Annotated in this window: 60 protein-coding genes (2 of these 60 running past the window's edge); 27 read left to right on the plus strand and 33 right to left on the minus strand. The window is 59.4% G+C overall.

Annotated elements, in window-relative coordinates; genetic code table 11:
- The 3 genes from hrpB to SynA1560_RS02860 all read right to left on the minus strand — a co-directional run.
- A protein-coding gene (hrpB, locus tag SynA1560_RS02850; RefSeq protein ID WP_186501111.1) for an ATP-dependent helicase HrpB crosses the window boundary here: on the minus strand, window positions 1-533 show its beginning. The gene continues 1,996 nt to the left of window position 1, outside the view; the window shows 533 of its 2,529 coding nt (coding positions 1-533); the start codon lies at window positions 531-533; the stop codon falls past the left edge of the window.
- A gap of 226 nt (window positions 534-759) precedes the next feature.
- A complete protein-coding gene (locus SynA1560_RS02855) occupies window positions 760-1,143 on the minus strand; it encodes a hypothetical protein (protein ID WP_186470175.1) in 384 nt (127 codons plus the stop codon).
- Window positions 1,144-1,199: 56 nt separating this feature from the next.
- Window positions 1,200-1,463 carry a DUF2973 domain-containing protein gene (locus SynA1560_RS02860; RefSeq protein WP_186470975.1) on the minus strand — a complete coding sequence of 88 codons (264 nt, stop codon included), beginning with the start codon at window positions 1,461-1,463 and terminating at the stop codon, window positions 1,200-1,202.
- 267 nt (window positions 1,464-1,730) lie between these two features.
- Here SynA1560_RS02860 and SynA1560_RS02865 point away from each other — a divergent pair, with 267 nt between their 5' ends.
- Window positions 1,731-2,828: a trypsin-like peptidase domain-containing protein gene (locus tag SynA1560_RS02865; protein ID WP_186501561.1), complete on the plus strand. Its 1,098-nt coding sequence runs from the start codon at window positions 1,731-1,733 to the stop codon at window positions 2,826-2,828.
- A 298-nt stretch (window positions 2,829-3,126) separates the two neighbouring features.
- Here SynA1560_RS02865 and SynA1560_RS02870 read toward each other — a convergent pair whose 3' ends face one another.
- Window positions 3,127-4,851 (minus strand): ABC-F family ATP-binding cassette domain-containing protein, encoded by a 1,725-nt coding sequence (locus SynA1560_RS02870; protein ID WP_186501112.1) that lies wholly within the window; start codon window positions 4,849-4,851, stop codon window positions 3,127-3,129.
- Window positions 4,852-4,904: 53 nt separating this feature from the next.
- Between SynA1560_RS02870 and SynA1560_RS13660 the strand changes: the two genes are divergently transcribed.
- The gene (locus tag SynA1560_RS13660; protein ID WP_370523177.1) at window positions 4,905-5,114 is read left to right on the plus strand and encodes a hypothetical protein; all 210 of its coding nucleotides are present in this window, start codon (window positions 4,905-4,907) and stop codon (window positions 5,112-5,114) included.
- Here SynA1560_RS13660 and SynA1560_RS02875 read toward each other — a convergent pair.
- Both SynA1560_RS02875 and SynA1560_RS02880 read right to left on the minus strand, forming a co-directional pair.
- A complete protein-coding gene (locus SynA1560_RS02875) occupies window positions 5,092-5,319 on the minus strand; it encodes a hypothetical protein (RefSeq protein ID WP_186470177.1) in 228 nt (75 codons plus the stop codon). The two genes, SynA1560_RS13660 and SynA1560_RS02875, sit on opposite strands and share 23 nt — an antisense overlap.
- A gap of 116 nt (window positions 5,320-5,435) precedes the next feature.
- Entirely contained in the window at window positions 5,436-5,750 is a 315-nt protein-coding gene (locus SynA1560_RS02880) for a hypothetical protein (protein WP_186470178.1), read from the minus strand.
- Window positions 5,751-5,892: 142 nt separating this feature from the next.
- Between SynA1560_RS02880 and SynA1560_RS02885 the strand changes: the two genes are divergently transcribed.
- Window positions 5,893-6,192: a hypothetical protein gene (locus SynA1560_RS02885; RefSeq protein WP_186470179.1), complete on the plus strand. Its 300-nt coding sequence runs from the start codon at window positions 5,893-5,895 to the stop codon at window positions 6,190-6,192.
- 73 nt (window positions 6,193-6,265) lie between these two features.
- On the opposite strand, the gene SynA1560_RS02890 is transcribed toward SynA1560_RS02885, so the two are convergent.
- Genes SynA1560_RS02890 through SynA1560_RS02915 form a run of 6 tightly spaced genes read right to left on the minus strand, consistent with a single transcriptional unit; the run spans window position 6,266 to window position 14,243 of the window.
- On the minus strand, window positions 6,266-7,420 hold the full coding sequence (locus SynA1560_RS02890; protein WP_186501113.1) for an anhydro-N-acetylmuramic acid kinase: 1,155 nt from the start codon (window positions 7,418-7,420) through the stop codon (window positions 6,266-6,268).
- A gap of 8 nt (window positions 7,421-7,428) precedes the next feature.
- Entirely contained in the window at window positions 7,429-8,133 is a 705-nt protein-coding gene (locus SynA1560_RS02895) for a TrkA family potassium uptake protein (RefSeq protein ID WP_186501114.1), read from the minus strand.
- Between the two features lie 24 nt (window positions 8,134-8,157).
- Window positions 8,158-9,561, minus strand: a complete 1,404-nt coding sequence (locus SynA1560_RS02900; protein WP_186501115.1) for a TrkH family potassium uptake protein — start codon at window positions 9,559-9,561, stop codon at window positions 8,158-8,160.
- Between the two features lie 5 nt (window positions 9,562-9,566).
- Window positions 9,567-11,411 (minus strand): SLC13 family permease, encoded by a 1,845-nt coding sequence (locus SynA1560_RS02905; RefSeq protein WP_186470183.1) that lies wholly within the window; start codon window positions 11,409-11,411, stop codon window positions 9,567-9,569.
- Window positions 11,404-13,074 (minus strand): GTPase HflX, encoded by a 1,671-nt coding sequence (hflX, locus tag SynA1560_RS02910; RefSeq protein ID WP_186501116.1) that lies wholly within the window; start codon window positions 13,072-13,074, stop codon window positions 11,404-11,406. The genes SynA1560_RS02905 and hflX overlap by 8 nt, the downstream gene beginning before the upstream one ends.
- Window positions 13,071-14,243 (minus strand): NAD(P)/FAD-dependent oxidoreductase, encoded by a 1,173-nt coding sequence (locus SynA1560_RS02915; protein WP_186501117.1) that lies wholly within the window; start codon window positions 14,241-14,243, stop codon window positions 13,071-13,073. The genes hflX and SynA1560_RS02915 overlap by 4 nt, the downstream gene beginning before the upstream one ends.
- Window positions 14,244-14,333: 90 nt before the next feature.
- On the opposite strand from SynA1560_RS02915, the gene SynA1560_RS02920 reads away from it, so the two are divergent.
- On the plus strand, window positions 14,334-15,086 hold the full coding sequence (locus SynA1560_RS02920; protein ID WP_255477036.1) for a phosphoadenylyl-sulfate reductase: 753 nt from the start codon (window positions 14,334-14,336) through the stop codon (window positions 15,084-15,086).
- A gap of 2 nt (window positions 15,087-15,088) precedes the next feature.
- Complete coding sequence (locus SynA1560_RS02925) at window positions 15,089-15,808, plus strand: type III pantothenate kinase (protein WP_186501119.1); 720 nt, start codon at window positions 15,089-15,091, stop codon at window positions 15,806-15,808.
- Here the strand turns inward: SynA1560_RS02925 and bcp are convergent.
- Complete coding sequence (gene bcp / locus SynA1560_RS02930) at window positions 15,786-16,253, minus strand: thioredoxin-dependent thiol peroxidase (RefSeq protein WP_186501120.1); 468 nt, start codon at window positions 16,251-16,253, stop codon at window positions 15,786-15,788. The genes SynA1560_RS02925 and bcp overlap by 23 nt on opposite strands.
- Between bcp and SynA1560_RS02935 the strand changes: the two genes are divergently transcribed.
- Entirely contained in the window at window positions 16,252-16,917 is a 666-nt protein-coding gene (locus tag SynA1560_RS02935) for a 4'-phosphopantetheinyl transferase superfamily protein (RefSeq protein WP_186501121.1), read from the plus strand. The two genes, bcp and SynA1560_RS02935, sit on opposite strands and share 2 nt — an antisense overlap.
- A 440-nt stretch (window positions 16,918-17,357) precedes the next feature.
- Window positions 17,358-17,981 carry a protein phosphatase gene (locus SynA1560_RS02940; protein ID WP_186470190.1) on the plus strand — a complete coding sequence of 208 codons (624 nt, stop codon included), beginning with the start codon at window positions 17,358-17,360 and terminating at the stop codon, window positions 17,979-17,981.
- A gap of 72 nt (window positions 17,982-18,053) precedes the next feature.
- On the opposite strand, the gene SynA1560_RS02945 is transcribed toward SynA1560_RS02940, so the two are convergent.
- The gene (locus SynA1560_RS02945; protein WP_186501122.1) at window positions 18,054-20,267 is read right to left on the minus strand and encodes an AAA family ATPase; all 2,214 of its coding nucleotides are present in this window, start codon (window positions 20,265-20,267) and stop codon (window positions 18,054-18,056) included.
- A 130-nt stretch (window positions 20,268-20,397) separates the two neighbouring features.
- Between SynA1560_RS02945 and SynA1560_RS02950 the strand changes: the two genes are divergently transcribed.
- From SynA1560_RS02950 to SynA1560_RS02960, 3 genes are read left to right on the plus strand one after another with little or no spacing between them, the layout of a single operon-like run.
- A complete protein-coding gene (locus tag SynA1560_RS02950) occupies window positions 20,398-21,459 on the plus strand; it encodes an efflux RND transporter periplasmic adaptor subunit (RefSeq protein ID WP_186470978.1) in 1,062 nt (353 codons plus the stop codon).
- An 11-nt stretch (window positions 21,460-21,470) separates the two neighbouring features.
- The gene (locus tag SynA1560_RS02955) at window positions 21,471-24,902 is read left to right on the plus strand and encodes an efflux RND transporter permease subunit (RefSeq protein ID WP_186501123.1); all 3,432 of its coding nucleotides are present in this window, start codon (window positions 21,471-21,473) and stop codon (window positions 24,900-24,902) included.
- On the plus strand, window positions 24,899-25,204 hold the full coding sequence (locus SynA1560_RS02960; protein ID WP_186470193.1) for a hypothetical protein: 306 nt from the start codon (window positions 24,899-24,901) through the stop codon (window positions 25,202-25,204). Before SynA1560_RS02955 ends, SynA1560_RS02960 begins: the two co-directional genes overlap by 4 nt.
- Before the next feature lie 33 nt (window positions 25,205-25,237).
- On the opposite strand, the gene SynA1560_RS02965 is transcribed toward SynA1560_RS02960, so the two are convergent.
- A complete protein-coding gene (locus SynA1560_RS02965) occupies window positions 25,238-26,896 on the minus strand; it encodes an alpha-D-glucose phosphate-specific phosphoglucomutase (protein WP_186501124.1) in 1,659 nt (552 codons plus the stop codon).
- 113 nt (window positions 26,897-27,009) lie between these two features.
- On the opposite strand from SynA1560_RS02965, the gene SynA1560_RS02970 reads away from it, so the two are divergent.
- Window positions 27,010-27,249 carry a hypothetical protein gene (locus tag SynA1560_RS02970; RefSeq protein WP_186501125.1) on the plus strand — a complete coding sequence of 80 codons (240 nt, stop codon included), beginning with the start codon at window positions 27,010-27,012 and terminating at the stop codon, window positions 27,247-27,249.
- Window positions 27,250-27,261: 12 nt separating this feature from the next.
- Here the strand turns inward: SynA1560_RS02970 and SynA1560_RS02975 are convergent, their stop codons facing one another.
- The 10 genes from SynA1560_RS02975 to sufR all read right to left on the minus strand — a co-directional run bounded on the left by SynA1560_RS02975 (window position 27,262) and on the right by sufR (window position 34,977).
- Complete coding sequence (locus SynA1560_RS02975) at window positions 27,262-27,630, minus strand: hypothetical protein (RefSeq protein ID WP_255477038.1); 369 nt, start codon at window positions 27,628-27,630, stop codon at window positions 27,262-27,264.
- Window positions 27,631-28,061: 431 nt separating this feature from the next.
- Window positions 28,062-28,418: a hypothetical protein gene (locus SynA1560_RS02980; protein WP_186501127.1), complete on the minus strand. Its 357-nt coding sequence runs from the start codon at window positions 28,416-28,418 to the stop codon at window positions 28,062-28,064.
- Window positions 28,419-28,517: 99 nt separating this feature from the next.
- A complete protein-coding gene (locus tag SynA1560_RS02985; RefSeq protein WP_186501128.1) occupies window positions 28,518-29,444 on the minus strand; it encodes a hypothetical protein in 927 nt (308 codons plus the stop codon).
- 35 nt (window positions 29,445-29,479) lie between these two features.
- Entirely contained in the window at window positions 29,480-30,913 is a 1,434-nt protein-coding gene (locus tag SynA1560_RS02990) for a phosphatidylserine/phosphatidylglycerophosphate/cardiolipin synthase family protein (RefSeq protein ID WP_186501129.1), read from the minus strand.
- Between the two features lie 55 nt (window positions 30,914-30,968).
- The gene (locus SynA1560_RS02995) at window positions 30,969-31,151 is read right to left on the minus strand and encodes a hypothetical protein (RefSeq protein WP_186470198.1); all 183 of its coding nucleotides are present in this window, start codon (window positions 31,149-31,151) and stop codon (window positions 30,969-30,971) included.
- A 10-nt stretch (window positions 31,152-31,161) separates the two neighbouring features.
- Window positions 31,162-32,232, minus strand: a complete 1,071-nt coding sequence (locus SynA1560_RS03000; RefSeq protein WP_186501130.1) for a DUF4912 domain-containing protein — start codon at window positions 32,230-32,232, stop codon at window positions 31,162-31,164.
- A 173-nt stretch (window positions 32,233-32,405) separates the two neighbouring features.
- Window positions 32,406-33,164, minus strand: a complete 759-nt coding sequence (locus SynA1560_RS03005) for a phycobilisome rod-core linker polypeptide (protein ID WP_186470200.1) — start codon at window positions 33,162-33,164, stop codon at window positions 32,406-32,408.
- 93 nt (window positions 33,165-33,257) lie between these two features.
- A complete protein-coding gene (locus SynA1560_RS03010) occupies window positions 33,258-33,848 on the minus strand; it encodes a phycobiliprotein lyase (RefSeq protein ID WP_186501131.1) in 591 nt (196 codons plus the stop codon).
- Window positions 33,849-33,916: 68 nt separating this feature from the next.
- Window positions 33,917-34,306: a hypothetical protein gene (locus SynA1560_RS03015; protein ID WP_186501132.1), complete on the minus strand. Its 390-nt coding sequence runs from the start codon at window positions 34,304-34,306 to the stop codon at window positions 33,917-33,919.
- Window positions 34,303-34,977, minus strand: a complete 675-nt coding sequence (gene sufR, locus SynA1560_RS03020; protein WP_186501133.1) for an iron-sulfur cluster biosynthesis transcriptional regulator SufR — start codon at window positions 34,975-34,977, stop codon at window positions 34,303-34,305. The genes SynA1560_RS03015 and sufR overlap by 4 nt, the downstream gene beginning before the upstream one ends.
- A gap of 228 nt (window positions 34,978-35,205) precedes the next feature.
- Between sufR and SynA1560_RS03025 the strand changes: the two genes are divergently transcribed.
- Genes SynA1560_RS03025 through SynA1560_RS03045 form a run of 5 tightly spaced genes read left to right on the plus strand, consistent with a single transcriptional unit; the run spans window position 35,206 to window position 40,306 of the window.
- A complete protein-coding gene (locus SynA1560_RS03025; RefSeq protein ID WP_186501134.1) occupies window positions 35,206-35,565 on the plus strand; it encodes a ferredoxin-thioredoxin reductase catalytic domain-containing protein in 360 nt (119 codons plus the stop codon).
- A gap of 5 nt (window positions 35,566-35,570) precedes the next feature.
- Window positions 35,571-37,010, plus strand: coding sequence for a Fe-S cluster assembly protein SufB (gene sufB / locus SynA1560_RS03030; RefSeq protein ID WP_186470205.1), 1,440 nt, complete (start codon window positions 35,571-35,573; stop codon window positions 37,008-37,010).
- A gap of 50 nt (window positions 37,011-37,060) precedes the next feature.
- The gene (gene sufC / locus SynA1560_RS03035) at window positions 37,061-37,849 is read left to right on the plus strand and encodes a Fe-S cluster assembly ATPase SufC (RefSeq protein ID WP_186501135.1); all 789 of its coding nucleotides are present in this window, start codon (window positions 37,061-37,063) and stop codon (window positions 37,847-37,849) included.
- A gap of 1 nt (window position 37,850) precedes the next feature.
- On the plus strand, window positions 37,851-39,029 hold the full coding sequence (gene sufD, locus SynA1560_RS03040; RefSeq protein ID WP_186501136.1) for a Fe-S cluster assembly protein SufD: 1,179 nt from the start codon (window positions 37,851-37,853) through the stop codon (window positions 39,027-39,029).
- Window positions 39,026-40,306, plus strand: a complete 1,281-nt coding sequence (locus SynA1560_RS03045; protein ID WP_186501137.1) for a SufS family cysteine desulfurase — start codon at window positions 39,026-39,028, stop codon at window positions 40,304-40,306. Before sufD ends, SynA1560_RS03045 begins: the two co-directional genes overlap by 4 nt.
- 12 nt (window positions 40,307-40,318) lie before the next feature.
- On the opposite strand, the gene SynA1560_RS03050 is transcribed toward SynA1560_RS03045, so the two are convergent.
- Complete coding sequence (locus SynA1560_RS03050; RefSeq protein ID WP_255477039.1) at window positions 40,319-41,752, minus strand: sodium/glutamate symporter; 1,434 nt, start codon at window positions 41,750-41,752, stop codon at window positions 40,319-40,321.
- A gap of 103 nt (window positions 41,753-41,855) precedes the next feature.
- On the opposite strand from SynA1560_RS03050, the gene mtnA reads away from it, so the two are divergent.
- Together mtnA and SynA1560_RS03060 are read left to right on the plus strand one after the other, a co-directional pair.
- Window positions 41,856-42,968, plus strand: coding sequence for an S-methyl-5-thioribose-1-phosphate isomerase (gene mtnA, locus SynA1560_RS03055; protein WP_186501139.1), 1,113 nt, complete (start codon window positions 41,856-41,858; stop codon window positions 42,966-42,968).
- The gene (locus tag SynA1560_RS03060) at window positions 42,961-43,635 is read left to right on the plus strand and encodes a class II aldolase/adducin family protein (protein ID WP_255477040.1); all 675 of its coding nucleotides are present in this window, start codon (window positions 42,961-42,963) and stop codon (window positions 43,633-43,635) included. Before mtnA ends, SynA1560_RS03060 begins: the two co-directional genes overlap by 8 nt.
- On the opposite strand, the gene SynA1560_RS03065 is transcribed toward SynA1560_RS03060, so the two are convergent.
- Window positions 43,620-45,548, minus strand: a complete 1,929-nt coding sequence (locus SynA1560_RS03065; RefSeq protein ID WP_186501140.1) for a S9 family peptidase — start codon at window positions 45,546-45,548, stop codon at window positions 43,620-43,622. The genes SynA1560_RS03060 and SynA1560_RS03065 overlap by 16 nt on opposite strands.
- Window positions 45,549-45,612: 64 nt before the next feature.
- On the opposite strand from SynA1560_RS03065, the gene def reads away from it, so the two are divergent.
- The 5 genes from def to SynA1560_RS03090 all read left to right on the plus strand — a co-directional run bounded on the left by def (window position 45,613) and on the right by SynA1560_RS03090 (window position 47,597).
- Window positions 45,613-46,218, plus strand: a complete 606-nt coding sequence (gene def / locus SynA1560_RS03070) for a peptide deformylase (RefSeq protein ID WP_186470212.1) — start codon at window positions 45,613-45,615, stop codon at window positions 46,216-46,218.
- Between the two features lie 4 nt (window positions 46,219-46,222).
- Window positions 46,223-46,420: a hypothetical protein gene (locus SynA1560_RS03075; protein WP_186470213.1), complete on the plus strand. Its 198-nt coding sequence runs from the start codon at window positions 46,223-46,225 to the stop codon at window positions 46,418-46,420.
- 56 nt (window positions 46,421-46,476) lie between these two features.
- On the plus strand, window positions 46,477-47,148 hold the full coding sequence (locus SynA1560_RS03080) for a DUF3747 domain-containing protein (protein ID WP_186501141.1): 672 nt from the start codon (window positions 46,477-46,479) through the stop codon (window positions 47,146-47,148).
- 42 nt (window positions 47,149-47,190) lie between these two features.
- Window positions 47,191-47,361 (plus strand): 30S ribosomal protein S21, encoded by a 171-nt coding sequence (rpsU, locus tag SynA1560_RS03085; RefSeq protein WP_006043142.1) that lies wholly within the window; start codon window positions 47,191-47,193, stop codon window positions 47,359-47,361.
- Window positions 47,362-47,453: 92 nt separating this feature from the next.
- A complete protein-coding gene (locus SynA1560_RS03090) occupies window positions 47,454-47,597 on the plus strand; it encodes a hypothetical protein (RefSeq protein WP_186470215.1) in 144 nt (47 codons plus the stop codon).
- Between the two features lie 32 nt (window positions 47,598-47,629).
- Here SynA1560_RS03090 and SynA1560_RS03095 read toward each other — a convergent pair whose 3' ends face one another.
- Window positions 47,630-49,204: a YifB family Mg chelatase-like AAA ATPase gene (locus tag SynA1560_RS03095; RefSeq protein ID WP_186501562.1), complete on the minus strand. Its 1,575-nt coding sequence runs from the start codon at window positions 49,202-49,204 to the stop codon at window positions 47,630-47,632.
- 73 nt (window positions 49,205-49,277) lie between these two features.
- Between SynA1560_RS03095 and SynA1560_RS03100 the strand changes: the two genes are divergently transcribed.
- The 3 genes from SynA1560_RS03100 to SynA1560_RS03110 are packed head-to-tail and all read left to right on the plus strand — an operon-like array spanning window position 49,278 to window position 51,854.
- Window positions 49,278-49,619, plus strand: a complete 342-nt coding sequence (locus tag SynA1560_RS03100; protein WP_186470981.1) for a histidine triad nucleotide-binding protein — start codon at window positions 49,278-49,280, stop codon at window positions 49,617-49,619.
- 24 nt (window positions 49,620-49,643) lie between these two features.
- The gene (locus SynA1560_RS03105) at window positions 49,644-51,629 is read left to right on the plus strand and encodes an ABC transporter ATP-binding protein/permease (RefSeq protein WP_186501142.1); all 1,986 of its coding nucleotides are present in this window, start codon (window positions 49,644-49,646) and stop codon (window positions 51,627-51,629) included.
- A 9-nt stretch (window positions 51,630-51,638) separates the two neighbouring features.
- Complete coding sequence (locus SynA1560_RS03110) at window positions 51,639-51,854, plus strand: chlorophyll a/b-binding protein (RefSeq protein ID WP_186470217.1); 216 nt, start codon at window positions 51,639-51,641, stop codon at window positions 51,852-51,854.
- A 14-nt stretch (window positions 51,855-51,868) separates the two neighbouring features.
- On the opposite strand, the gene SynA1560_RS03115 is transcribed toward SynA1560_RS03110, so the two are convergent.
- The 4 genes from SynA1560_RS03115 to psbX form a co-directional block, all read right to left on the minus strand.
- The gene (locus SynA1560_RS03115; protein WP_186501143.1) at window positions 51,869-52,357 is read right to left on the minus strand and encodes a hypothetical protein; all 489 of its coding nucleotides are present in this window, start codon (window positions 52,355-52,357) and stop codon (window positions 51,869-51,871) included.
- On the minus strand, window positions 52,354-52,845 hold the full coding sequence (locus SynA1560_RS03120) for a Tol biopolymer transporter periplasmic protein (RefSeq protein WP_186501144.1): 492 nt from the start codon (window positions 52,843-52,845) through the stop codon (window positions 52,354-52,356). Before SynA1560_RS03120 ends, SynA1560_RS03115 begins: the two co-directional genes overlap by 4 nt.
- 38 nt (window positions 52,846-52,883) lie before the next feature.
- Entirely contained in the window at window positions 52,884-53,849 is a 966-nt protein-coding gene (locus SynA1560_RS03125; protein WP_186501145.1) for a Ycf66 family protein, read from the minus strand.
- Between the two features lie 80 nt (window positions 53,850-53,929).
- Window positions 53,930-54,052, minus strand: coding sequence for a photosystem II reaction center X protein (gene psbX / locus SynA1560_RS03130; protein ID WP_186470221.1), 123 nt, complete (start codon window positions 54,050-54,052; stop codon window positions 53,930-53,932).
- A 110-nt stretch (window positions 54,053-54,162) separates the two neighbouring features.
- Here psbX and SynA1560_RS03135 point away from each other — a divergent pair, with 110 nt between their 5' ends.
- Complete coding sequence (locus tag SynA1560_RS03135; RefSeq protein WP_255477041.1) at window positions 54,163-54,471, plus strand: YggT family protein; 309 nt, start codon at window positions 54,163-54,165, stop codon at window positions 54,469-54,471.
- A gap of 33 nt (window positions 54,472-54,504) precedes the next feature.
- On the opposite strand, the gene accC is transcribed toward SynA1560_RS03135, so the two are convergent.
- Window positions 54,505-54,845: the final stretch of an acetyl-CoA carboxylase biotin carboxylase subunit gene (gene accC, locus SynA1560_RS03140; RefSeq protein WP_186470222.1), read on the minus strand. Its footprint extends 1,006 nt past the window's final position; 341 of the gene's 1,347 nt are visible here — the last part of the coding sequence; its start codon lies beyond the right edge, outside the window; its stop codon occupies window positions 54,505-54,507.

Here is a 54,845-nt window from a genome sequence, read left to right on the forward strand (position 1 = left end):
AGGCTCTCCGCATCATCCAGCTGTGAGGCCAGCTCCTGAATCTGCAACGTGGCTGACATCAACAGCACTTTGAGATCAGGTCGCAGGATGCGCCGGGATTCCCGCAGCAGTGCAAGAGCCACGTCGCTATCACGCCGGCGTTCGTGGAACTCATCGAAAATCACGCAGTCCACGCCAGGTAGGTCCGGTTGAGACTGCAGGCGTCTCAGAAACAGCCCGTCCGTGATCGCTTCAACATGGGTGTAGGCGGATCGTTTCTGCTCATTGCGCACGGAGTAGCCCACCCGATGTCCGAGCGGTTCGCCGATGGACTGGGCCAGCCTCGCTGCAGCAGCGCGTGCTGCGAGCCGGCGAGGTTCGATCAATAAGATGCGCCCTTTCAGGCAGGACGTTGCCCCCAACTCCCCCATTAAGGCGAGAGGCACCCGCGTCGTTTTACCAGCACCCGGTGGTGCCTGAAGGATCAGGGTCCCAGCGTCGAGTAGCCGAGCACAAAGCTCGGGAAGCAACGGATCGATCGGGAAAACACTCAACGTTGACGGTCGGCGTCAGCTGAACAGATTGAGCAATCCCAGCAACAAAATGCTGCTAAGCGCACCCATGGCGGCGAGCAAGCGAACCAAGGGAGCAAACCGTAAACGCAGTGTGGCCATAAAGAAAACCTTAAAGGCCGGAGTGACTTTGTTTTAGCTCTCCTCGCTTGCCGTGCGCCGTATCAGTTCGCACGGCTTCACATCTCCGTCAACACCAGCACAGAACTCAGCGAACGTGCCGGGCACCATCCACTGGGTGGTAGTCCTCACCGGTGAGTTCTTCGTAAACAATGGCCGGGAGTCCTGTCTCGAACATGGTTTGCAGGGCTTCTTTGAGGTATGGATTCCAGCCGCCGGTGCTGACCTGCCCATGACGCACGGTCCAATCCCATGTGCCCTGGAGGTCTCTGGGGATGCGCCCTTCCCGGTCCCGGCGTGCCACCAGATCCAATGATTCCACCAATCCAACTTGAATTGGATCTTTCCCGTAGGCGGGAGTCAGGCTGAGCTCCAGGCGAACGGGGTCTTCTTTGAGTAAGCGCAAGCGGAAGCGAGGAGGCAGTTTCACGGATTTGATCACTGCAGCTACGACCCGTGTTCTTTGATCCACCAGAAGGTTCTCCCTATGAGTCCGTGACGAGCTGACTGACAGCTTCCTTTCCCAACTTATTCACCGGGACGGGTGCTCGACTCACCGCTCTCTTCATCGCCACTGAATCGAACAGTCAGTAAGTCCTCTTCAGTCAGACGTCCATCGCCGTCGAGCAGCTCGGGATGAATGGTCACCTTCCCGGTGCGGTCCTTGCCCGAGTCGGGAGTGCCCAAGGGTTTTCCCGCTGCACTGAAGCCACGTCCCATCACTTGGAAAGCCTGCCAGAGCAACACGATGAAGACCAGGCCGTAAATCAGAGGGAAGAGGCTGCTGAGCATGGAGTGACTGCGATGGGCTGTCTGGGGTAGACGTTGACAACCACCATCATCACCATGGCGAGGCGGTTTTTGCTGCCTCAGGAGGGGGCAGCGGTTGCATCTGGTCATGGAAAGGTGGGCAATTCACCCTGTGCTGATCAGCAACATCTGCTTACGGTCTGATCCAGGAAGCACGTCGTTGCCCTCGCCATGGTTGTGACATCCCGTCAACTGCCTCAGATCTCCGGTTCAACGTGGTGGCGTTGCCGCACTGTCTTGCCCTTGGTGATGGGACTCACGCTGCTTGCTCCAGATGTGATCGCCTTGCCAGGGCGCAACGTTTTGGCGGCGCCGAGTGAATCTGTGGAACGCATGCCACGTTCCTTCGTGGCCGAAGCCGTCGCCCGCAGCGGTCCCGCTGTGGTCACCTTGGAAACCTCGCGAACGGTGCGCACTGCGGGTGTGTCGGGGCTGCCCCAGGGAATGTTGAAAGATCCGTTTTTTCGGCGGTTTTTCGGACTGCAAGTTCCTCAGGCCTCTCGTTCACGGGTGGAGCGTGGACAAGGCAGTGGTGTGATTTTCGACCGTCAGGGTCTGGTACTAACGAACGCTCATGTGGTGGAAAACACCGATCAGCTGATGGTGGGGCTTCCGGATGGACGCCGCGTGCCTGGTCAGGTGGTGGGGCAGGACTCGGTCACGGATCTGGCAGTCGTCCGGATCAATGGGCAGGGTGTCTGGCCAACCGCCCCTCTGGGAGATTCCGACCGGCTGCGGGTTGGTGACTGGGCCATCGCTGTCGGCAACCCCTTCGGTTTGGAAAACACCGTGACACTCGGGATTGTCAGCAACCTCAATAGAAATGTGTCCCAGCTTGGAATTCAAGGAAAGCGTCTGGATTTGATTCAGACCGATGCAGCGATTAATCCCGGCAATTCAGGCGGCCCGCTTCTCAATGCGTCCGGTGAAGTGGTGGGGATCAACACCCTGGTGCGCTCAGGGCCCGGCGCAGGTCTGGGATTCGCCATTCCGATTAATCGAGCCCGCACTATTGCGATGCAACTGGTCAATCAGGGACGGGCCAGTCACCCCATGGTCGGGATCGGACTTTCAACGGTTCCTGCCCCAACACCCGGTGAGGCAGTCCCTCCAGGTGCTGTGGTGCGTTCGGTCATGCCCCGTGGGCCGGGAGCCTTGGCTGGGCTTCAAGTGGACGATGTGATCGTGGCAGTGGGCGGCGAGCCGGTGCGAACTCCCGCTGACGTGGTGACCGCCATTGATCGCAGTGGCGTGGGGCAGCCCTTGGTCATCGACGTCAGACGTCAGGGACAGAGTTTGCCTTTGACAGTGATCCCCCTGGAAATGCGTGCTCTGCAAGTGCGTTGATCAGGCATTAATTGTCTTCGGATTCACGCAGCTGTTCCACACAGCGTGTGATGCACTCCCCATCATCGAGGGAGCATGTCGTGATGCACTCAAAATAGGTTTCGACGGCATCCCATGTCTGCTCATGGTCTGCGTCGCTTGGCTGAGGCTGGCTGCTGACGTTGATTCTTCCTATGGATGTCATGTTCGGCTCCCTCAGTGATGTCAGCTTATGCAGACGTTCTGGAGCGGTAAAGACAAATAAGTCTTCCTGCCTAAATGTTCGTGAAGATTCGTTTTGGCGGGTCTTGCACTCGTCTCAGGCCGCATTCTTGCGACGTGCTTCCCGTTCTTTTTGCTTTTCGCGCTTGGCCTTGCGCTTAACCTCCTGTTCGACCGCGAGTCGTGCTTCTTCTGCAGCGGCGCGCTCTTCGGCTTTTTTTTCGAGGTAGTAGGCGTAATCACCCCTGTACAGCACCAGTTCCCCGTCTCGCAACTCGACAATGCGATTGGCGACCCGTGAGATGAAGTAGCGGTCATGGGACACCAGAAGAGCCGCTCCCTCGTAGGAGCAAAGGGCATCCTCCAGCATTTGCTTGGCCGGAATGTCGAGGTGGTTGGTGGGCTCATCCAGCACGAGGAGATTGCAGGGACTGACCAGCATCAGTGCCAGAGCAAGACGAGCTTTTTCCCCTCCACTGAGCTTGCCGACCTCTTTGAAGACCGTGTCATTGCTGAAGCAGAAACTTCCCAGCAGTGAGCGCACCTGGGTTTGCGTCCAGTCCGGGACGGCCTCAAACATGGTGTCGATCACGGTTTTGCTCAGATCCAGGGCTTCGGCCTGGTTCTGTTCGAAATAACGCGCGATGACGTTGTGCTCGCCGAGGCGTGCTGAGCCTTCGTCGGCAGTCTCGCTGCCCATCACCAGTCGCAGCAAAGTGGACTTGCCAGCGCCATTGGGGCCAACAAAGGCAATCCGATCGCCCCGCTCCACCTCCAGTTCAGCACCGAGAAAGAGGATCTTGTCTCCGTAGCTGTGGGTCAAGTTTTCGATCACAGCCACCTGTGCCCCGGAACGAGGCGCAGGTGGGAAGCGAAAGCTCGGACCGCCAACGCTTTCAATCGGCGCGTCGACCAGCTCCACTTTTTCCAGCTGTTTCTCCCGACTTTTGGCCTGGGTGCTGCGAGTGGCGCTGGCACGGAAACGATCGATGTAAGCCTGCTGTGTGGCGATCTCCTTCTGCTGTCGTTCATAGGCCGCCTTTGTCGCTTCCTGTTCCTGTTGTTTCTGCTCCAGATGAGCCGTGTAATTGCCGAGATAACTCCGGGAGATCCCGCGCTCGGTCGACACGATCTGGTTGCAGACGCGGTCCAAGAAGGTGCGGTCATGGCTAATCACGACCAGGGCAGCGGTTTGCTCCTGTAGGTAGTTTTCCAGCCACTGGATGGTTTCCACATCGAGGTGGTTGGTGGGTTCGTCGAGCAGCAGGAGATCCGGATCTTGGAGCAGGATCTTGCCAAGCGCGATGCGCATCTGCCAGCCACCTGAGTAGTCCCTCACCTGCAGTTCAGCGCCTTCGGGAGTGAAGCCGATGGTGGGCAGAAGCTTGTCGATCCGGGCATCCAGTTCATAGCCATGCAACCCCTCAAAGCGGGTCTGCAGGCGTCCCAGCTCGTGAATTAGCTCATCGAGATGATCCGGGTCCTCCGCTGCTTTCTCTGAGGCCATCGCATCTTCCACCTTGCGCTGACGATTGAGCACCGTCGCGGCTTCGCCGAAGGCCTGGAAGAGTTCTTCGCGCACTGTGCGGTCAGGATCCACGTCGAACTCCTGCTGCAAGAAGGCGATCCTTGGCTCACCCTGGCGAACCACCTTGCCGCTGGTGGGTTCCTCATGGCCTGCAATGAGACGCAGTTGCGTGGATTTGCCGGCACCGTTGACACCGACCAGGCCGATGCGATCTCCAGGTTTGATCTCCCAGGTGACATCCCGTAGCACTTCGCCGGTGGGATAGATCTTGCTGACGTTCTCGAGTCGCAGCACCGAAGAGGACGCGGACGACCTCCATCATCTCGTGCGGGGGTAAGGGCAGACTGGTGGAACTCAGGGATGCAGGGCTGATGCGAAGGCTGGAGCAGGTCGCTGCGCTGGTGGTGGCTGCGGGGCTGGCCCTGGTCAGTTACTGGCTTTTCTTCAGCTGGGCGGATGGGGGCGGCAGTCGCGAGAGACAGCGTGGGCCCGAGCCAGCTCCTCAGTCGAACGCGCTTCCGTTGAAGCCTCTGCTCACAAACCGCCCCGAGCTTTGATCAGCCACTGCTTGCTGAGGTCGTCATCCAGGCTGCTGATGAAGGCCTTGACGTCATCGGTGCTGACGGGAAGCTCAAGCTCATCGCCAACTTGGCAAATTGTTTCGATGGCGCCAGATGGGTTCTGCAGGGCCTGTCGGAACAAGGCGCGGGTTAGGTCTCGGTCTTGTTCGATTCTTTCGTAAAGCGCAGCTGCGTTGCTCATGGCGCCGAACCAACTCACTGAAATTTGTTCATCTCAAACCTATCCATGCCATTTGGAGCTGCCTACTCACCGCACCATGAATTGATCGAGACCGCTTGGATGAGGGCGCCTCGACTTCAGGCGGCTTGATCAAGGTCGGATTCCTTCAGACCGCAGGCGGAGGCATCTTCCATGCTCCGGGCGTCCATGCAGAGCACCTTGCGCAATTGGGCGTAGTTAGCGGCCTGGGAGGTGCGCCCTTCCTGCACTGCGCCGTACTCAGCGCGTTGGAGCACATGGTGCAGGTGCGTGAGCAGATAGGAGCTGATCACCGCTGACACCAGCACGTCACTCGTCTCGGCGGCCCGGCGGCTGCGTCGTGAACCGGAGGATCGACGGGCGCGAGGAGCAGGCTTGCGGGTCGTGGTGGCCTGGCTGGTTGTACGGGGCATGGCAGTCCTGGCGGTGGGTTGAGGCAGAGGTCCTTGGAGCGGAAAGCCGGGCGTCAGGGGTCCGATCAGTGCCAGCATCATAGTGCTGGATACTATCCTTGCGCATCTCTGTACACTTTCAAGTATCTCTGCCTCACCGTTCGTGGCCACCCGCCAAACGTCATCCAGCGGGAAGCCGAAGTCGCCACGGATTCAGGTGGTGCTTCCTGAAGATCTCTGCACCCGATTGACGGCGCTTGCCGAGCAGGAATCACGCACTGTCAGCAACATGGCCAAAGTGCTGATCCAGCAGGGTGTGCAACGTCTTGAACAGGGGGTTGTCTCTGCGGCACCGACGCCGCCTCCCTCGTCGACCGAACGTCTTCGCTCTGCTTTGGAGGCTCAGCAGCCCCGGCGTCTGCGCGGTGCGCCTCGGCGTTTGAGGCTGCACCGTCCAACCTGACTTTCAACGTTCACACTCTGACCCAGGATTTTCAGTTCGCTCTTGGGTTAGGCGATTGGTGCAGGTGGTTGGTTCAGGGAGGATCAGCGCATAAACCCAATACACAGGTGCGCTCTGCGCCTGTCACCGCCGGGGCGTTGCCTGGATGACGGCATGCGTGCCACCAGGCGAGCAATGCAAACACCAATGCTTCTCTGGATTGACTTGGGAGGTTGAGGTCGTCGCTGAGGCGCACCCTGAGGCCTCGGCAGCGCGTGTTCAGCTGGCGCATCAACGTGGGGTTTCGGCTGCCGCCCCCGGCTACCACCATCTCCACAGGCAGCGATCGCCCACGTGTTCTGAGGTGAAGAAGATCCTGCGCGACAACTGCTGCCGTGAAGCTGGTGAGGGTGGCGATTTGGTCTTCTGCCGAGCAGTGGCTGAGGTCATGCAGCCGCCGGGTCAAATCGTCCTGACCGAACAGTTCTCTCCCAGTGGATTTGGGTGGGGACAGTTGGAAATACGCTTCTTGGAGCCAGCGCTCGATCACCCCTTCTTCGGCGTGTCCCTGAGCGGCAATGGCTCCCTCGCGATCGAATTGATCCCGCCCGTCACTGAACCGGCTCATGGCCAGATCAATGAGGCTGTTGGCAGGGCCGCAGTCCCATCCAAGAACGGGCTGCCGTCGTTCAGGTCCCCGACGGGGTGGGATCAGGGTGAGATTGGCAATCCCTCCCAGATTCAGCAGAGCTCTCCATCCATCGATTCGGCCCATCAACGCCGCATCGGCCATCGGAACCAGCGGTGCACCTTGGCCTCCAAGCGCTAGGTCTGCCGCCCTGAAGTCATGAACCACGGGGCGGTGGAGCATGGCCGCCAGGAGAGGCCCCTGCAGCATTTGCCAGCTGCTTCCGCGGCGCGGAACGCCCCCAGCACCCTTGCCGGGAGGGCGATGCCAGATTGTCTGGCCATGGCAGCCCACGAGCTCAGCGGACTGCTCGGGATCACAGGCTTTAGCGGTCTGCGCTTGCAGCTCCGTAATCGCTTCGGAGAGTTCCAGCAGAACTCCAGCCTGGGTGGGCTCCCCCTGGGCCACGGCCAGCAGCCGTGCGCGCAGCTCGCGCGGGTAAGCGCAGGATGCTTCGCTGACCAGTCGCCAACGCGGTGCCTCCGGCCGACCCTGGAAATCGGCGAGAACAGCATCGACACCATCAGCACTGGTGCCGCTCATCAGCCCGAGCACGCGCATCAATTGGCTCAGATTTTTGGCAGGTTCTGGAGGTCTTCCGTGAGCCCCATCACCACCAGCACATGCCCTTCCATGAGCACATAGGAAGCCGGGGGGTTGACCATCAGTTCTCCGGCGGGCCCAGCGGCCAGCACATTCACTCGATAGTTCTTGCGCAGGTTCAGATCGCGCAGTGACTGGCCCCTGAAGCGTTCTGGCACCTTGATCTCCTCGATGGAGTTGTGGTCATCCAGTTCGAGCCGCTCGATCAAGTTGGGGCGAACAAGTTCCAGTCCTAGGCGCTCTCCCTGCATGCGGGAAGGAAACACCACGCGGTCGGCACCGACACGCTTCAGCATCTTTTCGTGCAGATCGCTCGTCGCCCTGGCAATCACCCGTCGCACCCGCGTGCCTGCACTGTCCTTGGCGATCAGTGTGGCTGTAATGCTGGCTTCGATCGGTTCACTGATCGCGACTACCACCGTATCCATGTCGAGGATTCCAGCCTCCCGCAAGGACTCCTCCTCTGTGCAGTCCAGCACTCTGGCCTCAATGGATGGCTCCAGCTGCCGCAGCTCCTCGATCGCCTTTGATGAACGGTCCACAGCCAGGACGTCGGCACCGTTCTGCATCAGCTGACGGCAGACCGCACTGCCAAAGCGTCCAACGCCGACGACGCCAAAGCTGCGGACTTCGTCGTCACTTGGCGGCGACCAGTTCCACCACTCCCTCATCGGTTCAGTCGCAATGGAGCGTGGTTAAACATAGAGATCCTCTCGTGGATAACCGATTCGATTCTGGCGTTGCAGTTGATTGCGATCGAAGCTCTCCCAGATGGCACTCAACAGCAGCAGGATTCCAAGTCGACCCACGAACATGCCCACCACCAGGATCAGCTGGCCGAAGCGCCCCAGCTGTTCGGTGACCCCCAAGTCAAGTCCAACAGTCGCGAAGGCAGAGATGCAGGTGAATAGCAGCTCCAGGAAGGTCAGAGGTTCTTCAACGTTCTGATTGGTGCTCAGGGCGAGAAGCATCGCCATCACCAGCACAAACATCAGCGACGCCATGGTGATGCTCACGGCCCGCAGCACCACTTTGTCGGAGATCTGGCGATGACGAATGACCACGTCGTCCTGACCGCGCAGGGTGGAGCGGGTGGCGGCCATCAGTGCTGCCACCGTGGTGGTCTTGATGCCACCGCCGGTGCCTCCAGGGCTGGCACCGATGAACATCAGCGTCATCAGCAGAAGCAGGCCTGAATCCGAGACGCTCTGGACCGACAGAGGCAGGGTGGTGAACCCCGCCGTGCGTGCACTCACCGACGCGAACAGGGCGCTCATCATCCGTTCACCCCAGCCCATCGTCGTCATCACGTGCCCCTTGGACAGTGATTCGGTCAGCAACAGGCCGAGGGTGCCTACCAGAACCAGCAGGATTGAGGTTCGCAGCACCAATCGGGTATGCAAGCTGAGGTTTTTGCGCTTCAGGCGTTGACGGTTGCTCCACAAATCGCTGGTCACTCGCCAGCCCAGGCCTCCCAGCACAATCAGAACCACGATCACGCCGTTGACCACCCGGTTGGTCCGGTAGGACACGAGGCTGTCGCTCCAAAGTCCGAACCCTGCGTTGTTGTAAGCCGAGATGCTGTGAAAAATGGATGCCCACAGCCGCTCTCCGCCGGCGGGAATGTCTGAGAAGCCGAAGTTGTAGAGGAGCGCAGCTCCGATGATGATCAGCACCGCTGCTGTGAGTGCAATGCTCCGGAAGGTGCCGCCCACGCCGCCCACACCGAATTCGTCAAGGGTCTGACCGCGGTCAAGACGTCGGCGGAGCGAGGCACCGCGCACCACGAAGCCTTGAAGGAAGGTCGTGATGGCCATCAGGCCGAGCCCTCCGACCAGGATCATCAGCGCCAGAACGGCCTGTCCGAAGGTGGTCAGATCTTTGCCGACATCGATCACGGTCAGACCGGTCACCGTGACGGCCGATGTGGCGGTGAACAGTGCTTCCCATAAGCCCACGCTCTGGCTGGAACAGAGGGGACTGGCCAGCAGCAAGCTGCCGAGGCTGATCACGAGCAGACCCGTCACCACCGTGAATTGAGGCACTGTCAGCCGTCGATACCATGCCTGTGTGCGATGAATGGCCTTTGGAAGAGGCATGGGCGTCAGAGGCCTCCTGCCTGGGCGAGGATCAGCCCCGGGACAAGCAGGGTCATCAACACGGTGAGTCCAGCCCCATAGCGCGCCACATCGAAGAAGCGATACCTTCCTGGACCGAACACCATCAGGTTGGTTTGGTAGCCCATTGGGGTGAGGAAGGATTGGCTGGCCCCGAAGAGAACCGTGAGCAGTAGGGCCTGGGGAGGCAGGTTCAAGGAGGGAGCGAGTTGCGTGGCCACAGGCACCAGCAGCGCTACCGAGGCCGCATTGCTCATCACGCTGGTGACCAGGTTGGTGGCCAGGAAGATCACCAGCAAGGCCCAGTAAGCCGGCCAGTTCAGCACCAAACGCTCCATGTCGGTCGCCAGAGCATTGGCCAAACCGCTGGACTGCAGCGCCACGCTGAAGCTGGACAGGGAACCCAGCAGCAGGATCACATCGAGACGGATCGATCGTTGGACTTCTCCGGTGCGCAAACAGCCCACCAGCACCAGCAGCACCACAGACAACAGCACCGAGGCCACCAGGGGGATGTTGGTGACTGTGGGAACCAGCAGCATCAGCGCCGTGATGGTGATCGCTTGAGGTTTGCGCCGGATCGTTGGCAAGTCGTTCTCAAGCTGATCGAGAACGAGCAGGTCGTTGCTGGCCTGAAGCCCGCGGATGGCATCTTGTGGAGCCTGCAAGAGCAAGACGTCGCCTTCGCGCAAGATTGCTTGACCGAGGCGCTCTTGAACCGTTTGCTGGCCGCGGCGCAGGGCCAAGACCGTGGCATTGTGCCGTTGACGGAACCGCAATTCGCGCAAACTTGCTCCGGCCAGCGTTGATCCTGCAGGAAGCAGCACCTCCACTGTCTTCTGCCCCTCCTCTTCTTCACCGAAAAATGACGACTCCGCGCCGCCCATGGACGGTTCTGACGCCGGAGGACGGTTGGTGGAGGCGAGTTGAACGGTGTGCTCGTGCTGCAGTCTCAGCAGATCTGCACGGGTGACCCGCAGCAGCAGGCGATCTCCTGCCTCAATGCCGCGATCAGCAAGAGGAGGAAGGATGCGTTCTCCTCCCCGCTGCAGTTCCAGCACATCAACATCAAATCGACGCTGCAGGCGGCTGTGCCTGAGGGTCTGACCCACCAGGCTTGATGTCGACGGAATCGTGACTTCCGTGAAATATCCAGTGAGTGCCTGGCTGGTGTTCAGTTGATCTTCAGGGCCTCGGCGATCGGGCAGCAGCGCTCGGGGCGCCAGCAGCATGTAGGTGGCGCCGGCCAGCCACACCGGGATGCCGATGGAGGTGAAGCTGAACAGATCCAGCGCTCCGTAGCCCAGCTGCTGGCTGACATCACTGGCCAGCAAATTCACGGAACTGCCCAGGAGTGTGAGAGTTCCTCCCAATAATGTGGCGAAGGAGAGGGGGAGCAAAACCCGTGATGGGGCGATCCCTCGCTTTTGACACCAGGTCTCCAGCACCGGCAACAGGCTGGCCACGATGGGAGTGTTCGGTACCACACCGGAGATCGGTGCCACCACAAGCGTGAGCAGACCGACCATCCTGCGGGAGCTGCGGATCCGCTCCGATGCGATCAGTTCCCGCAAACGATCCAGTGCGCCGCTGCGAAACAGAGCCGCTGAAACGGCAAACAGACCCATCAGCGTGATCAGAGCTGGACTTCCGAAGCCGCTCAGAGCTTGCAGGGGGGTCAGCACACCTCCGATCATCAGCAGCGAGACGCTCAGAAGCCCAACCAGTTCGGGTGCGATCGCACCGCTGATGAACAGCACCACCGCCAAGAGCAGCACCCCTAGGGTGATCAGGGCATCTCCGTTCTGCAGAGCAGCACTGAGCTCAACCATGGGGTGGCGTGCCTGCCGGCTCCCAGAACGTCTGTTCGAGCCATGTTCGCAGACCCTTCAAGCCTGTTCCTTGTGTGGCGGAGAGATAGAGCGTCTCTGGCTCCAGTGCATGGATCTGCTCGAGCGCACCTGCATCGCAGCGGTCGATCTGATTGGCCAGGACTTGTCGCGGTTGTGAGCAACCCAGGTCATCCAGAATTGTATGCACGGCCTGCAGCTGCCCTTGCCAATCAGGATCTCCCAGGTCAACCACCAGCAGAAGCTGGTCGGCATCACGTGTTTCCTCCAGGGTGGCCATAAAGGCCTGGGTGAGGGGGGCAGGCAGTTCCCGAATGAAGCCGACGGTGTCGGTAATCAGCACTTCTCTGGGCGCGGCGCCAACCCTTGGAAGACAAAGTCGACGCGTGGTGGGATCAAGGGTCGCGAACAGAATGTTTTCAGCCTGCACAGCTCCGCCCTGGCCTCGGTCACAGAGCGCATTGAGTAAGGATGATTTCCCCGCATTCGTGTAACCCACCAGCGCAACGCGTGGCAGTTCGCGGCGTCGCTCCCGCAGCCGGGCGCGATGGGCTCCGAGTTGGCGAAGTTCGCGTCCCAGGTGCTCAATTCGGCGGCTGATCGCTCGACGGTCTTTTTCGAGCTGCGTCTCGCCCGGTCCGCGGGTGCCGATGCCTCCGCCCTGGCGGGAGAGGCTCAGTCCACGCCCTGTCAGCCGAGGCAGTCGATAGCGCAGCTGGGCCAGCTCCACCTGAAGCCGGCCCGCAGCGCTCGAAGCCCGTTGAGCAAAGATGTCGAGAATCAACTCACTCCGATCGGTGACCGGGCTGTCCAGCAGCCGTTCCAGATTGCGGGCCTGAACGGGCGTGAGCTCCCTGTCGGTGATCACCAGCGTGGCGCCTTGCTTGCGGATCTCCAGCGCTGCTTCTTGCAGTTTTCCGCGTCCCCAGAGCGTCTGTGGATTGATCTGTCCTTCACGCTGGCGACACACGGCCACGGTGCGTGCACCAGCACTGCGAGTGAGACCTTCAAGTTCCGCCAGCTCGCGCTCGTTGCAAGCGGGGTCCGCTCCTGTGAGGGTCAGCAGCAGCACCCGCTCGGGCTCCACCATGGAGGCATTGGTCATTGCCTCGTGGTCTGGCGCGACAGGTGGGAGCTCAGGAGCGTCCTGGCAGAGGGTCGATAGATCGCCTCGATCGCAGCATTGCCATCCTCCAGAGGTGGCTGGATCAGGCCGCCATCGCGCACCAAGACGGGTGCCGGCCGGCGAGAGCAAGGCCTGATAACGCAACCAGTCAACCGGCTCCACATCCAGGGCAATCACGGCGTCTCGGCCTTCGGGGTTGAGATCTGGGGATCGCCGGCCCAGCATCACGCTGATCAGTCTCCAGCGTGTGGATCGCCGCCTGCCCCCACTGGGGAGATGGTGTTCCAGTCGATCCGACTCGCCCAGTGGGCCTATCCACAGCAGACGGCAGACCCCCCGGTCGTCCAGAAGCAGGTGCAGTGGTGTCTCCAGCTCAAGCGCGAGTTCGGCGAGCCGCTCCAGGGCCAGCAGATCCGCACCGCTGATGTTGGGATGACGGCGGTGACTGAGGCGCTCCAGTTGTTTGAGTTGTGACGGACGCAAACCTCGCGTGCGTCCGGCCAGGTGGGTCTGCTTCAAGGGCTAACGAGCCAGGCGCCTGCGGATTTGAGCCCAAGCGACAACCCAGGCAGACGCGTGAGATAGGTGAGCCTGCGCAATTTGAAGGCGAGAGGTCCTGCAAGGGTGATGCCAAGAGCGGTGAGTGAGGCGTCGCCGATGCCCAGACTCAGCATTTCTCCCAGATCCCGAAAGATAAACGGACCTGGATCACTTCCCTTCAGATGAGATTGCAGGCACTTGGCGGCAAATTGCCCCTGCTGGATGGCGGCCTGCGCTGAGAGAGGCCAGTTGGATGCCTCGTCATCTGAGCTGTGCGTGACGATGTCGCCCAGGGCCATCACCTCAGGGTGGCCCTCGAGACGCAATGCCGACGTAACGGGTAAGCGACCGCCCTGCAGCGTCACGGCAGGGGTGAGATCCGGAATCTTGGGGCGACTGCCGGCGGTCCAGATCAAGCCGTCATGGGCCAGCGTGAGAGCCCCCTCCGCCCCGTTCAGATTCACAGAGGTTGGAGTGACGGCGTCAACGCGTGTGTTTAAGCGGACCGTGATGCCTCTTTTCTGCAGGGCTTGCTGCGCCTGCTCTCGGTTGAAGGCTCGCGACCTGGAAAGGATCCGTTCACCCAGTTCCACCAGCTGAATCGCTGCGGCACCATCGAGCATGTCGAACAACTTGCAGGCCAGTTCAACGCCAGTGGCACCGGCCCCTGCGATCACCAAGGTGCTGCTGCCAGAAGGCCGCCGCCGCACCTGCTGCAGGCACTGTTGCAGGGGAGCGAGATCCGACAGGGTGTGAAAGCGCAGCGCGTGGTCGCGCACGCCTGGGATGCCGAAATCCGTCGGTTGTGCGCCGGTAGCGATCACCAGCTGGCTGTAGGTCATGGTCTGCGCTGAAGCTGTTTTCAGCGTTCGCGCCTTCAGATCGACGGATTGAACGTGATCCTGCACATGACTGATGCCACGACCTTGCAGCAAGGATGCGTAGGTGGGCGCCACCTCCCAGCCCTTCAGTTCACCACTCAGCAGCTCATACAGAAGGGGAACAAAGACGAAACGCTCCCTTGGTTCGATTAAGACAATCGGTGGCCGGGGATGCACATGACGGAAGGCCAGTGCCGTGGTCAATCCGGCGAAGCCACCACCGATCACCACTATCGGCGCAAGTTGATCGCTGGCAGCGGTTGACAAGACAGTCCTGGAACCCTTTTGTGAACCATAGGCAGTGCGGTGGTCCCCCCGGCATTGGAGGATGGGGGAATGAGGCAAGGCATCAGCAACATGATCAGCACCGCTGGCGGTGTCGACTCAGGCGCGGCAGATGCCGACCTCAGCGCGTTGCGCGCGCAGCTGGAGCCTCTTGAGCCGCAGCAATGTCTGCAGTGGGCGCTGGATCGCTACGGCGCCGGGTTCGCAATGACCACAAGCTTTGGGATCCAGTCCTCTGTGCTGCTGCACATGCTGAGCCGATTGCCTGGCGGAGAGGCAGTTCCCGTGATTTGGGTGGATACCGGTTATCTCCCACCTGAGACCTATCGCTACGCCGAGACCCTGTGCAAACGCCTGGGGTCGCATCTCGTTGTGGCGCAGTCGAGCGTGTCACCGGCCCGTATGGAGGCGCTGCATGGTCGCCTCTGGGAAACAGGTCGGGAGGAGGACATGGACTTTTACCTACGACTGCGCAAGGTGGAACCTCTCGAGGAAGCTTTGGATCAAGCCAAGGTGCGCTGCTGGGCTAGTGGTGTTCGTCGCGGGCAAACCGACCTACGCAACACAATGACCGTGTTGGATCCCATCCGAGATCGGCTGTCGTTGCGTCCCCTGTTGGGTTGGACCAATCGGGATGTCTTTTATTACATGCAAAAGCACGAGCTTCCGCAGCATCCTCTGTTTGATCAGGGATATTCCACTGTTGGCGATTGGCATTCCAGTGCCCCCGATGGCCTCGAAGGAGAGGGGCGTAGCACCCGTTTCGGCGGACAAAGGCAGGAGTGCGGCATCCATGTGCCCGGAGTAATGGGCGATGGCATCTGACCATGGAGGCGCAGCAGCATTGTCTGCTCATCGGCAACAGCCGTTGGCATTGGGCTGAACGATTTCCAGCCGGTTTGGCTGCCGCTTCTGGTGCGGATGCTTGGCGCTTTTCTCATGGTCTTCCAACCCAGACGCGGCTGGATGACCTGTCTTCGCTGGCCGGCTGGGCGGCTGTTGGGCCCGTTCCCTCCCATCCACTGTTGCAATCCACGTGTCGTCTCGGCCTGGGAGAAATACCGCTTGGTGAAAAGCCCCCCTGGCTTGGCGTCGACCGAGCCCTGGCCGGCTGGGGGGCATGGGTGCGTGCCGGCCAATCGTCTCCAGTGATGGTGGTGGATGCGGGCACCGTTCTCAGCCTCACCCGCGTGTCGAAAACTGGATGCTTTGCAGGAGGGTGGCTGGCTGCTGGCATCAGTCTTCAGTTGCGTGCCATGGCCGAGGGAACGGTCGCTCTTCAGCTCCCCGGCTCGACATCCGAGCTTTTAGCCGGCAGAGATTTTCCCCTCGACACTGCACAGGCCATGCGGCGCGGCGTAGTGGAAAGCCTGATCGGGTTGATCTGGCGGGCTCAGGAGAAGGACCCCTCTGAACTCTGGTTGTGCGGTGGTGATGCCCCAGTACTGGCGTCGGAACTGATCTCCCGGGGCTTGGCGGTGATGCATGCCCCGGATCTCGTGATGCAGTCGATGGTGTCGTTGGTCAGCTCAAACTCAAATCGTTGAGGACCTGATCAGCCATCGAGTCGGCTTTCACCTTGCGATAGATCAGTTCGAGCTTGCCCTCGGCATCCACCACAAAAGTGTGGCGCATCATTCCCATGTATTCGCGACCCATGAATTTCTTCAGGCCGTAGCTCTCATAGGAACTGGCGACAGCACATGGCTCTTCATCCGTTAGCAGGGTGAAGGGAAGCTCCTGCTTGGCGATGAAACGGGTGTGAGATGCCGCGTTGTCTTTGCTAACGCCGAGCACTTTGATGTTGTGCTTCTGCAGATCACCCCAGCGGTCACGAAAATTACAGGCCTCTTTGGTGCAGCCAGGGGTGGCGTCTTTCGGATAGAAATAGATCACCACTCGCTGTCCCTTCAGGGATGACAGGGTTACGGGCTGTCCATTTTCATCTGGAAGCGTGAAATCAGGGGCGGGATCGCCGATCTGCAGTGTCATGGGCGGCAGAACAATCGGCGGCAGCGTAACGGCTCTGTGGATGCAAGAGTCACGATCTGAGCCCAGCGATGATCCTTCGGGGCTCACGGCAGAAGAGAAGGCCTGGGCTGAAAGCCTTCCCCAGCGTCGCGCCATTCACTTCCGGCGCTCAAGGCTTTGGATGCGGAGCTGTTTGGCGTCTCTGCATGGTTGCTCGGCCCGAGAGGTTCCTTTGACGGCACCGCCGGGGGTGCCGCCATTCCTGGCTCCTGGTTGGGGCTACATCAGCCTCAGCCACTGCGTCGATGCATGCTTGCTGGCCTGGAGCCTTCAGCCGGTCGGTGTTGATTTGGAGCGAGCTGATCGTGCCTTTGCTGCGGATGCCTTGATGCGGCGCTTTTTCACCTGCACGGAGCGCAGCGATCTGGTCGCCTTCCAGGGTGAGCGCCTGCGTCGTGAGGTCCTGGATCGCTGGCTGATTAAGGAATCGGCCATCAAGTGGCAACGCGGAACGTTGGCCAGTGACTTGCGCTTCTGGGACGTGAGTGCATGCCTGGGATGGGCTCGGCACGGTGAGCTGGCCGTTGAGATCGCAGCTGAATTGCGATCTCAAGGTGATTGGCGCATGGCGATCGCCGTCTCCGACAAGCAATCTCTACGGGATTGTCGACTCTGTCTCGCGTGAACCAATCGCTCTGCAGCCTGGTATCGCCTGACCTCCGAAGGCATTGAGTTTCACCGTTTGCCAGCGCGTTTGCCAGTGCAGCTCTGCTGGCGAGTCTTGGTGCTTCCGGCCTGTTCCAACGGCAGGCCCGATCGCCAATGTTGGTTTTCTGTCGGAAGCCTCCATTGACAGTGATCCATGCTCGTCGGGCTGGACTGCATGGCCTCATTCATCTCCCGTCTGAATCTGCAACATCCTTCCCGCGCAGGTGACATTGGATTCGCCTGTACACGTTTTGGTCTTGCTGAGAGTTCCGCGCGTCTGGCGGGAATCGTGAGACTTGAGATTGTTTGAGCCCGATCGTTCGATTTTTTTACTGATGATCTTGCCGCTTTCGGCGATTTTGTTGGCGACTATTTTTTTTACAGCTAGTTTTTTAAGGACGTCTTTGTTCGCCGTCCGTGTTCACCCGTTTTGCAGCAGGCGCACTTGCCGCCGCTTCTCTTACTACTTTGGCTGTCGCCGCTGAAGCAAGTCACCGCCCCGTGCGTTGGGTCTCCGGTGGCGCTGTCTGGTCCACCGAAGACAGTGCTTTCGCTACCTTTTTCAGCGAAGGCGAGATGACCGACCGTGCCCTCGAAGCCGGCATCTACAACTCCGGTTGGACTGCCGATGAGGTCCAAGAAGGCATGACCAAGACCTACGACGTGGATCTGCTTGGCGTTGCCAATTTCCTGTATTCCGCCGATGGCGTCGCATTCCTTGACGACCAAACCAGTAGCTATTTCCCCTATTGGCAGAAGAAAAAGACCGCTGTGGTCGCTCTTCGCTCCGCCATCATTCTCGATGCTGTTGACGGCGAAATCTCTTCCGCCAGCATCATGAGCAACCTGCCCGTTGACTTCCGTCTAAACGACAACGGCACTTCTGACGGTGCTCAGAACGTCTGCAAGGCTGGCCTCGATGCGCCTCAGTCCACCTCCCTGATGTCCTGGTATGTGTTTCTGCCCGCTTGCGTGCAGGCCAACCAGATCCTCCCTATGGAGCCCGCTTCTGTCGCCGCCCCTGTTCGCGGCCTCTGGTGATCGACTCGAACCTCGGGTTCGACTACATCGCTTCACAGGCCCCGGCAATGTCGGGGCTTTTTTGATGGGCTTCTAGAGATGCACACCTGCAAGTCGCCAGTGGCGCAACCGTTGAGGCAGGGGATGTCCGAGCAGTTGCGTCAGAGCTTGTCGGAGCAGAGAAAGCTCTTCTGAGGGGGCGTCTTCTGATGTTTTCATCGCCTGCTGATAGGGACGGTTGTCTCCGAGCCATCGCTCGATCAGGTTGGAATCCACAGTCAGCGTCAGGGATTCCTGCCAACTGGATGGCTTGATCGTCCAACCGTTTATGTCGAGGGTCGACAGCAGACGGTTCCGTTGCTTGTCCTGAGAAAGCCAATGGCATTCCCGCTGGGCCAGTGAGGTCAAAGCCTCATAAATCGGATCGGTGATGTCGTCGTCGACCATCTCCAGCACTGCGGCAGCGGGTCCGAGCTGAGGCTCACTGAACAACAGACGCAGCTGTGCATCCGGCATTGCCCTTGAACTGAGTGCTTTCCAGGTGGTCTCCAGCTCAGGTGAGGACAGGTCTTGAGTATTGAGCCGTCCTCCCAGGACCTCGAATCGGTGATCGGCATTGAACGTGTCCAGCGCTCTCGGACTGTCCAGCACGGTTGGTTGATGGAGCGGGTCAAGCAGTTGCAGCTGTGCGTCGAGTCGTAGCTGTTCAGTGCGGGAGGAGCAGAGGATCGTCAGTCCACCTTCGGCGACGGCTTCCAGCGGGTCGAGTGACCACAGCAGCGAGCGTCCTCCCAGGACGACGACACGGTCCGTTCGCTTCCAGTCGAGATCCGACCAGAGCCGTTGGCGCAGCTCCTGCAGGCGTTCACCATCCACGGCTTTTTGCCGCTGCAACCATCGCTCCAATTGGGGTTCTTCCGGGCCGCTGCTCATCAGCAGCGGGTGCTCATCCACGGCTTCTGCGGACGCTGCCAGTTGTGCGGCCCGGCGCTCCAGCATCCGATCACGTCGTTGACCTTCCCATCCCTGGTTGCTCGCCGACCAGAACACTTCTCCTTGCAGTGCTTTGGGAAGGTATTGCTGGGCCACCCAGTGTTCGCGGAAGGCATGGGGATAGCGATATCCTTTGCCATCGCCGAACGCATCGCCATCGCGGTTGGCATCGCGAAGGTGGGTCGGCACCTCCTGACGTTGGGCGTCACGCACGCTCCGCAGCGCTTCGAAGACACCGGAGGTGCTGTTGCTTTTGTCGGTACAGGCCAGATAAAGAGCTGCCTGGGCCAATGGGTAGAGACCCTCCGGCAAGCCGATGCGTTCAAAGGCCGCAGCGCAGGCTTCGACCACCACAACCGCTTGGGGGTCGGCTAATCCCACATCTTCGCCGGCGGAGATCAACATGCGGCGAAAAATGAAGCGTGGGTTTTCTCCGGCTTCGATCATCCGGGCCAGCCAGAACAGAGCCGCGTCAGCGTCAGAACCGCGCAGCGATTTGATGAAGGCACTGATCGTGTCGAAATGGGCATCCCCTTGCTTGTCGTAGAGCACGGCTCTCTGCTGAATCGATTCTTCAGCGATGCCGAGGTCAATCTCGATTACCCCTGTCGCGTTGGCTGGTGTGCTCTCTACGGCCAGTTCCAGGGCATTCAGCAAACTGCGAGCGTCACCGCCGGCAACGTCCACCAGATGGTCTGCCGCCTCAGGTGTGATCTCCACCTTTCGGTTGCCGTATCCACGTTCGCCATCGCTGATTGCGCTCCTGAGCAACCGACTCAGGTCATCGGCTCCCAAGGCTTCAAGTCGAAACAGCCGCGAGCGGCTGACCAGCGCCTTGTTGACTTCGAAGTAGGGGTTTTCCGTGGTCGCGCCGATCAACGTAAGGGTGCCGTTTTCCACCCATGGCAGCAACGCATCCTGCTGAGCACTGTTGAAGCGGTGCACCTCGTCGATGAACAGGATCGTGCGCAGTCCGTGGCGTTCCAGGCGGCGATGCGCTTCATCGACCTCATGGCGCAGATCCTTCACCCCGGCCAGCACGGCATTGAGCGAGCTGAAATGGGCTCGTGTGTGATTGGCAATGATCCTCGCCAGGGTGGTTTTGCCGACTCCTGGAGGACCATGCAAAATCAGATTTCCGACCCGATCGGCGGCAATGGCGCGTCTGAGCAGCCTGCCTTCCGCGAGGATCGCCCCCTGACCGACGAATTCATCCAGATCGCGTGGACGCAGGCGGTCGGCGAGGGGTGCCAGCTGACGTCGTAGAGATTCGCCGTGATGGCTGAACAGATCCTGATCTGATGGTCCGCCCACGGCATCGAATCCTGATGTGGTGATTCTTGCCTGATTCAGGCAAACCAAAAAGCGCAGTCATAATGCGGCCGTCTGACATCCGACCGTGCGTCTGAACCGACCCCTGATTCCCTTGGCCTTGACCACCGTCATGTTGACGGCTTGCGGGATGGGCGGAGGAGCACAACGACCATTACCCGAGGTGCAGCAGGCTCCTGTTGAGGAAGCCATCTTCACCGACGATGTCGACACGGTGAGCACTCTCGAAGCGACTGATCTGGTGCAGCTGGCGGCTCAAGCTTCAGGACGCATTCTCGAGCTGAAGATTGCTCAAGGTGATCAGGTGAAGCCAGGTCAGTTGCTCATGGTGCTGGATCAGGCCGCGGAACAAGCACGTTTGGCCACTGCTAGAGCTGAAGAGCAGAAGGATCTGCTGGAGCTCAAGCGCTACGAATTTTTGGTCCCCCTGGGGGCCGCAGAGGCGTCAGAACGCGATCAGCGTCGAGCGGTCTACATCGCCTCCCGCAACAAGGTTCTGGCTCAAGAGGCGCAACTGGCTTACAGCAATTTGGAGTCACCCATCGCTGGTTTCGTCGCGGATGTCTCCGTGCAGGTCGGTGATGTCGTGCAGATCGGCGACCCCTTTACCAAGCTCATTCGCGACAACACGCTGGAGGCCAGAGTTGAGGTGCCTTCCACCTACGCCAACCGCATCCGCTTGGGGCTGCCGGTTCTTCTCAGCCTTCCTGGCAGCGATGAAGTATTGGCGCAAAGCACCGTGTCGTCTGTGGATCCGGGAATTATCTCTGGCACTCAGGCCCTGTTGGTGTTGGCGGAATTTCCCAATCCCGATGGATCCCTGCGCAATGGTCAGCGACTGCGTACCCGGGTGCAACTGGATGCCCGCGAGCTTCCCTCAGTTCCCTTTTCGGCTGTCACCCAAACTTCAGGGCAGAGCTTCGTGTTCCGACTTGGGACGCTCAGGGAGCTGGAAGCTCAGCCAGGCAAAGCCGATCTGGATCGCATCAAGAAGGGAATTGAACGTGGTGTGATCCCTTCAACAAGCCTGTTCGCACTGCAGACCCCGGTCAGTCTTGGTTCACTCCAGAACAATCGCTACCCCGTCACCAAAGGGTTGGAGTTAGGGCAGAAAGTGATCACCAGCAATCTGTTGAGCCTCCGCCATGGCGTGCCCGTGAAGGTGAACAACTGAGCGCCTGAGCCATGTCTGCATCCAATAATTTCATCACTCGACCGGTTCTCACCACGGTCTGCAGCATCCTGATTGTGATCGTGGGTTTGATCGCGATTCCGATCCTTCCGATTGAAAACTTGCCCGACATCGCGCCGCCCACCGTCAAGGTGCGTGCGAACTACACCGGAGCCGACGCCATCTCCGTGGAGGAAGGTGTCACCTCGGTGCTGGAGCAGCAGATCAATGGTGTGGAAAACATGGACTTCATCAAGTCCAACAGTTCGGCTGATGGTGTGAGCTCCATTGATGTGGCGTTTGCCAGCGGCACCAATGGCGACATCAATCAGGTCAATGTTCAGAACCGGGTCTCGCTAGCTGAACCTCAGCTCCCTGAAGAAGTTCGCAAAGCTGGGGTGACCGTCAACAAGGCCTCCAACTCAATCCTGCTTGTCTACAACTTCGGCAGCGAAGATCCAGACCAGATCACTTACAGCGCTGAGACGATCAGCGGCCTTCTTGATCTGAATCTCACGGACTCGATCAAGCGCGTGACCGGGGTTGGTGATCTCACCTATTTCGGCAATCGCAAGCTGGCGTTTCGCCTTTGGCTCGATCCAGACAAGCTCACGACCTTCGGTCTCACCTCAACGGATGTTGTCAACCAGCTGTCCAGTCAGAACCGTCTGGTGCCTGCTGGCCAGGTGGGCGGTGAACCATCACCAAAGGGGCAGCAGTTCACCTTCACAGTGCAGCTCCAAGGCCGTCTGCGCAGTATTGAGGAATTCGAGTCGATGGTCGTGCGCACCGCCGAAGAAGGCGGTCTCGTGCGATTGCGGGATGTGGGCAACGTGCAACTCGGGGGTGAGTCCTATGCCGTGAGCGCAACGGATCTCCAGGGCGTCCCTTCGGTGGGACTGGCCGTGTATCAGCTCACCGGAAGCAATGCGCTGGAGGTTTCCGATGGAGTGAAGGCGGTGCTGGCTGAGTTCGAAAAGACCATGCCAGTGGGCATGAAGATGGAGAAGATCTACGACAACACCGACTTCATCACCGCCTCCATCCAGGGAGTTGTGAATTCTCTGCGGGATGCGGTGGTTCTGGTGGTGTTGATCCTGTTTCTTTTTCTGCAGAACTGGAAAGCCACGCTGGTTCCAGGAATTGCCATCCCTGTCGCGCTGATCGGCACCTTCGGGCTGGTACTTGGTTTCGGCTTTTCGCTGAATCAGCTCACCCTGTTCGGTCTTGTGCTCGCGACTGGTCTGGTGGTCGATGACGCCATCACCGTGATCGAGGACACTTCCAGCAAGAAGGCCGAAGGAATGACGGCGCTTGAGGCGGCAAAAGCCACCATGGATGAACTGTTCTCCGCGGTGATCGCTACGTCACTGGTGAAGTTCGCGGTGTTTCTGCCAGTGCTCTTCTTTCCCGGGGCCACGGGAACGATTTACAAGCAGTTTGCGGCCACGGTGATCTTCTCTATCGCCATTTCCACCTTTAACGCCCTCACCTTTTCGCCCATGCTTTCGGCGTTACTTCTGGCACGCGAGTCGAAGGATCCTGGCCGCAAAACCTATGCCATCGCCGGCACCGTGATCGGTTTCGTCTATGGCCTGCTTGTGGTTGGTGGAGGTGCCGCGCTGGCGCTGGTCCCCACTGCCATCGGAGCCTTGGTCGGGCTCTTGTTGGGGCGCGTTTTGGATCGTCCGGCCACACTGCCCTTCACCATCGGTGGAGCCATGACCGGTTTGATCCTGGTGGGCGTGAGCCGCATTCTGCCTGTGGTGATTTACCCCGCATTGGGCTTGGGCTTGGGCTGGTTGACCCCGGTGATTTTCGCCAATTTCAACCGCGGCTATGCAGTGATGGAAAGCCGTTACTCCGCTGCCTTGCAATGGGCTCTTGGCCGGCGAAAGCTGGTGATGAGCATCCTCGGTGCTGGCATCCTGCTGACGGCTGTGGCCTTTCGTGCCATCCCCGGTGGGTTTGTTCCGATTGAAGACCAGGGCTATGCCATCGGCGTTGTGCAGGCGCCAGAGGGTGTATCCACCCAGGTCACTGAAGCGATCAATCAACAGGTGGCCGCAGTGCTGCGCACCGAAAAAGACATTACGGCCGCCTCCGTTTTCAGCGGTGCCAGCTTGGATGGCAACAGTCCGAATAAGGGCTTGTTTTTCTTCGGCACTACCAACTGGTCGGATCGCCAGAAGAAGGACCAGTCAGTGGCGTCGATCGTGGAGCGTCTCAATCAGAAGCTGGCGGCTTCTGTGGATGGTGCTCGGGTGTTTGTTGTGGAGCCTCCCTCCATTCCGGGTTATGGCACCGGCGGTGGTTTTGAGTTCCAGCTGCTCGACCAGAGCGGTGGTGCTTACAGCCTTGCGGAGTTCAACGCCACAGCCAGCCGTCTGATCCAGGCCGGCAATGCCGACCCCGAACTCAATCGGGTTTACACGTTCTTCTCGCCCGAATCACCCCAGATTGAAATCCAGGTCGACCGGGATCGAATGGCCGCGGTCGAGGTGGACTTCGGATCAGCGATGCAGACCTTCAGCGTCAATTTCGGCGGTTTGTATGTGAACGACACCTTCCAGGAAGGCAAGGTGCGTCGTGTCTATGTGCAGGCCAATGCAGAAAGCCGAGCCACACCCGAGCGTCTGTCCGCTGTTTACGTGAAAAGTGCCGCAGGTGATCTGATTCCGCTGTCTGAATTTTTCACCGTTCGGGAAACCTATGGCCCCACGGTGGTGCCCCATTTCAACCTTTACCGGTCGATCAAAATTGAAGGCACGCCCGCTCCTGGCAGCAGTTCCGGTCAGGCCATCAATGCCATGAAGGGGATCTTCGAAAGCGTGAACCCTCAGGGTCTCAGCTTTGACTGGACCGGTATTTCCCGGGAAGAAGTGAAGGCGGGTGCCCTTGCGGTGGTGATCTTTGCGCTCGGAATTCTGGCGGTTTATCTGGTGCTCTCCGCCCAGTACGAGAGCTATGCCGATCCCCTGATTATTTTGATGACCGTTCCTACGGCCATGCTCGGCGCCCTGATCTTTCTGGCGTTGCGTGGTGAGGTGCTCAACGTCTACGCCCAGGTGGGCCTTGTGATGTTGATTGGCCTTGCGGCAGGCAACGGCATCCTGATTGTGGACATGGCCAATCAGCGCATGCAGGCGGGTGCCAATGCGTTGGAGGCCGCGCGTTATGCGGCGAGCTCGCGTTTGCGTCCAATCCTGATGACAGCGATTTCTTCGTTGTTTGGTTTCGTTCCACTGGTGTTTGCCAGTGGAGCAGGCGCTCGGAGCCAAACATCACTTGGTGCTGTGGTGTTCGGTGGTTTGTTGGTGGCCACTGTGTTGTCGTTGTTTGTGGTGCCAGTGTTTTATGTGGTGATGAAGTCATTGCTGGGCCAGGCGGATGGGGCCATCGGTGGTCCAGAAGCAGGGAATGATTCGGGATTGATCACCTCATGACGCAGGGCAATCGACCCGGTGCTGACACCCAAAAGCCAGCTGACTTCAACGGCTATAAGGTTCTCTGGTCTGCATTGATCGGTGCCGGGATCGGTGTGGTGCTGTCGCTCTTTCTCGACACCTTCATCCGCAACACACCGGCGACCATTCGCCAAACTCGGCTGCATTACCTCTACGGGGTCGTGATCTCTTCGGCGGCTCTCTTCAGTGCCTCGATTGAGAGCATGCGCCAGCTTCAGGACAGTGCACCGGAAGAGGACTACCGCACGGGCAAGTCGATGGCAGGGAAGTCTCGTCGTTAGACGAACCTCTCCCTGCCAGGTTGGATGACCTGATCAGGTGATCACCGTGGGCTGATCCATGCCGGTGCGTTGTTGGATTTCAGCCAGGTCGTTGATGGCGTTGATCATCTTGGCCAGGGCGATCTGAGGATCCTGGTTGAGGTCCCCGGTGTTGGGAACATAGCTCTCTAGGTAGACCCGAATCGTGGCCCCCTTGGTGCCAGTTCCGGACAGACGAATCACTACGCGGCTGCCGTCGTCTAGAAGAATTCGCAACCCCTGCCCCTGTGTTACCGACTGGTCCACAGGATCGATGTAGCTGAAATTGTCAGCACCGCTGATGGTCTGACCAGCAAAGGTTTGCCCCAACAGGGAGGGAAGCATCATTTCCAGGCGGTCATAAAGGCCGTGGGCGGCTTCCGTTGGGACCGCTTCGTAGTCATGGCGCGAGTAATAGTGCCTGCCAAAGCGTTGCCAATGGCTGTTCATGATGTCTGCGACGCTGCACCGGCGGACGGCAAGGATCTGCAGCCAGAACAGCACGGCCCACAAGCCGTCTTTTTCGCGCACGTGATTGCTGCCGGTTCCAAAGCTTTCTTCTCCACACAGGGTGATCTCGCCAGCATCCAGCAAGTTGCCGAAGAACTTCCAACCCGTGGGAGTTTCGAAGCAGTTGATGCCCAGACCCTTGGCGACCACATCCACCGCTGCGCTGGTGGGCATGGAACGGGCAACGCCCGCCAGCCCCCCTGCGTACCCCGGGGCGAGGGTGGCGTTGGCCGTGAGCACCGCGAGGCTGTCGCTGGGATTCACGAAGCAGCGGTGGCCCAGAATCATGTTGCGGTCACCGTCTCCGTCGCAGGCGGCTCCGAACCGATACCCATCACCCTCGAGAAGAAGCCCTGCGAGGTCGTGGGCGTAAGTCAGGTTGGGGTCTGGGTGTCCCTTGCCGAAGTCCTCGAGGGGGATGCCATTGCGCACGCTGCCGGCTGGTGCGCCGAGCAGGTCTTCGAACACCCGTTTGGCATAAGGCCCTGTCACGGCATGCATGGCATCGAAGGCCAGCGGAAAGTCGCTCTTGAGCAAGTCGCTGATTTGCTCGAAATCAAACAGCTGCTGCATCAGGGCGACAAAGTCATCGACGCCATTGACGATTTCGACCTGCATCGCACCGGTCTGATGCGTTCCCGGTTCTTCGAGGTTGAGGGGCTTCGCCTCGGCGATTGAATAGTGATCGAGTGTTTTCGTGCACTCGAAAACTGCATCGGTGAAGGAGCTGGGCGTGGGGCCGCCGTTGGCGCCATTCACCTTCACGCCAAAGTCGCCATCGGGCCCACCGGGATTGTGGCTCGCGGAAAGGATGATGCCTCCGATCGCTTGCCTCTGGCGGATCAGATTGGAGGCTGCGGGGGTCGACAGGATGCCGCCTGTGGCGACCAACACTTTGCTGAGCCCATGGGCTGCTCCCATGCGCAAAATTACGTCGATGGCGCGTCGGTTGCCGTAGCGACCGTCGCCACCGAGCACGAGAGTGCCGCCCTGCACGCCAGGCAGAGTTCTGAAGACCGCTTCAATAAAGCTCTCGAGGTAGTGAGGCTGCTCGAATTGTTGGCTGCTCTTGCGCAGTCCCGAAGTGCCGGGTTTTTGGTCAGTGAAAGGAGCGTCGAGTTGCACGATGGTGTGCGTGGGCTCGGCCGAGGCGGAGGCTGTCATCCCGTGCGGGTGGGGCGGATCTACGGAACCTAAACATGCCTGGACAAATCCAGGGTGTTCGGGGCAACCACTTGTCGCAGCTACTTTTTGTTCATCGCGTCGGCTGAACTGTGATGGAGATCGATCGCCCCAACGCAGTTCCTCTCTCCCAGGAGCAACAAGAGCTCATTACCCATGTCCGTCAGCGGTTGGAGTCGATGGTGTCCAGCCATGGCTTAACGGCTGATGACGTAGGCGAATTGATCCGGGAATTGCGAAGACATCCTGCGTTGAGCAGTGAACTGATGCAGCAGGTTCGCGATGAAGTGGAGCGCTTGCTCCCGGGGCAACGCTTCAGTTTCGACTGGGATTAACACCGGGGTCGCTCATGCCTGTGTGGGTGCCTGCGGCGCTGGTGCTGGAGCCTTCGCGCAGACCACAGTGAGTCTTCGGGCTGGGCGATCAATGTTGTCCCGCCGTTGAAAGCTGTTGGTGTTGGCCACATGAGACGCCTGGATCAATTCCCAGAGGGTGTCTTTGCAGGCGGCTGGAAGTCGTGGGTGATCCATCAGCGGATCGGCAATGCTTCGGGTCTGTTCGCAGTTGGTGAGGTCATTCTCCCGTGAGCAGCTGTAGGCGAGCAGCTGCAGCGAGCGCATCTCTTCTTGAGTGGGCATGGGGACGAACTTGACCTGCGTGAAGGCCGCGGGGGGCAGCATCAGCACAAGCCCCAAGAGGGACAGCGGCAATCTCACGGAGGGTGAATCAGTCATTGCAAGAGTATTCTGGCCCGACTGGCGTGGCGATCGGTCATCGGTGTTTGGGTTGACCAACGCCTTGCTTGCTGGGGATCAAGTTGGAGACGACCGGGTGTGGTTTTTGGAGGGATTGCTGTTGTCCAGTTTTCGACTTGAACTGTGTCAGCGGATGTTGCCAATGATCAATGTCAATGGATTCATCTTCGTGAATGGAATCTTTTGCAGCAGTCGTGATTCATTCATGGATCTGAGGTGATTTCTCCCCTTTGCTCTCCACTGCCGCACAGCGCTTGCTGACGCTCCAACTTGCGCTGCATTCGCTAGGTAATCCCTCGTTCAGCGGTTTATCAGAAGCGATTGATTATTAAAGCTAATTCTTAGACACTTCTTTATGCGAACTTAGTATTTGGTCTTTAACCACCTAAGCATCAATCCTTTGCGCCCATGTCTTCTGCCCACTCAATAGCTCCCAAGTGAGCTCCCAGTGAGATCAGTCCCGCAAGGATGGCAATGACGTAGTTGGCTCCTTCCTGGTCAATCGCTTCGCCGATATGAAACCCTGCAACTGCCCATGCTGCGGTCATCGCGAAGCAGAACAGGACGTTGAGGATGGGAGTGACCATTACAATCATCCCGCTCAAAAAGATTCCTCCACCCCACCACCAGCTCTGCATCCCAATTCCAAATGCAACGGCAATGACGAGAATCTCGAAGATGACGAACGATGAGGCATCGTCGTTGAATTTGGCTTGTGTGAAGCCAGCTCTAGTGTTTCGGATGCTCATGCCAGTTTAGAATTGGTGGATTTGGGCTTGTCCCTGGATAAATTCTGCTGATTTGTGAAGGGTCGAGATCAGGATTTTCTGGATCCTTGGCGGATTCCCCTAGCAACCTCGTTTTGCAATACCAGTGACTTGGTAACTATTGTTTAGATGTTTTACTTTGATCGTAGAAACGCTTTGTTCCATTTCATGCCCAGTTTGCCTCCAATTTCCCATTGATATTACGAGTTGATATTCATTATCGCTTGTAATAATCTCTAAGTCTTTGTAGGTGTTGATTTCAAGCTCCCGCCTTCCCCCGACCACATTAATGATAGCTTTGCTTTTGGTAACATCTTCTACCGGAAATGTGGCCCAGACAAGTGGCTGATTTTCATCATTTTCTGCAAAGTAAAAGCTGCATCCTCTGGGTAAATTACTCCATTCCATAGGTGCTAATTGTCTGGTTTGATGTTGCTTTGTTTTTTGGGATGGCTGCTCAGCGCTTGCAGTGTATTTGAACGAATTCGGTGCTTGGTGGGTTGGTGTTGTTTGCTCTGATCCGATCCATCGATCTTTTGAGAAAGACCAGAACTTGCAGCGTGACAGACGAATTCCCATTTCTTCAGAGGTGATCACGCCGCGTACAGCAACATGCATTCCTTTGCGGAGCTCATGGACTTCGGGGGCATTACGAGGTTTCGAACAGCTCACGGACGAAAAGCTGTACTCTCCACCAGTGATAGTGATGCTGACGTTTTTCTCGTCAAACATTGAGTCGTCAATGCTTCCTATGTATCCAGTGATTTCAACAGGTTGGTTCATGTACCTGTCCTCAGCCACCACTGAGTTCGCTTCGAACTCTTCTGCGATCTCTTCCACGCTGACATTGGCTATGGGTTGATCTATGTCGAGAGTTCTAATTCGATTCTCCTTAGCTTCTTCCGTTGCTTGATCCGCCTTGTACTCCTCAGCTAATTCTTGAAGTTCTGCACACCCTGTTGTGAGAAGCAACGAACTTACGGTAAGGATGCCCAGAGCAGTTTTCATTTCCTCGGAATTCGCTGATACGGGAATTTAGGCCATTATCTCACTTGTTCTTTCAGCTCCTCTCCACCCCCACACCTTGCACGTTGCCGATCAAGCTTGCGTTGTATTCGTAGCGTGATCCCCAGCTCAGCACTGCGCCACATTCGATTCATTTCACGGGTGAAATGCGCAGCAAGCTTCGGTGAGTAGATCACCAGCAGGGTTTCATCGTTGGTGTGTGCTGCAGATGGCGACCAATTGAAGCTCCCGGTGATCACCATTTTGTTGTCGATCACGGCGAACTTGTGGTGCAGTTTGTCGCCACGCGCGAGGCGCGGGGTGCCGATGTTCTTTAACGGTGTAGTCAGGGGTTGATTGCCAGCTTCGAGTTTGCAGAAACGGTCTGGCAGTGCCAGTCCCAGCAGGTCCAGGACCTCTGAAAAGAAGCGGCTGGCAAAACCGGGATCAGCCAGCAATCGGATCGCCACGCCGGCGTTGTGGCGCTCAGCGAGCACGTCGGTCAGTGACTGCGCTGAGAACACGAACAAGGCCATGTCGATGGTTTGTCGTGCTTTGGCCAGCGTTCGGCCAATCAGGTTCAAGCCATGCTCTGGATCCTGTGGGGAATGGGGTGGGAACAGCACTTCCACCCTGATGCCGTCGATGCTTGCGACCTGTGGGCCTCGCCGCTCTTTCCCTCGACCGAAGCGGCTGTTGTTCAGCCCTGAGGGTCCGTCACCCCACATGAGTTCGAACTCCTCGCGGAATATCGCAGCCAGATCCATGCTGTCGATGCTGAGGAGATGATTCACGTTGCCCCGGCTATTCGGGGCACCGACATCACCATGCAATCCCGAACTGGTGAAGTTGGCGCTTCCTGTCACGACACGCCGTTGGTCCACCACGATGAATTTGTGGTGCATCAGGCCGCTCCCGCGACTGCCGTCTTCGGTGTCGTCGATGATCGGTACACCGCCGCGCTTCAGGATGGCAACGGCATCACCTCGCATCCGTTCTTCAGCGCTCAGTTGGCCGTCACGGTTGCGATCGGCGAGCTTTTGGAGTTGATGCAGGCGTTGACGGCCACGGGCCGGCAGGTCTGTGGGGTGCAGCTCGGTCCAGGGCGTGCTGTAAGTGTTCTCCAGAACCACGTGAACCTTCACTCCGTTCTGGCTGGCCTGCACCAAGGCCTCAGCGATGGCGGGCAATGACAGCTCTTGAACGGCCACGAGCAGTTCGTGCTCGGCGCTTTTGATCTGTGCGATCAACGCCTGTTCGAGGTTGTCGCCATTGCGCCATTCCCCCGTGAGCGGATGGCGGTAGCGGCTGCTGTCGCGGTGGTTGAAGTGCAGCGCAATTCCCTTGGGTCTTGGAAGTGGCTCGCTTCCTTGTCCCACCACCTCACCGGGCTGGCTGCAGCTCAACAACAAAAAAGACAGCGTCGAAGCCACAATCGATGCCGCTTTCGGCGGGCATGCTCTTGGGCCCATGGGATCTCACCACTCCTGTGAAGGCAGTGTTCCCCTGTGCGGATGAGTTGGAGGGTTAGTGGGGCATTTCTGCTGTGCTGAGCATGGTCACAAACCAGAGACTGCTTAGCACCAACGCCACGCCCACTCCGGCGCCGATTCCAAGTTTCGCCATGGTCAGAGGGACTAAGACGGGAAAGGCCATCGCTCCCACAAGGGGAGTGATGGCCACAAACCAACGGAGGGTGTTCCGTTTCATGGTCACGAGTTCAGAACCACTCAGCTTTGGCTTCGCTGGCGGGATTGCTGTTGTCTTCCGGTGTCACGCGCTCGAAATTCAAGGTGATGTTGCGCTTCTGTTCGCCATCGGCAGCTGTGGCTTCGATGGCGTACATCTGTTCGCCGTCGCGGAAAGGCACCTGAATGCGGAAGGTACCTTCGTCAGAAAGGGGAACTTCTTCGCCGCCGATGGTGAGGCATGCCGAGGGATCAGTGGCGCCGTAAACGATCAGCTCGGCGTCAGCCACTAACCAGAAGGTGCGCTGGCGAGGGGCAACACCACCCAGACCTGATTCATTGCGTCCGCTGGCCCAGAGTCCAGCGCCGGAATCGCTCAGTCCGCGCTGGTCAACCGCCATGGAGTCTTGCTCATGCAGCACTTCGGAACCCACCCTGCGGCTGCGGAAGTGGGTGGTCGCACTCTGATAGAGACGCTCGTGCAGACCGCTGTCGCTGGGCTCGGCGGGCGGGGCGACTGGCGCGGGAGCGGGAGCTGCCGCTTCGAGGCTGAAGGGAACAAACTGATCGAGAATCTGATCGCTGGGGTGCAAGGCGGGGACGCGGGCCACTGAGGAGAAGGCCAAGGAGATCCAGTTGCTGCCGGAACGAAAACCAAGTTCAACGCGGTAGTCGCGGTCGCACAGAGGGACAGGCAAATACCACTCGGTGCTGTGACTATCGACGGGAACCTCCTGGAGAGTGTGCGGGTGAGACGAACCGTCCTGTAGGCCAGTGACGTCTGCGAGGCGGAGGCTGAGGTGCGCGGCGCCTTCGGCTTGAGCACGACGGCGATCGCTGTCTGAAATTTCCCAAAACACGTAGGCCCATTGGGGATCCCTGGGGAGAAACACCACACGGGTAGTCGCTTGAGACAGTGCGGGTGGTGTGAGTTCAGCTTCAATGGCCTTGAGGTCGCCACCACGACGTTCTTGCCGCTCAGCGATCGCTGAGACCAGGTCTTCTTTGCTCTTGCGGCTGTAGAGAGTGACGCCTAGATCGCTAGCCATCTGACGCAGCTGACGCAGGGTCATGCGGGCGAGGGATGTGATGGCTTGCGTCACGTTCGAACTACCGGGTTTCTTTGGGATCAGTTTGCTGGAGATTTTTCTTTTTCAGGGCGCCAAGAGGCCCGGGGTCAGCATCTTCTGACGGCAATGCCCTTGGAGGGCCTGTGATCAACAAAAAAAAGGAGCCCCGAGGGGCTCCTTTTTGAAGGATTGAGCTGGGCTTGGACTCAGCGGCCGATGCTGCGGAACGGGACCTTGGAGAGGTAATCGATATCGGCGCTGCCGGTCGGTGACGCACCCATCCCGGAGGCCATGCCGCGGACCCAGGGGAGGTAGTCCTCGGTATATCCGCCGCGCTTGCGATTGGCGCGCTCGGGCAGAGCCTTGGCTTTGCCGGTAAAGACGATCTTCGGGAAGCCCAGGATTCCCCGGTAGTACTCGTCGTAGCGAGGCGTGGTGATGTTGAAAGGGGTTTCGCCGAGATCACGGCCAGGCAGTACGCGATTGCGCTGATAAGGCACCGTGTCGTAACCGAAGGCGCTCAAGTATTCCTCGCTGTCGAGCAAGGCATCGACCATGCCTTCGATGCCTTGGGAGGCAATCACGATGGACCAGGAAATCTCTTCCGATTGGCCGTGGGTCTTGCGGCCGAGGATTTTCTGCACAAGGTGGCGCACCACCTTGTAGTTGGAGTTGAAACCGTAGAAAGTCCGCTTGAAGGTGTCAGAGAGGCAGAGCCCACGAATGAAATCGCGGACCGTGATCTGACCGTTCCGAAGCTGGGATTCCAGGAAGGCGTCGCGGTCGCTCTTGAACGCGTGGAAGAACACCTGGCGGTACGCCGACTCGATGACCGTCTCAACGTTGTCAGCGTCCATCGCGATATCCATCTGCAGAGAACGTTCGTTCTCGTCGGATGCAACGCGGATGGGAGCAACACGATTGTTTTGCGTGGTCGGTGCGTACTGCAGGAGAGGAAGAGCCACGCTGTTCGGAACACACTGCAACGATCGTAGAAGTGTGAATGAACGTGCTCCCCGCGGCTCCCTGGGCTACTCACAGTCCGTAACAGTGAGTGCTCACCATCCGAACGGCGAATGCACAGCTGTTGACGGAGCAGTTCCCCCGCTTGAGCCTTCTTCCTTCAATCGGGTCTCAACGCAGAAGGACGCGTTGTTGGACAGGCCTTCCACCGTGCTGGAGCGAATCCGCACATCGACTCCCGAAAAGCTGAAGCGCTCCCAAACGGTCATCATCTCGTAGCTCGTGCAGAGAATCAGGCCATCCCTGTCGTCCATGCTGAACGTGGATGTGGCAGGAGATTTTTCTGCATAGCCCTGGTCTCTGAGCATGGTTCCCGATCGTGCGGACGCGCTGTCGCCGATCAAGGCGAAACAGGTCTCACCGTCGTGGGCATCTCCGTCGCGATCCCAGGCCATGGAAGCGCTCCAGCGCACATGGCTTCCTCCGATGATCCGATCTGGGTTTTGGCCGTGCTGACGGGCCATCTCAAGCAGCCGTGGATCGTCGATCTCCAGGTCGTCCACAACGATCAGAGATCCGCCGGCCTCTGCGCGACGGTGCAGCAGGTGGTGCACGCTGCGTTGGGATCGCCAGCTGCCGCAGCTCAGGCGGAAAAAGGTCGGCGCATCGGGGATGTCCAGGGTCATCAGCGTCGAATGCAGTCGTTTGGATGATCGCAGGACGCAGTCGTCAACGTGATGGCCTGATCGCGAAGTCACGATGACTTGGAGCTTTCTAGCCGTTGCCTGCTGTCGCTCTCGCTGTGGCGTATGAGATCGTTCAGGCTGAGCTCGAGAGGGCTGATGCCTAGGTTGTTCGCCAGATCTTCCAGCTGTATTGCGATCACAGTGAACTGGATCATCAGGAGCTCCAAGAAGTCGGGGTCGTCGACCAGTTGCGGCTGCTGCTTGCACCAGCTCTGCCAGCGTTGGCGGTTGGGAAGCGGTCCCTGAACAACAGGGCGAGCCATGTGCTGGAACGTGGCAAGGCAGTGAGCCTGCAGCCTGAGGTGGTGACGATCCAGTGTGGGCAGCAAGGTGGCTTCGATCGCTTCGATCTGTTCACGGGATAGAGGTCCTGTCCCTGGGATCGCGTCACTGGTCATGCGTGAAGGTCTGACTTCGGCTGGGGGAGCGGATTGGCCTGGGGTTTGATTTCAAATCCACAGGAGTGTCCGGATTCCAATCGCCAGTGAACCCGTTCCACTTGGCAGTCCTGAAAGGTCATGCGAATCACTAGTAATTCCTGATCACAGACCGCTGGATGCTCTTCGGCAATCCGCTGGACGGAACAGTGATACTCATTGATGCACCACCCCAATCCGTCGGTGGCTGGCACCATTTCGCTGACATACCCTTCGTTGCTGCGCAACTGAACCAGGATGCGGATGCGTTCTTCGAGGGAGCCATCGCCGAGTTGACGTCTGTAAAGGTCCGCTTTATGCAGAGCCTGGCTGTTGAGCAGCGTGGCCAGGGTTTCGGCTGGGAGACTCGTGACCATTGACTCCAGCAGGTCGATGGCGAAGGTTTCGCTGCCGTCTGGAAAGTGCTGATGCCCTTGTTGCGTGAGTCGCCATTGGTTGGAGGGACGTCCTGGCCCTGCTGACACCGCACTTGATTCCACCAACCCTTCATCTTCGAGGGTGCGTAGATGCCTACGCATGGCTTGCACAGAAATATTCAGCTGACCCGCAAGGGCAGACGCACTGACTTGACCCTGCCTCAGGAGCAGGGCCAGCGTCGCTTCACGTGTGGGAGCTTGCGCGGACGCGCCCATGGATTCAGGACGATACGGTCACGATGCCACGGGATCAAAGCAACTGCCTTGGGATTCAATTCAGATTTTGTCGAGACCTGGATCGGTCGCCATTGAGGGAGCGGTTGGGATCCAGGGTCCGTCACAATGAGCTCGACGTCGGGTGCCCGATCCGTGCCCTAGGCTCCGAATACGAAACTTTTCTGTTTCGTATCTCCCCGGCTTCGTTCCTCTGCCAGTTTCGTTGTCATGACTGAGTCCCCTGCGGGCAACCAAGAACCGACCGCGGAGAGCCTTGAAGTGATCCGCAAGTTTGCTGAAACCTATGCCCAGCGGACAGGCACCTATTTTTGCAGCGATCCCGGTGTGACGTCCGTGGTGCTGAAAGGTCTTGCGCGCCACAAAGATGATCTGGGAGGTGCGCTGTGCCCCTGCCGCCATTACGAGGACAAACAGGCCGAGGTATCGCAGGCCTTCTGGAATTGCCCCTGCGTGCCAATGCGAGAGCGCAAGGATTGCCATTGCATGCTCTTCCTCACTGAGGACAACCCGTTCCGTGGTGAGGAGCAGACGATCACCACCGAAACCATCCATGCCACTGCAGGCTGAGTGACATGACATCCACCTCCACCCGTGATCTCGTCAGCAAGCCGTACAAATACGGCTTTGTCACGGACATCGAGACCGACAAGATCGCCAAGGGTCTCAGCGAGGAGGTGGTGCGTCTGATCTCCAAGAAAAAGGAGGAACCTGATTTTCTTCTTCAATTCCGCCTGAAGGCCTTCCGGCACTGGTTGACCCTTGAAGAGCCGGATTGGGCTGAGTTGGGTTATGACCCAATCGATTATCAAGACATCGTTTATTACGCAGCTCCCAAGCAGCAGGAGAAAAAAACCAGCCTCGATGAGGTGGATCCCAAGCTTTTGGAAACCTTTGACAAGCTCGGTATTCCGCTGAGCGAGCAGAAGCGTCTGAGCAACGTGGCCGTGGATGCTGTCTTCGACAGCGTCTCGATTGCCACCACTTACAAGGAGAAATTGGCAGAGCACGGGGTGGTCTTTTGCTCCTTCAGTGAAGCCGTGAAAGAGCACCCCGAGCTGATTGAGCGTTATCTCGGCACTGTTGTTCCTAGCAATGACAACTATTTTTCCGCACTGAATTCTGCCGTTTTCAGTGACGGATCCTTCGTCTTTATCCCAAAGGGTGTGGAATGCCCGATGGAGCTTTCCACCTATTTCAGGATCAATTCAGGGGATACCGGTCAGTTTGAGCGCACTTTGATCGTTGCAGAAGAAGGTGCGTCGGTGAGCTATTTAGAAGGCTGCACCGCTCCGATGTTTGACACCAACCAGCTGCACGCGGCGGTGGTGGAACTCGTGGCTCTTGATGATGCGTCGATCAAATACTCCACGGTTCAGAACTGGTATGCCGGTGATGAAAATGGTGTTGGCGGCATCTACAACTTTGTGACCAAACGTGGCCAGTGCCGTGGTGATCGAAGCCGGATCAGCTGGACACAGGTGGAAACTGGGTCTGCCATCACTTGGAAATATCCCAGCTGTCTTCTTCAGGGTGCCGATTCCGTCGGAGAGTTCTATTCCGTGGCACTCACCAACAACCGTCAGCAGGCTGATACCGGAACAAAAATGGTTCACATCGGTCCCCGAACCCGTTCCACGATCGTGAGTAAGGGCATCAGTGCTGGGCAATCGAGCAATAGCTATCGGGGTCTGGTGCAGATGGGGCCGAAAGCCAAGGGTGCTCGCAACTACAGCCAGTGCGATTCGATGCTCATCGGCGATCAAGCTGCCGCCAATACTTACCCCTACATCCGTTCGCAGCAGCCTCAGGCTGCGATCGAACATGAGGCCAGCACCTGCCGCATCTCTGAAGATCAGCTGTTTTATCTCCAAAGTCGAGGCATCGGTTTTGAAGAGGCGGTTTCGATGATGGTGAGCGGCTTCTGTCGGGATGTGTTCAATCAGCTTCCAATGGAATTTGCTGCTGAAGCCGATAAGTTGTTGGCGCTCAAGCTTGAGGGTTCTGTGGGCTGAGTCTTTCTTTTCCCATCTCTATTCATCGTTTCTCATTTTTCATCTCTTCCGTGATTCGTTCAGACGCCGAGTTGCTCCTAGATATCACCGACCTGCATGCTTCGGTTGACGACAAGCCCATCCTCAAGGGCGTCAGTTTGCAGGTGCGAGCCGGCGAAATTCATGCCGTGATGGGGCGCAACGGCAGCGGCAAAAGCACGTTGTCGAAAGTTCTCGCAGGTCATCCCGCTTACCGTGTAACTGCTGGAACTGTGCGTTATCGCGGCGAGGATCTTTTTGACTTGGAGCCTGAAGATCGTGCCCGTCTGGGCATCTTCCTTGGTTTCCAATATCCAGTGGAAATTCCGGGCGTCAGCAACCTTGAATTTCTACGCGTCTCCACCAATGCTCGGCGTGATAAGCAGGGGCAAGAAGAACTCGACACCTTCGATTTTGAAGATCATGTGCGCGAGAAGCTCAACGTGGTCCAGATGGACCCAGCCTTCTTGGAGCGCAGTGTGAATGAAGGCTTCTCCGGCGGCGAGAAGAAGCGCAACGAGATTCTTCAGATGGCTCTCCTTGAGCCTGTGGTGGCAATCCTTGATGAAACGGATTCCGGCCTTGATATCGATGCTCTCCGCATCGTCGGCGGGGGTGTGAATCAGTTGGCGACGCCCAACAACGCCACACTGCTGATCACCCACTACCAGCGTCTACTCGATGAGATCACTCCGGATTATGTGCATGTGATGGCAGCGGGTCGAATCCTGCGCACCGGTGGTCGTGAGCTGGCACTCGAGCTCGAGGAAACCGGATACGACTGGGTGGATCAGGAACTGGCTGCTCAGGGGGTGGCCTGATATGGCCAACAGTGTGCTCGCACCAGTCCAGGAACGCGGTCGTGCGGCCCTCGAACGGATGGGCCTGCCGACCCGTCGGCAGGAGCCCTGGCGACTGACCGACCTGAAGCGGCTTGAGTGCATGGCGGCGTTGCCGCTCAGTGCAGATGCCAGTGATGGATCATTGCCGTTCAGTGCTGATGGCGTGTTGCGTCTCGTTCTGAATGGTCAGGCCAACCCTCTTGAGGGTGTGACCTTGCCGCCCGGCATCAGCGTCCTCTCCGAAGCAGAGCTCAAACAGGCTCTCGGGCATACGCTCGACCGCTGTGGCTGCGCCGAGGCTTGGCCTGTGGAGTTCAACCACGCCAGAAGCCGTCAGGTGCTGGCTCTGCGCATTCGTGGTTCGGTTCCACCGCTTGAAGTCGTGCTGACCGGTGGCGATGGACTCACAGCGACGCGCGTGCTCCTTTTGCTTGAAGAGAAAGCCTCGCTCGATCTGTTGGAGGTGGTGCTCGCAGATGGGACCAACGCTCACAGCCACGTGATCGAAGTCCATCTGGGTCAGGAATCCCAATTGCGACACGGCTTCCTCGCGATGTCTAGCGGAGCCGCCTCTCTGTTGACTCATTGCGCTGTGGAGCAAGAGCCCCGCAGCCGCTATGCCTTCACGTCGGTGGTGCAGGGCTGGTCGCTCGGCCGGTTGGAACCGCGCGTCGTTCAGGTGGATGGACAGGCCACCACCACCATCAAAGGGTTGGCAGTCACCAGCGCAGAGCAGCAGCTCGCCACCCACACATCGGTGAGTTTCAACGGCCCTGAAGGCGAGCTGGATCAACTGCAGAAATGTCTGGCGGCCGATCGTTCGCACAACATTTTCAACGGTGCCATCAACGTTCCTCGCGAAGCGCAGCGCACCAATGCCGCTCAGCTCAGCCGCAATCTTCTTCTCTCCGATCGCGCCAGAGTCGACACCAAGCCTGAACTAGAAATCGTTGCTGACGATGTGCGCTGCGCTCATGGCGCGACGGTCTCGCAACTTCAAGAAGACGAGCTCTTCTATCTCCAGAGTCGAGGCATCGGTGCTGCTGACGCCGCAGCATTGCTTTTGCGTGGAGCCTGCCAGGAGATCATCGGGCAGCTGCCGGAAGCGGCCCAAGTCTGGAGCCCGCTGGAGCGGGTCATGGAAGGACTGAGCTCATGACGCTGATGCAGTCAGCTCAGTCGCAGGCGGATCTCGGCGTCTTGCTGGCCCGGACCCGTGCCGATTTCCCGATCTTGGATCAGCAGGCTTCGGATGGCAGGCCGCTGGTTTATTTGGACCACGCTGCCACCAGCCAGAAGCCGCGTCAGGTGCTTGAGGCTCTGCAGCGTTACTACAGCGCCGACAACGCCAACGTGCACCGTGGTGCCCACCAGCTCAGTGCCAGGGCAACCGAGTCGTTCGAGGCAGCCCGCTCGACAACCGCTGATTTCGTTGGTGCAGCCAGCGCCACTGAAATCGTGTTTACCCGCAATGCCACTGAGGCAATCAACCTTGTGGCGCGCACCTGGGGTGATGCCAATTTGCGCGAAGGCGATGAGGTGCTGCTCACGCTGATGGAGCACCACAGCAACCTGGTGCCTTGGCAGCAGCTGTCTCAGCGCACCGGTTGTGTGCTTCGTCACGTCGGCGTCACTGAGACTGGTGAGCTGGATCTCGATGATTTCCAAGCCAAGCTGAGCCCGCGAACCCGCCTGATGAGCCTTGTGCACATCAGCAATGCTCTGGGCTGTTGCAATCCGCTGGACGTGATCATTCCTGCGGCGCATGCCGTCGGCGCTTTGGTGCTCGTGGATGCCTGCCAGAGCCTGGCTCACAAGCCCATCAACGTGGCGTCTCTCGATGTTGATTTCCTTGTGGGCTCGTCCCACAAGCTCTGCGGACCTACGGGGATGGGCTTCCTGTGGGCACGGCAATCGCTTCTTGAAGAGATGCCGCCGTTACTCGGCGGCGGCGAGATGATTCAGGATGTGTTCCTCGATCACAGCACCTGGGCGTCGCTCCCGCACAAGTTCGAGGCGGGAACACCAGCTATCGGTGAAGCTGTGGGTATGGGTGCCGCCATCCGTTATCTGCAGTCCATCGGGCTAGACACCATTCAGGCCTGGGAAGCCCAGCTCACGGGGCATTTGTTTGAACGCTTGCGGGGTATCGACGGACTGCGCATTCTTGGGCCGACTCCTGATCAGCAGTCCGGTCGCGGCGCCTTAGCCACCTTCCTGGTTGAGGGCGTGCATGCCAATGACATCGCCGCCATGCTCGATCTGTCGGGCATTTGCATCCGCAGTGGTCATCACTGCTGCCAGCCTTTGCATCGCTATTACAACGTGACCGGTTCTGCGCGAGCGAGCCTCAGTTTCACCAGCACGGTGGATGAGATTGATCGCTTTGCGGACGAACTTCAGAGCGTGATCGCGTTTTTCCGCGAACACGCCTGAAGCATCCGCTCATCACGCTGGTGCGTCGCTGTTGGTGCGACGGCGCCCAAGGCGCAGACCCAACAGCAGGGAGGTCAACGTCAGCACCAACGCTGCAGCGCTGAAGCGAGGCAGTCCCCAGCTGACAATCAGTAGAGGTGAGAGTGCGGTCACCAAGCCTCCACCCAGAAAGGGTTCAAACAGCAGTTGCTTGAAGGAAAAGGCTTCCATGGCTCTGCTGCGTCCCCATGGATCGGCCATGCGCAGCAGCAGCAGTCCTGTGGCGGTCACGCCCGTTGCCTGACCGAAATCGGCGATGCCTCGTTCGAACCAGTGATCGCGGAAGATGCGCGGCGCTAGCCAGAGGAAAGCGCAGACGTTCCAGCTCAATCCCGCGATGGCCAGGGCCAGGAAGGGGATCCAGTTGTCTTCGAGCAACGGCAGGTTCAGGCTCGCCATCGCTGCCGTGATCAGCAGATCCATGGCGAGAGATCCCACACTGGCCTGAGCCACAGCGGACACCAGCTGTGTCTGCTGGGCGCGTTGCAGGATCATCTGCACGATCAGGCCTCCCACCATGGTCAGAGGGAATACGGGAATGGCCTGGAGCAGCTTGGCGGTTTCGGGTCCACCGAACACTCCCCCCAATCCGGTGAGACTGGCTTTGAGAAGGATGCCCAGACCCACCGCACCTCCGGCGAGCGCCACATTCACGGTCAACGAGTCGATGGTCATCGACCGGGCTGATTCCGGCTGGATCGTGCCTGCTGCACGTTCCAGATTCAGACGCTCATCGGCGGAGATGGGGTCCTGGTCTGTGCTCTTCAAGCCCTTGCGAGTGCGCCCGGTGGCGGTGGTGCCGTCTGGATCTCCGCTCACCAGCCAGTTGCGTCCGCGCCCGATCACCACGAGGGCGCTCCCCAGCAAAACGGCCGTGAGCACGCCCACGGTTGCCATGGCCAGACCCAGCGTTTCACCAGCCGGAAGCCCGAGTTCGGTGAATGTCGCTCCCATCCCTGCCGCCGTGCCATGGCCGCCTTCGAAGCCCACTTCGATCAGTGCCGCCAACAAGGGGCTCGATCCGAGCAGAGGCTGGAGCACCAGCAGAACTAATAGGCCTCCCACCAGGTACTGGCCGAAGCCGAGCACCATGCCGAAGGCGGTCTGCCCTGCCGCCCGATTCCAGATCACTCGAGGGCTCGGCAAGGTCTGGCCGAGGAACAGCGTTGCGAAGACCAGTGCAATCAACACTCCAGGGGTTTGACCCCAGATCCGGTAAACCCGCTCAGGAAAGATGGACCAGGGACCGAAAGGACCGATCAACAGTCCGAGCAGTCCTGCCACGAGGGCTTCCGGAATGCCCAGAACCCTCAGCCAGCGCAGCCTTTGCCGTAAGGCCATCCCCAGGAGCAGCAGCAGACTGAGCCCGGAGAAGGCCACGAGAACATCAAACAGCTTGAGTTCCAAGCCCGCATTGCAAGTGTGGGCAGGTTGCCATCTCCCGTGGTGCGCTGGTCGTGGCGGGAAGCGGGGAGGCAAATTGATCAAGGTTCTCCGTTCACCCCCGCGCATGAACATTGACGGTCAGGCCTGGCGCACTATCGGCCTGGAACCGGATGGTCGATCGGTTTGGGTGATTGATCAGACGCAGCTTCCTCATCACTTCTGCACCCGCACTCTTACCAGTTGTGACCAGGCGGCCTCTGCGATCAGCACGATGGTGGTTCGCGGGGCTCCGTTGATCGGCGTGACGGGTGCCTATGGCCTGATGCTTGCGCTACAGGTCGATCCCAGCGATGCGGCTTTGGTGGCGGCCTTCGATCAGCTCAATGCCACCCGTCCGACGGCGATCAATCTTCGCTGGGCCCTGGAGCGGGTGCGTGACCGTGTGATCTCGTTGCCCCTCAACGAACGTGCGGCAGCCGCTAGGGAGGAAGCCGGTTTGATTGCGGATCAGGATGTGGCCATGTGCTCGACCATCGGTGATCACGGTCTCGGGCTGTTCCAGCAGTTGGCGGCGGCTCGTCCCCCTTCCCGTCAGGATCAGCCGTTTCAGGTGCTGACCCACTGCAATGCCGGCTGGCTTGCCACCGTGGACTGGGGGACAGCTTTGGCGCCGATCTACAAGGCCCATCGCGCTGGGCTGAAGGTGCACGTGTGGGTTGATGAGACCCGCCCCCGCAACCAGGGCGCTTCCCTCACGGCCTACGAACTTGCCTGTGAAGGGGTGCCGCACACCGTGATCGTCGATAACGCGGGTGGTCATCTGATGCAGCACGGAGAGGTGGATGCAGTGATCGTGGGCACCGACCGCACCACCCGCCGTGGGGATGTGTGCAACAAGATCGGCACCTATCTGAAGGCGCTCGCAGCCCACGACAATCACGTGCCCTTCTATGTGGCGTTGCCCGCCTCCACTATTGACTGGACCCTGGATGACGGTGTCGCTGAGATCCCTATCGAAGCGCGGTCCGCCGCTGAGGTGACGGCGATTCAAGGTCGGGTGCTCACAGGGGGCGCTGCCGGTGAGCTGGCTCAGGTGCAGCTCACGCCGGATGGGAGTGATGGATTCAATCCAGCCTTTGATGTGACTCCAGCACGGCTGGTCACGGCCTTGATCACCGATCGCGGTGTTGCCGAAGCCAGCGAGCCGGGGCTTCAGGGGTTGTACGGCTGTGGCTGATCCACAGCACCAGCTGCTGCTGCGTCAGCAGCTGGTGAGCGTCGGTCGTCGCATGAACGACATCGGTCTCAATCAGGGAACTTCTGGAAATCTCTCCGTACGCATCGAGGGCGGGATGTTGGTCACCCCGAGCTCGCTTCCCTATGAGCAGATGCAGGCCAATGATCTGGTGGCCCTTGATCTGAAGGGGCAACCGCTGCAGTCAGGCCAGCGACGACCGTCATCCGAATGGCGACTGCATGCGGATGTGCTCGCTTCACGCCCCGAAGCGATGGCCGTGCTTCATTGCCATCCCATCCATGCCACCGCTCTGGCATGTCATGACCGCGGCATTCCCGCCTTTCACTACATGGTGGCTGTGGCCGGAGGGGACGACATCCGCTGTGCTCCTTACGCCACCTTCGGCACCGCTGAGCTGTCGAACCACGTGGTGACAGCTCTGGTGCAGCGCCATGCCTGTCTGCTGGCCCGGCATGGACTGGTGACCTTGGGCGCTGATTTGGAGGCGGCTCTGCGGTTGGCGGTGGAGGTGGAGACTTTGGCGCGAATGTATTTGCAGGCTCTCCAGCTGGGCGCTCCTCCGCTGCTGACAGCAGCGCAGATGCAGCAGGTTCATGCCCAATTCAAGGGCCTGCACTACGGACAACAGGATCAGAGTCCGAGGTGATGACGGAAGAACGTTTCCGTGGCTTCCAGAACTTGGACCTTCACCGCGCTGTCTCGGAAGCCGTGGCCTTCTTCGGCGAAGGTCTGCACGTCAACCGGGATGCCCTTGGCCCTAAGGGCGGCTGCCATCCGTTCGGTCTGCTCAGGAACGACGACCTTGTCTTGCAGGCCCTGGAAAAAGATCACGGGGCATCGAATCCGATCGGCATGCTGCAGTGGTGAGCGTTCCTCGTAATGCGACTGTTCCTGCGGCCATCGACCCACCAGGGTGTCGAGATACCGCGCTTCAAACCGGTGGGTTTCCTTGGCTAAGGCACTGAGGTCACTCACTGCGTAACGACAGGCTCCAACGCGGAAGACATCGGTGAAGCAGAGGCAGGCCAGGGTGGTGAAACCCCCGGCACTGCCTCCTTCAATGGCGATCCGCTCCGGGTGTGCCTTGCCGGCTTGCACCAGTGTCGTTGCGGCGGCGGCACAGTCCTGCACATCCACCACCCCCCAACCGTTATTGAGACGTTCCCGGTAGGACCGTCCAAAACCGGTGGAGCCTCCGTAGTTGACATCCACCACCCCCCAACCGCGGCTGGTCCAGAACTGAATGCCCAGGTTGAGGCCGCGGCGGGCCATGGCGGTGGGTCCGCTGTGGCTCTTTACCAGCAAGGGCGCTTCTTGGTTTGCGCCTGCGTTGGGCGGGTAATACCAGGCATGGGTGCGCTGACCGTTGGCGCCTTCAAACCACAATGGTTCCGCGGTGCTGATGGCGTCAGGCTCCAACACCGCCTCGGTGGCAGGGGTGTGCCACCACGTGCCGCTGTGAAGGTCCAGCTCCAGGAGCCCCTGGCCGATGCTGTTGTTGCTGGCGATGGCCACGGCTCGTCCGGCATCGGCATCAAGATCCGCAAGGTCGTCGAAGGGCTGAGCCACCGGGCTGGTGCCGCCATCACTGGACAGCCGTGTGAGCTGCCAACGCCCCTCGGTGCAAATCGCAGCCAGCAAGTGAGTGCCATCCCAGGCGGTGGTGCGCATGCCGAACACCCACTGGGGCATGGCGGTTTCCGCCTGCATCGGCCAGGGACGCGCCCAGTTCTGGTCGTTATCAGAGGCACTGGCACTGCCGTGGTTGGCTTGGCGTAAGAGGTTCCACCAACCGCTTGAATCCTCCGCAGCCACCAAGGTTCCGTCTGGCAGCCAGAGGGGTTGAAACACGGAGATGCGCTTCTTTGCGCTGGGGCGGCTGCCTGCCAGGGTGTGGTGGTTCCCAAGTTGGCCTTGGGTGTCGATCGAGGCGCAATGCAGCTCTGAGGCATCCCAGGGCATCGCCGGCTGCTGCCATTCCACCCAGGCCAGCTGTTGAGCATCTGCACTGATGGCTGGATAGCCGGCGAAATCAGCGGCGCTGTGCAGCACGAGCGGTTCTTGATCGCTCCGATTCAGAGCAGCGCTCACGAGGTGGTCGCGTTCATCCCGCTCCAGCACACCAAGCCACCGCTGTCGCTGCAGATCGATCACGCCGCCTCCCAGAGAACCCGTGCCTGGTGCAGTCAGGCGTGTGGGCGCTGATGCGGCTGTGAGGGCCCTTGGCTGCGGCGATAGCAATCCTTGCCAGCTCTGCTGCCAGAGGCAGCGGTCCTGGTCGTCAACCCAGATGAGGAGCAGTTCGTCCCCGTTCGCTGCTGCGGAAAGAGGCCCACCGCCGTATTCATGAATGCGGCAGCGCAGGTTGATGGGTGCCGGTGTTAGTTCCTGGGGCGTGATGTCGGGCTGGCCCCAGGGCCTGATCAAGGCCGTGGTGCGCCCTTTCTCTTGAGGGCGCTGTTCCAGCCACAGCACCCAGTTCCCCAGCAGTCGGGGCTCTTTGAACGCCGGAGACCGTCCGAGGGCAGTCCGGGCGGAGAGAGGCTGGGGACGGCTCATGGGAACGTTTCGTGCTCAGAGGAGACTGCCTAAGATCAGCGCAGACAGGACGCAGGTTGAGACCTTGGCAAGGAGCTTCGCCCAGTTGGCACGATCTGCGGAAAAATCCGGCTCGACGGTGGCTGTCCCGAAGACACCTCTTGAAGTTCCCCCGCTTGAGATCCACACGCTTGGCGATGACGTCTTGCGTCTCGATGCCCGCCGGATCGGCAAGGTGGATGCGACTGTGCGCGATCTGGCCCGCGACATGTTGCGCAGCATGTACACCGCTCGTGGGATCGGCCTGGCGGCGCCTCAGGTGGGAGTCCATAAGCAGTTGCTGGTGATCGACCTGGATCCGGAGAACGCCAGCACGCCACCGTTGGTGCTGATCAATCCTGAAATTGTTTCCGCCAGCGCCAGCCTTGACACCTACGAGGAGGGCTGTCTGAGCATTCCCGGGGTGTATCTCGATGTGGTGCGTCCCAGTGCTGTGCAGGTGAGCTACCGCGATGAGATGGGGCGTCCCCGCACCATGAAGGCCGATGGATTGATGGCCCGCTGCATCCAGCATGAGATGGACCATCTCACCGGCGTGCTGTTCGTGGACCGTGTCACGGATGTCGGGGGACTCGACAAAGAATTAAAGGATCATGGCTTCCAGTCCTCTGACGTTCGCGCCCTCTCCTGATCCCATGCCGATGAAACCTCTTGCAGGGCTGTTTTTGGCCCTCGCCTGTGTGCTGGGCATCGCCGCCACCGGAAGCGTCTTTGAGCTCTCCTATGGAGACCCTGATCTGGGGGTCGCTACAACGCGCTGGATTTTGGGTCTGAGCCTTCCCGCCACCGTCGGGTCACTTCTGGTTGCGATTCGGCTGAACAAACCGGCCTGAACCCGCAGACGCAGCACCTCCTCACTTTTACGATCCCAACACATCCTTCTGCTCTGATGGCCCGTCTTCGGATCGCCGCTGCCGCTCTCGCTGTCTTCGGCTCCACCCTCATCACGGAGCTGAACTCCTCGGTGCGTGCGCAGGGCTCCCTATTCACTTTCGCTGATGTAGACGAATCGAAATTCGTTCTTGTAGCAGCACCGATCGGCTCTGGGCCCAGATCTCAGCTCAACATCTACGAACAGAGAACTAGTGCCCGTCCCTGTTACGAGGTCAAGGGAAGTGCTCCTGCCGTGGTCGATCCCCTGATGGCGACATTCGACTTCACCGGGATCTGCAACCGCTACATCGATGGCAACGGCTATTCCCTGCGCATCGGTGGAGACGACCTGGGCACGCGTTATCGACTCTCGGTGATCAAGACGGCTGATGATATTGAGCTGATTGCCGTTCCCACCAAGAATCAAGCCCAACCCACGCTGGTGGTGGCTAAAGCCGGTGGTCCTGGCAACGGTTTCATCCAGCTAGTGCTTGAACCGGGCTGGAGTTTGAAGCGTCGTCAGTACGGCACCAAAACTTTGGGCCATCTCTACGTGTATCGCGATGCCATCCAGCCAGCCGCTGGCGTTGAGGAGCAATCGGCTGATGCGGAGCCTGCTGATGCGGAAGCTGCTGATGCGGAGGCCGCAGACACCACCCAAGACGGTGGCGCTGAAATGACTCCCTGAGGCCGCTTGCTAAGTTGGAGAGCTTAAATCCCTGCTTGTTGAATGACTCAGGTCACGGTCGGCGAAAACGAAGGCATCGAATCGGCTTTGCGCCGGTTCAAGCGTCAGGTCTCGAAAGCAGGGATCTTCGCTGACCTCAAGCGTCTGCGTCACCACGAGACCCCGATCGAGAAGTACAAGCGCAAGGCTCAACAGCGCCGTCGCCGTCGCTGATCCGCGCACCGAACAGGCTGAAAGTTCGGTATTTCGGCCTGTTGGCGTCGTCTCTCTCTGCGCCGAGACTGAGTGAAGAGACGAGGCTGATCATGGGTCGCAAGTTCGATGAATTCCGTTCCTGGGTGATGGAGACCTTGTCTCATGCCATGGGCAATCCCAGGGAAGAAAAGTTGACCAACCCTCCGGCCATTGGCCCACAGCCATACAGGGATGTGCCTGTGCATGGCCGCTGAGGTGCTCTTTGGTCATTCGTGGTGATCTGGCATCAGGATTGCTCGAGATCAAAACTTCGAAAACAGAGCGCTGACGCCAGGTCGGCAACATCGACTGATCCGCTAGCGCGAAGGTCGGCAACGCTCCTGGCCACACGCAGCAGGCGCAGTCCACTGCGAAGGCTCAGCCTGCGGGCATGGACGACGGCTTCCCAGCGATCGATTGTTTCGGCACTGAACTGACCGCTCTCGTAGAGCGCTTTGGCGTCGAGGTCTCGGTTGGTCCTTTGATCTGGATTCCGTTCCATCATTCGTTCTCTCGCCTGCAGGATCGTTTCCGCATTCAGGCGCGGCTCTAGATCTGTCGCGTCCTCGCCGAAACAGTGCCGCAGGTTGTCGGCAGCGGGAACCTCCAGTTTCAGTTGAAGATCCAGGCGGTCCAGCAGGGGGCCCGACAGTCGATTCCAGTACCGCTTGCGCTTGAGCTCGCTGCATGTGCAGCGGGGATCCCCGGCCCATCCGCAGGGGCAGGGATTGGTGGCAGCCACAAGAGTCACGCGACTAGGAAAGCGACAGCGCTGACGCGATCGGCTGAGCCAGATCGCTCCCTCTTCTAAGGGCTGCCGGAGTTGATCCAGCAGAGATCTGGGAAATTCCGCCATTTCATCAAGGAACAACACGCCTCCATGGGCCAGGCTCAGTTCTCCTGGGCGTGGATGCGCGCCACCCCCCAGCAAGGCCGCTGATGTGGTTGTGTGGTGCGGACTCCGGAACGGCCGCGTACGGATCAATTGCCCATGGCCTCGGGTTAAGCCGGCAATGGAGTGGAGCCGAGTGATTTCTAGCGACTCTTGCCGTTTCAGGGGTGGAAGCAGGGCTGGCAATTGATGCGCCAGATGTGTCTTGCCGCAACCAGGCGGCCCCACCAACAACAGGTGATGTCCGCCCGCGGCAGCAAGGGCCAGGCCTTGCCGTGCCACGCGCTGGCCCGGGAGGTGTGCCAAGGGGGTGTTGGGTGAGGAGCAATTGGGTGATGAGCTGCTGGTCGGAGGTGGGGGCGGGGCCGATGGCGTGGCCAGTATCGATGCCTTCGAAGGATGGTTTTCGCCGAGTTCCCTGCTCACCTTGAGACTCTTCACCAGGTCATGCAGTGTGTTGGCGCTGATCACAGTCAGGTCGTCCACCAATGAGGCCTCTGCGGCGTCCTCGCCGGCCACGACAAGCCCGCGTGCCTTCTGCTCAGCGGCCTGGCAGGCAATCGCGAGAATGCCGCGGCAGGGCCTGATGCTCCCGTCCAGTCCGAGTTCGCCAGCGCACCAGAGTCCACGCAGGACGGTGGCATCCAGTTGTCCGCTGGCCACCAGTAGGGCTAAGGCGATGGGCAGATCGAAGCAGGGGCCCTCCTTACGCAGGTCGGCAGGTGCCAGGTTCACCACCACCCGCACCAGAGGACCGCGGAAACCGCTGTTGCGCAGCGCGGCTCTCACCCGTTCGCGTGATTTCTGGATGGCAGCATCGGGTAGTCCCACCAGCTGGAGACCAGGCAGTCCAGGGGCGAGGTCGACCTCCACAGTCACAGGGATGGCGTCGAATCCGAGCAGAGATGCGCTGAGGCAGCGTGCCAGCATTGGCTTGGTTAGGCGGTGCACGGTTCATGTGCCCCGCCTGTCTCATTTCCCCCTGCATGCGAGCTTCTGCACCATGGCCGAGGACACGATCTTTTCCCGCATCCTGCGGGGCGAGATTCCCTGCGATGAGGTCTACAGCGACGACCGTTGCCTCGCCTTCCGCGACGTCGCGCCTCAGGCTCCGATTCATGTGCTGGTGATCCCGCGCGAGCCGATCCCCAGCCTGCGTGAAGCCAGCGATCAGCACGCTGCTCTGCTCGGTCACCTTCTGCTGGTTGCCGCCAAGGTGGCAAAACAGGAAGGTCTGGATGACTGGCGGACGGTGATCAACAGCGGCGCTGGCGCAGGGCAGACCGTGTTTCACCTGCATGTGCACGTGATCGGCGGTCGTGAGCTCGCATGGCCTCCCGGCTAGGCCTGAGCTGGTCAGAATGTCGTCATGATCAATTCTTCTGTGGCGCCTGCTGCTGGCCTTTCGGGCCAGCTGAAGAGGCTTCGTAACCTCGCCCAGCCATTTTTCCTCCCTCTCGATCAGGCCTCCGGTTGGCAATTCTCATGGCTGCTGCTGTCGCTTCTGTTCTGCGTGGGTGGCCTGGTGTTGGTGGCCCTCACGGGCTTGATCAATCTTTTGGAGCAGCTGCTTCCAATACTGACTGAGAAATATTTCGGTGGCATCAGTACCACCATTGATGGCATCTGGAGTGGCTGGTGGGGTGTCGTTTTTTCAGCACTGTTTGTGCTGGGTGCATCGTCATTTCTGCTGATGCGCCAGCAGCTGCGCAATCGACGCTGGCTGCATTGGCTCTTGCTTGGGGTCATTGTGCTGATGTTGCTCGCGGTCAATGGCATCAATGCCGGAATCGGATTTATTGCGCGAGACATCACCAATGCCTTGGTTGCGAGACAGCAAGAGGGCTTTAATCGAATTCTCGCGATTTATGCATCTTGTTTTGTTGTTGCGTTGCCCATCCGAACAGCTCAAATTTATTTTACGGCCAAGCTCGGTTTGATCTGGCGTGAGTGGCTATCGAGTGGATTGATCGATGAATATTTGAGCAATAGGGCTTATTACGTCTTGAACCCAAATGACGAGCAGTCGACGGGTCTTGATAACCCTGATCAGCGAATCACGGACGATGTGAAGGCCTTCACGGAGCAAAGTCTGTTGTTTACACTGGGTATTTTTGATGCAATTTTAACGTTTTCGCTCAATATTCTTATTCTTTGGACGATTAGCCAAACGTTAACATTTTACCTTTTTGCCTATGCGCTTTTGACGACAACATTGCTGGTTTTTGCTGGACGCCGTTTGGTGCGAATCAACTTTGACCAGTTGCGTTATGAGGCGAATTTTCGTTATGGCTTGGTTCACATACGCAACAATGCCGAGTCAATTGCCTTTTACGCGGGGGAGGAGCCTGAGCGCCAGGAAACGTCCCGAAGGCTTGGCACAGTTGTGGACAACTTCAATCTTTTGATTGTGTGGCAGGTGATCATTAGCGCCATGCAACGATCGGTGGGATATGCGGGCATCTTTTTCCCTTATTTGATCATGGCCGGTCCGTTTTTTGCAGGCGAGATCGACTACGGGCGTTTTGTTCAGGCGGGATTCGCGTTCAACATGGTGGAGGGTTCACTGCTGTTTGTTGTGAACCGCATCGATGAACTCGCCAAATTCACGGCCGGTGTGACGCGTCTTGAAGGCTTCCAGAGTCAGGTTGAGCAAGTCAGTTGCGACACCATCGATGTGTCGCCTGTCCAGCAGGCGTCCAATTCGATCGTGATCCGCCATGCCGACCTCACGCCTCCAGGGAGTCAGTTGCCCATCCTCCGCGACCTGAGTCTCAGCGTTGGGGAGGCGGATCGTCTGCTGGTGGTGGGTCCCTCCGGTTGTGGCAAAACCTCATTGCTGCGCATGATTAGTGGTCTCTGGACTCCCAGCCGTGGCGATGTGATGCGACCGGCTACCGGAGACTTGCTGTTCATTCCCCAGAAGCCTTACATGCTGCTGGGATCGTTGCGCGAGCAGCTTTGCTACCCCACGGACGAAAGCCGCTACAGCGACGATCAGCTTCGTCATGTGCTTCAGGAGGTCAATCTCGGCGGATTGCTCAACCGCTATCCCGATCTTGATGTGAAGCAGGATTGGCCCCGGATCCTGTCGCTGGGTGAGCAGCAGCGGCTCGCTTTTGGACGGTTGCTGCTCAACGCACCGCGGTTCGTGGTGCTAGATGAAGCGACGAGCGCTCTGGATGTGGCAACAGAAGATCGGCTCTACTCGCTGCTACGCCAACGCGAACTCTCTGTGATCAGCATCGGCCACCGGCCCACGCTGAAATCATTCCACGACACCGTTTTGGCCTTGGATGGTCAGGGTGGCTGGCAGCTCCTCCCTGCCGCCAGCTATGACTTTGGGCATTCCTGATCCCTGCGCATGACCACCAGCAGTGCCGACGCCAATGGCCAGGGGGCTGAAGCCGAAGCGATTCCGACCCCCAGTGCCACCACGACAGACATTCCCGCTTTCGGCTGGAGTGCTTACGCCGAACGGGTGAATGGCCGTTTCGCGATGATCGGATTTGTCGCCGTGCTGGTGGTTGAAGCCATCAGCCATGACACGTTCCTGCACTGGGCTGGCCTGGTGTCCTGACCGCGTGCAGCGACTCAGGGCAGACGGATCAAGTCAACGTCCCACTGTCCCCTGCGACTCACCTGAACAGCGAGTAGGCGTCCAGAGCCGTCGAGGCTCACGTTCCTTGGAACGCCTGCGGGTTCCAGGGGCAGTCGTTGCAGCAGTCCAATGTTGCGTCGGTAGAGGTTGAGTTCGGTCTGCCCGTTGCGCTGACGCACCAGCGCAATTCTGTCGCCATCAGCATTGACGCTCACACTCAAGGGTTGTGCATCCGCCTGATTCAGGCCTGGCAGTGGCACTGGTGAACCGCTGCTTAGATCCACCAACTCGATGCGCTCGCGTCCGTTGCGGCTGGCGATGGAGACCATCCAGCGGTCGCTCAGGTCTGGCCAGCGACGACTATCCGCGCTGCGTTGCAAGGCGCTGCTGATCGCTGTTTGCGGTCTGAGTCCTGATCCGCTGCAACTGGCGAGAGCAAGGCTCGCCAACAAGGCGATGATCACCCTGTCAGGCCTGGTCATGGCGTGGACTCCCTCGGAGTGCTCTGGCGCAGGCCTCCTGGGTTGTCGGGTTCCAGCACACCGCTGAGATCGAGAATCTCCACCTGCCAGCGACCGCGTTCTGCGGTCTGAACGGCCAGGCGCCGCGCATCCGGTGCAAGACTCAACCGCACTGGGTTGCGCCCCGATGGGAGTCGCAGGGGGTGGGCGCGGCCGCTAAGGCGATCTTCCACAAGAACCATCCGGCGGTTTCCCCGTTGGACGATCACGGCCAGATAGCGCCCGTTCCAGCTCAGAGAGGGTGAGCTATGGGGCTGGTTTCGATTGAGGTGGCGAAGTGGCAGCGATCGCCCATCCCGAAGATCTTTCAGCTGAACCGTCGCGCGGCCGCGTTGGTCCGTAATCACCGCCAGCTTGCGTCCATCACCGCTCAAGGCAGGTTCCTGTTGCTGTTCAGGCAGGAGCGATCCAGGGGCACGTTGGGATCTGCCGCTGCACCCGGTCGCCATCAAGCTGACCACGAGCAGCAGCAGCGGGGTGAAGTGGATCAGTCGTCGAAGCGGGAACTGTTGTCCCGGGGACGGGAACTCCGGGGTGGCGTCCGGCCAGGCTCCTGTGGGCGGATGGCTGGGGACGAGGCGGCCGATGAGGGAGCTGCTGATGATGGAGCGTTGTTGGTCCGTCGGCTGGGGCTGTAAGCCGCGTCTTCGGCAGCTTGCCGATATGGGGTGCCCTGCGGAACCCCTGGCTGCCCGTTCATGGGTGCACGGCTGCTTGCCGAGGGGCGGGACCCTGAAGGTTTGGAATCATTCACAGCTGCACGAGGAGAGGCTGTGCTGTCGTTGCGTGCAGCGGCGCTAGGGCGGCTGCCGCGGCGTTGATCGTCTTTGCTGGTGCGGCGATCGCCAAAGTTGGGACCCGAAGTTGAACCCTCGTCATCGCGATTGCCGAATCGCGCCATCCGACGGTCCTGCTCGCTGTCACCAGCCCAAGCGGAGGATGCATCGGGGCGGCCCCGCCTGCGGCTGGCGGCCTGCTCGGGGATGGCGGCTCTTGAGTTCCGGCGCGGGCGATAGAAATCTTGCTCCGGTCCTTCCGTCTCATCGAAGTCCTGGGCTGCAAACCGTCGCCTGACGGGCTGGGGTTCATCGAAGCGGTCGTAGCTGTCGTCGTAGCCACGCATGCCTCCAGCTGGAGCCCTTGCTGGAGGCTCGTCATCGAAGTATGCGGAGCGACGGGCTTGCTCTGCCGAAACACCTCGCAGGCGAACGCTCTCGTAGGCAAAGAACACTGTTGTGCCCGCCAGCAGGAACTGTCCGAATTGAAGGATGGGATCGAGTCTCCAGCCCTGGAAGAACAAGATGCCGCCGCACAGAAGACCGATGGCAGCGAAGAAAACGTCGTAGTCGCGGGCGAGAGCAGGTTTAAAACTGCGCATGAAATAGAGCATCGCTCCGCCCACGGCAAGAACGATGCCCACAATGCTGGCCCAGTTAAGACTGGCGTTAACCACGTTGAGGCCCTCTGATTGGGTGGTCCGGTCACTAGAAACCGGAAACTTTCACACCCAGTTTACGAAGCGCGCCAGCGGTATCAGAGCTTGCGGTCGACCTGGTCGGTCTGACTGAGGAAAAACAGGCCGATCGAGGCGGGGACCACCACAATCACGGCACCCCAGGCCAGGCTGCTGAGGAAGTTGGCGAGGGATGGGGTCATAACGATCGAGTCGGAACCGACGTCTAAAGACTGAATGGAGCAGATCTTAGAGATCAGCGACGACTTTCTACGATGCCGTGGCCAATGTTTTGAGCTTTGTGACGCCGACGATGCTCCAGGTTCTGCCATCGATCCATCTGATCCTTGGCCTGCTCCTGGCAGCTTGGAGCCTGATGTTCTTGATGCGGATTGTGCTCACCTGGTATCCCCAGGTGAACTCGGCCTCAGGGGTCTGGGCGTTCGTGATCTGGCCGACGGAGCCGGTGCTGTCGCTCACGCGCCGTGTGGTGTCTCCCATCGGCGGAGTGGATGTCACGCCAGTCATCTGGTTAGGGCTCGTCAGCCTGTTGCGTGAGCTGCTCGTCGGGCAGCAGGGGGTCCTGTCTCAGATCCTGATGCGCGCTCAGATCGTGGCCTGATGTCTGGACGGGGTGTTTGCTGAGCGAGCCGACTCAGGGGAGCATTTCCTGCTCGACGAATTTGGTGTGCACATCACCATTGATGAATTCCGGCCTATCCAGCATTTCCAAATGGAAGTCAACGGTCGTGGGGATGCCGGTGACGGCGCATTCGTTGAGTGCTCGTTTCATGCGTGCAAGCGCATGGTTGCGATTGGTTCCCCAGACGATCAGCTTCCCGATGAGGGAGTCGTAGAACGGTGGGATGTCATAGCCCGTGTACACGTGGCTATCGACGCGAACGCCGGGGCCGCCGGGGGGGAGCCATCCGGTGATCTTTCCCGGTGCTGGTCTGAAATTGTGGCGAGCGTCTTCGGCGTTGATGCGACACTCGA

The sequence above is a fragment of the Synechococcus sp. A15-60 genome, assembly GCF_014280095.1.
Taxonomy (GTDB): Bacteria; Cyanobacteriota; Cyanobacteriia; order PCC-6307; family Cyanobiaceae; genus Synechococcus_C.

Bases quoted from the DNA above. Each gene is read 5' to 3' on its own strand.
- bcp (WP_186501120.1), bottom strand. From the start codon at position 16,253: ATGACACTGCAGATCGGCGATCCCGCCCCTGATTTCACGCTTCCAGAT.
- SynA1560_RS02995 (WP_186470198.1), bottom strand. From the start codon at position 31,151: ATGAAACGGAACACCCTCCGTTGGTTTGTGGCCATCACTCCCCTTGTG.
- SynA1560_RS02890 (WP_186501113.1), bottom strand. From the start codon at position 7,420: ATGCGCGTGCTCGGGCTGATGAGCGGCACCAGTGCTGATGGTGTCGAT.
- SynA1560_RS02965 (WP_186501124.1), bottom strand. From the start codon at position 26,896: ATGACAGCCTCCGCCTCGGCCGAGCCCACGCACACCATCGTGCAACTC.
- SynA1560_RS03135 (WP_255477041.1), top strand. From the start codon at position 54,163: ATGCTCCAGGTTCTGCCATCGATCCATCTGATCCTTGGCCTGCTCCTG.
- sufR (WP_186501133.1), bottom strand. From the start codon at position 34,977: ATGGGCGCGTCCGCGCAAGCTCCCACACGTGAAGCGACGCTGGCCCTG.
- SynA1560_RS03095 (WP_186501562.1), bottom strand. From the start codon at position 49,204: ATGCTGGCACGCTGCCTCAGCGCATCTCTGCTCGGATTCGACGCCATC.
- SynA1560_RS02960 (WP_186470193.1), top strand. From the start codon at position 24,899: ATGACGCAGGGCAATCGACCCGGTGCTGACACCCAAAAGCCAGCTGAC.
- SynA1560_RS02970 (WP_186501125.1), top strand. From the start codon at position 27,010: ATGGAGATCGATCGCCCCAACGCAGTTCCTCTCTCCCAGGAGCAACAA.
- SynA1560_RS03015 (WP_186501132.1), bottom strand. From the start codon at position 34,306: ATGACCAGTGACGCGATCCCAGGGACAGGACCTCTATCCCGTGAACAG.
- rpsU (WP_006043142.1), top strand. From the start codon at position 47,191: ATGACTCAGGTCACGGTCGGCGAAAACGAAGGCATCGAATCGGCTTTG.
- SynA1560_RS02950 (WP_186470978.1), top strand. From the start codon at position 20,398: ATGTTGACGGCTTGCGGGATGGGCGGAGGAGCACAACGACCATTACCC.
- SynA1560_RS02985 (WP_186501128.1), bottom strand. From the start codon at position 29,444: ATGAAAACTGCTCTGGGCATCCTTACCGTAAGTTCGTTGCTTCTCACA.
- SynA1560_RS03110 (WP_186470217.1), top strand. From the start codon at position 51,639: ATGACCACCAGCAGTGCCGACGCCAATGGCCAGGGGGCTGAAGCCGAA.
- SynA1560_RS03115 (WP_186501143.1), bottom strand. From the start codon at position 52,357: ATGACCAGGCCTGACAGGGTGATCATCGCCTTGTTGGCGAGCCTTGCT.
- SynA1560_RS02955 (WP_186501123.1), top strand. From the start codon at position 21,471: ATGTCTGCATCCAATAATTTCATCACTCGACCGGTTCTCACCACGGTC.
- SynA1560_RS03090 (WP_186470215.1), top strand. From the start codon at position 47,454: ATGGGTCGCAAGTTCGATGAATTCCGTTCCTGGGTGATGGAGACCTTG.
- sufD (WP_186501136.1), top strand. From the start codon at position 37,851: ATGGCCAACAGTGTGCTCGCACCAGTCCAGGAACGCGGTCGTGCGGCC.
- SynA1560_RS03065 (WP_186501140.1), bottom strand. From the start codon at position 45,548: ATGAGCCGTCCCCAGCCTCTCTCCGCCCGGACTGCCCTCGGACGGTCT.
- SynA1560_RS03100 (WP_186470981.1), top strand. From the start codon at position 49,278: ATGGCCGAGGACACGATCTTTTCCCGCATCCTGCGGGGCGAGATTCCC.
- SynA1560_RS02920 (WP_255477036.1), top strand. From the start codon at position 14,334: ATGATCAGCACCGCTGGCGGTGTCGACTCAGGCGCGGCAGATGCCGAC.
- SynA1560_RS03080 (WP_186501141.1), top strand. From the start codon at position 46,477: ATGGCCCGTCTTCGGATCGCCGCTGCCGCTCTCGCTGTCTTCGGCTCC.
- sufB (WP_186470205.1), top strand. From the start codon at position 35,571: ATGACATCCACCTCCACCCGTGATCTCGTCAGCAAGCCGTACAAATAC.
- SynA1560_RS02980 (WP_186501127.1), bottom strand. From the start codon at position 28,418: ATGAGCATCCGAAACACTAGAGCTGGCTTCACACAAGCCAAATTCAAC.
- SynA1560_RS03010 (WP_186501131.1), bottom strand. From the start codon at position 33,848: ATGACCCTGGACATCCCCGATGCGCCGACCTTTTTCCGCCTGAGCTGC.
- SynA1560_RS03075 (WP_186470213.1), top strand. From the start codon at position 46,223: ATGCCGATGAAACCTCTTGCAGGGCTGTTTTTGGCCCTCGCCTGTGTG.
- SynA1560_RS03105 (WP_186501142.1), top strand. From the start codon at position 49,644: ATGATCAATTCTTCTGTGGCGCCTGCTGCTGGCCTTTCGGGCCAGCTG.
- psbX (WP_186470221.1), bottom strand. From the start codon at position 54,052: ATGACCCCATCCCTCGCCAACTTCCTCAGCAGCCTGGCCTGGGGTGCC.
- SynA1560_RS02860 (WP_186470975.1), bottom strand. From the start codon at position 1,463: ATGCTCAGCAGCCTCTTCCCTCTGATTTACGGCCTGGTCTTCATCGTG.
- SynA1560_RS02880 (WP_186470178.1), bottom strand. From the start codon at position 5,750: ATGCCCCGTACAACCAGCCAGGCCACCACGACCCGCAAGCCTGCTCCT.
- SynA1560_RS03045 (WP_186501137.1), top strand. From the start codon at position 39,026: ATGACGCTGATGCAGTCAGCTCAGTCGCAGGCGGATCTCGGCGTCTTG.
- SynA1560_RS02865 (WP_186501561.1), top strand. From the start codon at position 1,731: ATGGGACTCACGCTGCTTGCTCCAGATGTGATCGCCTTGCCAGGGCGC.
- SynA1560_RS02875 (WP_186470177.1), bottom strand. From the start codon at position 5,319: ATGAGCAACGCAGCTGCGCTTTACGAAAGAATCGAACAAGACCGAGAC.
- SynA1560_RS02895 (WP_186501114.1), bottom strand. From the start codon at position 8,133: ATGAGGGAGTGGTGGAACTGGTCGCCGCCAAGTGACGACGAAGTCCGC.
- SynA1560_RS03120 (WP_186501144.1), bottom strand. From the start codon at position 52,845: ATGGCGACCGGGTGCAGCGGCAGATCCCAACGTGCCCCTGGATCGCTC.
- SynA1560_RS02925 (WP_186501119.1), top strand. From the start codon at position 15,089: ATGGAGGCGCAGCAGCATTGTCTGCTCATCGGCAACAGCCGTTGGCAT.
- SynA1560_RS02900 (WP_186501115.1), bottom strand. From the start codon at position 9,561: ATGCCTCTTCCAAAGGCCATTCATCGCACACAGGCATGGTATCGACGG.
- SynA1560_RS03025 (WP_186501134.1), top strand. From the start codon at position 35,206: ATGACTGAGTCCCCTGCGGGCAACCAAGAACCGACCGCGGAGAGCCTT.
- SynA1560_RS02990 (WP_186501129.1), bottom strand. From the start codon at position 30,913: ATGGGCCCAAGAGCATGCCCGCCGAAAGCGGCATCGATTGTGGCTTCG.
- mtnA (WP_186501139.1), top strand. From the start codon at position 41,856: ATGAACATTGACGGTCAGGCCTGGCGCACTATCGGCCTGGAACCGGAT.
- SynA1560_RS02905 (WP_186470183.1), bottom strand. From the start codon at position 11,411: ATGGTTGAGCTCAGTGCTGCTCTGCAGAACGGAGATGCCCTGATCACC.
- SynA1560_RS02935 (WP_186501121.1), top strand. From the start codon at position 16,252: ATGGGCGGCAGAACAATCGGCGGCAGCGTAACGGCTCTGTGGATGCAA.